This is a genomic window from Stenotrophomonas sp. STEN033 (assembly GCF_056856655.1).
Genome location: NZ_JBXFWM010000037.1, coordinates 1 through 41,021 on the forward strand (window position 1 = coordinate 1; position 41,021 = coordinate 41,021).

Here is a 41,021-nt window from a genome sequence, read left to right on the forward strand (position 1 = left end):
AACAAAACCCCACCCCCACCCCACCCCACCCCCGCCCCCACACCCTCCCCCTCACCCAAAGCAACTGCAAAAGCCAAAGCCAAAGCCAAAGCCAAAGCTTTCCCCGGTCCGCCCCCGCCTTCGCGGGGAAGGCTCTTGGGCCACCTCGCCCCGCGCCCGTGCCCTGCGTAGCGCGCGAGGCGTACGAACAGTCACGAGCCGTTGGCTCGTAACCGCCTGTTCTTAACGCAAGCGAAGAAGGGAGGGCAAACAGCAGCTGCCAAAGCCCACAAACCGTAGCCCGGGTAAGCGCAGCGCACCCGGGGCTCCTCACGCGGAACCCCGGGCACACCGGATCCACACCTACCCAAATTACCCCACTCAGTTCTTTATCTGCACGTCATCGATATACACATTGACGTCATACGCGGTGTTGGCGTGGTACAGCCATATCGCATCCAGCTTCACGGTGCTGGCGGTGATCGCACCATTGCCATCCACCCAGGCATTCCACTGCGCTGCATCGCTCAACGACCACGACACATAGGTCCAGGTATTGGCCGCTATCGCCTTGCTGGTCGAACGCTCGGTGCCATCACTGTCGTCGATGCCCAAGCCGACCGACGTACCGCTGCCGCCACTCCACACCCAGAAGCCCACCACGCCATTGCTGCGCGTCAACGCGGTATTGCTGGCCGGCGTGCCGCTGCCGGACAACAGCCGCACCGCCCATGCCGCGCTGCTGGCGGTGTTGTCCTTCAACAACACCCGCAATGAACAGCTGCCGTTCTTCTGCGTGGTGCAATCGCGCGTTGCAGTGGACGCGGTGCTGATGCCGGTGGTGCTGCCCGAGTAGCTGGGACTGGTATTGAAATGGCCCACGCTGCTTTCAAAACGATCCAGATAGGTCACCGTACCGGTGCCGCCGCCACTGCCCGGGTTCAACAGCGCGTAGTACTTGGACCAGTTCCAGTTGATGCCCGGGTCGGTATGGGTTTGGCCGCTGTAGTGCTGGTGGCCCTTGATCTTGACGCTGGTGGCCAGCACGTTGATGCCGCTGCTGGACGCGCCGCTGTAGGCGCTGGCGCAGCTGATCGCGCTGTAGGTGCTGCAGAAGCTGCGGACCAGCGCCGCCGATGACTCGTACATGGCATTGGTGTACCACGAGCTGTTGTCGATGTAGCCCTCGTGCTCGATGCCCAGCGTATAGCTGTTCTGGTTGCGCACATGCCAGGCGGTATCCGCATTGCGCACCATCTGCGTCACCTGGCCATCGGAGGAACGGATCACGTAGTGCGCGCTGACCTGCGCGGAAGCGTTCTTGAACCAGGAAATGGTGCCGGCATAGCTGCCCTGGGCGGTGTGTATCGTCACCGCGCTTACCGCCGCCGAGCGTGAGGCAGTGTAGTTGGACGCCGAGGCTGCACTCCAGATTGCCGGACCATAGTCGGTGCTCTGGATGCCCGCATCCAGTGCGGGTGCCGCCAACGTCTTCGACGCACTGGTACTGCGTGCCTGCAAGGTCTCGCTGATCGGATCCACCTGGTAGGCATCGGTTTCCACGCGGTCCTTGCTGACATCCAGCCGCACCATCGGTGCGCGTAGCGTGACCAGTTGCGGTGCGTCGAAGGCCTGCTCCCACGCGATTGCGCGCTCCGGCACCACGATGCCACGGTCGTTGACACCGCGGTCCTGGGCCAGCAGAACGTCATAGGCAAAGCTGGTGCGCGCATAGTCATCGACCGCGCTGCGCGCGGTAACGCCTGCATCACGCGGCGCATAGCCGGCATAGCGCATCAGGGCCGCGCGGATGGCCTCCGGCGCTGGAGCGCCGGCGGTGGCGGCAGCGGGATGGTCCTGACGGATCTGCGCATCCAGCAAGGCGGCTGCAGCGAGGATGTTGGTCGCCGCATCGGTGCGCACAGCGGCGCTGGAAACGCCCAGCAGTTTGGCGGCTTCGCCCACCTGGTCTTCAAAGCCACCGCCGGCATACAGGCCCATCACGCCCCACGACGGTGGCATGCGCAGGTGGGCGTGGTCCTGGTCACTGATATCGGGTTGCAAGGGCGACCAGCGGCTTTGCACATAGGCCAGCGATTCCAGCGTGCCACGCGGGATGCTGGGGTAGCGGCGGTAAGCCTGCTGGAAATAGCGCACATACATCGCCCGCAAGGGCAGCAGGCGCGCCTCCTCCATCTTCAACTGCATCTCCAACACCTGTTCAGTGTCGGCGATAGGTGCCTTGATGGCGGTTTGGGCAAGTGCGGGAACAACTACGGCACTGGTGATGACGGCAGACAGCAGCACGGCGGTATGACGGTGCATCATCGGTAGGACCCCTAGCTTGGAACCCCCTGCACCCGTGTTTCTACCGCAGCGACGTTGCCGATGGGTGAAGAGCGGCATCAATCAGTGATCGCTGTCATGCCCTTGGTGGACGTGCGTCGCAACCGCGCAGCACGTTATGCGCGTGCAGTGCAGGTAGAAATCAGGCGGATGCGGATTGAACCGTGCGTCGGCGCTCAAACCACCACAACGCAGTGGCCACGATCACAAAGCCCAACAACCACGGCCAACGCGGACCGGGGATGGGCAGCGGCGCGGTACGCGTCACACCACCGCTCAACGCCAGGGTGGCTTCGCGCATCTGCTGTGCGTGCATGGCCGCAGCCTTGGCCGAGTCCAACAGCAGCAGGCTTTCCTGTTGCCCGGCCGCGTCGATGCGGTGCCAACCGGCATGCTGTGGCCAGGCGGCAACACAGCCACCGGCTGCGGGATCGGGCAGCAGCGCAGTGCGGCTTTCATCTTCGGCAATCAAGCTTACCGGGGCCTTCAATCCACACAGGCTGATGCGCTCGCCACTCCATGCCCAGGCCGGCAGCGCCGGTGGGGCTGCGTTGGTGCTTGGCCTTGCCACGGCTGACAACACTGCAATCCACAGCTCGGCATGCGCGCCTGCATGCCCGGCCAGTACCAAGGCATAGCTGTCGGTGATCGGCAGCAGACCTACGCGGCCCAGGCCGAGGGCACGCCAGCCACCGATCGCGCTGCCATCTGCCGCGACCAGCAAGGGCACGACGTCGGGGCTGCTGATGTCGATGTTGAAGCGCTCGACGCTGAGCGTGGCGGCGTCCTGTCCTTCATTGGTGGTGCCTTGCAGGGCTACCGGTCTGGTCTGATCGCCACCGCGTGCCTGCAGGCCCCACTCGCGCAGGGCGCGGCGTGCATTGCCATCCAGCGCGCCGCTGGTGCGCACCAGCAAGCCCAGGCCTGCACGGACTGCTGCGCTGATTGCGTTGCGCTGCGTGGTAGACAGCGCCGCAAGCCGACGCTCGTCGAGCACCAGCAGATCAAGGCGTGCCAGCGTGGCTGCATCCAGCGCCGCCGGTGCATCGCCCAGTTGAAGACCACCACCTACCAGCATGCTGGTTTGTACGTTGGCGCCAATATCGGTGGCCCAGCGCTGCAGGTACTTCAGTTCTGGCCCGGGTGCGCCGGCCAGCAGGCGCAGGGCGGGCGCGGTGATGGCGCGCACGCGTACCGGCACCGGCAGTTGGTCCAGCACCTGGCCGCGCTCATCGAGCACACGCAGGGCAAACAGCACGTCGCCCGCATCGCGCGCACTGGCGCCGAGCGTGACGCGGCCAGCCTTGTCCGGCGCGGCGATGGCGACGCGATGGCCAGCCGGATCCAGCAGTTCCACGCGTGCGCTGGGCAGGCCTTGCACACGGGCATGCACGTTGAAGCCGGCGCCCGGTGCCAGCAAGGGCGGCGCCTGCAGTTCCACCAGGCCATGCGGCGCGGCGTTCTGCAGGAAGCGCACCGCCGGCAAGGCCGCATCGCGATCGCGTGCGGGCAAGCCCTGGCCGACGATCACCACGTCGCGCGTGCCCGGGTGCTGGCGCAACGCGGTTGCCAGGTCCGGCACCGGCGTTGCGCCGCGCAGTGCCGGTGCTTCTGGCAGGCGTACAACGGCCTCGGCAGGCACGGACGCCAGCGCTGCGGCATCCGCGCCGGCGCTGGCCACCAGCAAGGTGCCGGCATGGCCGGGGCGCGCGGGTGGCTGCAGGGTGAAATACAGCAGCAAGGCGGCAAGCAGCTGCAGCACCAGCAGGCCGGCCAATCGGGGCGCGGACGGGCGTGGTGCCAGCGCAAAGCGCAGGCTGCCAAGCAGCACAGCAAGCACGATCAGCAGCAAGGGCAGCCAGGACATCATCGGGCGGGCTCCGTTGGCGTGCCGAGTGCTTCAAGGTAACGGCGTCCGCCCGCGTCGGCGGCGTTGCGACGTGCTGGCGGGCCTTCGGCACGCCGCAATGCCGGCCACAGCTGGTCGCGCAGCTGCTGACGGCAACGCTGGCAATCGGGCTGCTGGCGCAATGCGTCGATGGCGGCTACGACATCCAGCGGATCGGGCACGGCATCGGGATGGGCGTCCAGCCAACGCGTGAGTGCATCCAGATCGACGGCCTGGGTGGGCGCGGCCAGTGCCTGCCAGGCGCTGGCAACCACGCCGTCGGCGGCAGGCCGTGCCGGCAGCTGTACACCACGATTGCCCAGGCCATCGCGTTTGCCGGTCATGCGTCGGGCCATGTCGATGGGCGGCAGTTCGCTGCCCACGCGCGCCAGATAGATGCGTTCGGCCTGCTGCACCTGTTTGATGAAACCCAGCGCCTTGTAGGCGTAGGGCAGCGCCTGATCCGGATGGCCCTGGCGCAGATGGCCCTCGGACTGCCACATCTGGTCGAGCGCGGACTTCAGGATGGCGCGGGTCTGCGGGTCCAGCAGGGTGGCGGCTTCGGCGTGGTCGTGGGTGTGGCCGTACTCGGACAGCACGTCGGTGGCGCTGCCGAATACCGGCGTGCTGCCGTTGCTGCCGCCATGGTCGTGGCCGTCATCGTCGGCGTGATCGGCATGGCTGTCGGCGGTGGGTGCATCACCGGTGGGCAGGTCGCCGGTCGGCGGTGGCTTGGCGCCGCCTTCGGCTTCCTCGCCGAGGAACTGGCCGTAGCGCAGGCGCAGGATGCGCTGGTCCACGCCGATTGCATCGGCGCGCTTGGTGTAGGTGTCGGCGTCCAGGCTGCCGCGTTGTTGCAGCAGGGCTTCGGCGTCGATGATGATCTGCCGCTGACTGCGGAAGTAGGCCGGCATCACCTTCTTGATTGCGCCTTCCAGATCGCTGGCCTGCACCTGCTGCTCGCTGGGCAGGCGCAGGATCAGGCTGGCGCTGCGCGCCTCCTGTGGCTTCGGGCTGCGGTTGTCACGCACGGTGAGGCGTGCGACGACTTCGTCGCCCGGCTCCAGCCCAAGCGCGGCCAGATCGGCGCTATAGGCGAAGCGTCGCGCCGTGGCCGGGCCGCTGCCGCCCAGGCTGAGCTGGCGTTGCTGGAAGCTGATGTTCTCGCCCGTGCCTTTGGCGGTGGTGATATCCAGCGTTGCGGTGTTGTTGACGCCAAAGTCGTCGCTGGCCTCGAAGCGCAGCTTCCAGCTGCGTTGGCGCGGTGCGGCCTGGTTGAGTGTCTGCGCCGGCTCGATCACCTTCACCTGCGGTGGGCGGTCCACCACCACCTCCAGCCGATAGGCGCGGCCGGCCTCGGCCATGGCCGGGCTTGTATGGATGCGGTACAGGCCTGCGCGCTGCACTACGTCGCTGCCGCGCCAATCGTCACCATCGCGCTGCAGGGCAACGCGGCGGCCATCGTGGAACTGCAGCCATGCCTGTTGTGGCTGTGGCGAAAACTGCAGGCGCCATTGCAGCTGGCTGCCTTGCAGGGCACGCGCATCGAGTTTTTCGCCCGCGCTTGCGGCCTGGCCGCTATAGGCGGGCGGTGTGACCTGCAGCCAGCTGCCCCGCAGTACCGGTGCGGGGCCGCGTGCCGTGCGCTCGGTCGTTGCGGGGCCGGCATCGGTGCCGGTCATGCCCGCTGCGCGTGGCCACAGCAGCGCGGCGCTGGCCAGCAGCATGGCAAGCAACCAGCACAGCACCACCGCGCGCCACGGCCAGCGTGGGCGCAGGTCCGGTGGATCGCGCTGCAGTTGTTGCTCGACATGGCGGCGCTGGCGTTGTTGCAGCGGATTGAGCTTATCGCTGGCGGCGAACAGCAGGTCGGCGCTGTCCTCCAGGCGCGGATGCTCGTTCAGGCGTTTGATCAGCCAGCGTGTATCCAGGCGGCGGGCGCGCCACATCGCAACTGCGGCTACCAGCAGCGCTGCGCCGGTGCCGACGATGTAGGCCGCGTCCAGCCCAAGCATGCGCGCCAGCAGCGCGGCCACCGCAAGCGCCACCGGCAGGCCGGCTACCAGGGTGATCAGCAGGCGGCGTCTTCGTGCCGCCTGCAGCAGCTCGCGCGCCTTCATGGCGGACCCCGGCGGCGCGGTGCGCTGGCGAGCCAACGCTCAAGCAGGAACAGCAGGGCGATGGCCAGCAGCAGCCAGTGGCTCAGTTCGGTTGCCGCCTGCGGGTAGGCGGCAGCGCCGGCCTGCGGCTGCATGCCCGCCGCCAGCGCACGTCGCGGGATGCTTGGTGGCTGCACGATGGCGCGCAGCTGTGCGGGAAAGTCGGCCTCCAGCAGCACCGGCAGGGTGGAGGCCTGCAGCGGTGCGGCCCAGCGCAGCCACTGTCCCTGCGCGCTGCTGATCTGTTCCAGTACCAGCGTGCCTGCAGCATCGCGCCACAGTGGCGTGCGTTGTGCATCTGCAGGCACCGGCGTGCGTGCGTCCACCAGCAGCGGACTGCCGGCCTGCAGCTCGGCGAGCACGCTCGCCGGCAATGGCTTGGCCGATAGCCAGAGGTGCAGTGCCTGTGTGTCGGTGAACGCGGTATCGTCGCCCGCCGTATCGGGCTTGGCGGTGTTCCAGGCACTGGCCAGCGCGTTGAGGTAGCGCAGCCCTTGCGTGCCGATCGCGTCATGGCGGATCTGCAAGCGCGGTGCTGGCGGTACGGTCGCCGCGTTCGTTGCCGGGGCCTGTTCGATTACCTGCCAGTGCACCGCACGTGAGAGCTGCACGCGTTGTGCATCCAGCCCATCCAGCACCGTCGGCACCACCACGGTAAGCGTGGCGTCGGCTGGCAGGCTGGCATCCAGCTCACGCAACAGGCTGGCGATAGGCTGCTTCGGCGTTGGTGCGTTGTTCTGATCGATGCGTGGGAAGCCCGGCGCCAACCACAGCCACTGCGCATCGGTTGCAGCCACGGCCGCTTGCGCGGTGGCGACGTCCAGGCCGGGCAGCACCGCGACGCGGGCCTGCGTGTCGGCCACGCCGGTCAGTGCCGGCCGTGCCAGCAGCACGGCGAGCAGGGCCAGCAACAGCAGGCGCAGGAGCAGCAGCGGCCATTCGTCAAAGCGGATGCGGCGGCGCGGCCGTGGTTTGGCCGACAACCAGCGCAGTGCAGCGAAATCGATGATGCGCTGTTCGCTGCGCCGGGCAAGATGGATCAGCAATGGCAGCAGCAAGGCGGCCAAGGCGATGAAGCCTGCCGGGAACAGCCACAGCAGGCTCATGCGCCGTTCCCTGCGCGGCGGCCAAACAGGCGCTGCAGGGGCGCGTCGATGGCCTCATCCAGATAGCCGGTGTCATGGCGGATACCGGCCGCCTGCAGGCGCGCATCCAGTACGCGCTGTGCTTCCTTGAAGCGGGCAAGGTAGTCGGTGCGCACAGCGGCGCCATCGCTGAGCAGCTCATCGCCGGTTTCCGGATCGCGGAAACGGTGACCATCGCGGAACGGGAAATCCCGTTCCTCCACGGTCAGCAACTGCAGGTGCACCACATCGCGACCGGCCTTGGCCAGGCGCTCGGCCAGTTCGACCTCCGCCGCATCGAAGCCATCGCCGATCATCACCACCAGATCATTGCTGGCGATGCGTTCCCACAAGGGCGACAGCTTCTGCTGTGGCGGCCATTGCCCTGCAGCACGCAGTGCATGCAACTGCAGATGCAGGCGGTCGCGCTGGCGCAGGCCGTCGCCGGCCGGCAGCAACTGCACACTGTCACCGCCCAGGGCGATCAGGCCGAAGGCATCGCCTTGCTGCAGGGCCAGCTCGGCCACGCAGGCCAGCACTGCCTTGGCCGCATCCAGCCGCTGCCATTCCGGCCGTGTGCGGTCGGCCTGGCCCATCGAGGCGCTGCAGTCGAGCAGCAGCCAGACGGTGACCGGGCTTTCGCGCTCGGATTCGCGCACGAAGAAACGGTCCGAGCGCGCATAGAGTTTCCAGTCGATCTGGCGCAGTTCGTCGCCGGGCTCGTAGGCGCGGTACTGCGCGAACTCCAGCCCGGCACCGCGGCTGCGGCTGGCATGCGCACCGATGCCGCGGTTGCCACTGGCCCGCTGCGGCCACAGCCGCAGGCTGCGCAGGCGACTGCGCACATCGGCGGGGATCAGCGGTGGCGTGGCGGCAGCCATGCGTCAGCGTTCGTATCAGGCGGGGAACGGCACCGCACGCAGCAGCGCGGCAATCACGTCATCGGCGCTCTTGTGCTCGGCCTCGGCGGCGAAGGACAGCAGCAGGCGATGGCGCATCACCGGTGCAGCCAAGGCCTGCACATCTTCGCGGGTGGCGGCAAAGCGGCCCTGCAGCAGGGCGCGCGCCTTGGCGGCCAGCACCAGCGATTGGCCGGCGCGCGGGCCGGCGCCCCATTTGATCCAGTTGTTCACTTCGGCCGGTGCGCCATCGCCGGGGCGGCTGGCGCGCACCAGACGGGTGATCCAGCTGAGCAGGTCGGGGCTGATGTGCACATCGCGCACGGCGGTCTGCAAGGCCTTCACCGCCTCGGCGTCCATCACCTTGGGTACGGCGCCGCTGTGGCTGCCGGTGGTCTGGGCGAGGATGTCGCGTTCTTCTGCTTCCGTCGGGTAGTCGACGCGGACGTGCAGCAGGAAGCGATCGAGCTGGGCTTCGGGCAGCGGATAGGTGCCGGCCTGTTCGATCGGGTTCTGCGTGGCCAGCACGAAGAACGGCGAGGGCAGGGCGTAGGTGGTGCCGGCGTAGCTGACGGTGCGCTCCTGCATCGCCTCCAGCAGCGCGGCCTGGGTCTTGGGCGGGGTGCGGTTGAGTTCGTCGGCCAGCAGCAGGTTGGTGAAGATCGGGCCCTGCTGGAATCGGAACGCGCGCTTGCCGGTGCCATGGTCTTCTTCCAGCAGTTCGGTACCGAGGATGTCGCTGGGCATCAGGTCGGGGGTGAACTGCACGCGCCGGAACTGCAGTTCCAAGGCCTGCCCGAGCGAGCGCACCAGCAGGGTCTTGCCCAGCCCGGGTGCGCCTTCCAGCAGGCAGTGGCCGCCGGCTAGCAGGCCGATCAGCAGTTGTTCTACAACGTCGTGCTGGCCAACCACGGCCTGTGCGAGCGCGCTGCGCAGCTCTTTCAGGCGCGGCAGCAGGGAATCGACATCGTGGCTGGGATCGGGGGCGGTCATGCGGTCACCTGTGGGGTCAGTGCGTCAGTGCGTCAGTGCGTACATCACGATGTTCACGCCGAACTTGGTGTTGTCTTCGGCCAGGAAGCGTTTGTTGCGCCAGTCGTAGTCCCATTCGCAACCGTAATCCTTGTTGCTGTAGAGCACGCCCAGCCGGCCATCGATCTCGATGCCCTTGAGGTAGTCGTGGACCAGGTCATCACCCCAGCCATTGAGTTCGAAACCGGTGGCCGGTGGGCCCTCGGGGAACTTGAAGAAGCTGTTGTAGATGGCGTGGGTGTTGGGCAGCTTCTTCATTGCGTTGGCGCCGAAGATGCTGCGCATCTGTGCTTCGAAGGAGGTGGCGAACAGGCCGTCGATGTCGTGGTTGCAGTCATCGACGAAGACGAAGCCGCCGTTGCGCACATAGCGCTCGAAGTTGCGCCGCTCTTCCGGGTTGAACTCGACCAGCTTGTGGCCGGCCAGGTAGCAGAACGGCGCGGCCAGCATCTTCGGGTCGGACAAGGCGACGACGTGTTCCTTGGGGTCCACGCGCAGGGTGGTGTAATCGACCAGCGAGGTGATCAGGTTGGACGGCATGCGCGCGTCCACGTCCCAGTCACCGGAGTCGTAGCGCAGGCGGGTAAACCAGAAGTCGTAGCGGCTGGCCTGCGCCCGCGCGATGCCCGGCAACGCAGCGCTCACCGCGCCGCCCAGCAGCAGGTGAAGGAATTGCGCTCGCGTCAGACGGGGTGGGGACAAGGGCCACAATCTCAAAGTGCTGAAAGCCCCTCTCCCGCTTGCGGGAGAGGGGTTGGGGTGAGGGCGCTTTTGAAGCCCTTGAAGCAAGAGCTTTAAAAGCTTCCCCTCATCCGCCCCTTCGGGGCACCTTCTCCCGCAGGCGGGAGAAGGGATGAAGCAACTGCAACTGCAACTTCAAATGCAAAAGGCAAAAGCCGAAGCTAGAAGCCAAAGCTAGAAGCCAAAGCTAAAAGCCAAAGCTAAAAGCCGAAGTTAAAAGCCGAAGTTAAAAGCCGAAGTTAAAAGCCAAGGCCAAAGCGAAAACCAAAGCGAAAACCAAAGCCAAGAGCAGAGCCCTTACACCGCATCCGACAACGACGTGAAGGTAAAGTCACGCAGCTTCATCGGCGGGATCATCATCACGAAGCTGGACTCATCACCGGCCACACGCACCGGCTTGCCCAGTTCATCGATGTTGTTGAGCATGATCACCGGCGATTCGTTGAAGCGGAAATTCTTCACCGGGTGCTTGATCTGGCCGTTCTCGATGTAGAACGTGCCGTCGCGGGTCAGGCCGGTCAGCAGCACGGTCTGCGGGTCGACCATGCGGATGTACCAGGTGCGGGTGACCAGGATGCCCTTCTCGGTGCCACGCACCAGCTCGGCAATCGACTTGGTGCCGCCGCTCATCAGCAGGTTGCCGGCATTGGCGCTGGCGGTCTTGCCCTGCTTCTGAGCCCAGTAGCGGGAGTAGTCCAGGTTGGCGACCTTGCCGTTCTCGATGATGGCCATGCGCTCGCGTGCCATGCCCTCGCCATCCCACGGCAGTACCGGGGCTTCCGGGTGCCACGGGTCGGCGTACAGGTTCACCTTGGGGTCGTAGACCTGTTCGCCCAGCTTGTTGCCACCGCCCTTCTTGGACAGGAAGCTGCGGCCTTCATCGGCCGAGCGGGCGTCGAAGAAATTCATCATGAAGCTGATCAGGCCTGCAGCAGCAGCCGGCTCCAGGATCACCGTGTACTTGCCCGGCTCCAGGGCCTTGGCTTCGGCCGATTCGGTGGCCTTGCGCTTGGCGATCTCGATGTCCTGGTCGGCCTTGAAGTCGGACGCGTCCTTCAGGTTGCGACCCACCCAGCCCGAACCACGGCCGTCTTCGGTGCGCACCGTGCAGGTGTAATCGAAGCTGGTCGACTTCTGGTAGCCGAAGTTGCCGTTGCTGTTGGCGATGGCGACAAAGCCATTGCCGTCTTCCAGGAAGCCGGCGGCGATCAGGCCGTGTCCGCGGCAGGGGGCGATCGAATCGGCCGCGACCTTGGCGCGGAAATCCGGGTCGATCGCGGCGGTGGAGGCGCTGAAGGTGGGGCTGGGCTTATAGTCCTGCTTGCCGATGGCCGGCATGAACTCCGGGTTCTCCGGTGCCAGCTTGGCCAGGTCCTCGGCGCGCCGGACCACGCGCTCCAGTGAGGCGTCGTCGAACTCGTTGATCGAGGCCGTGCCCACGCGCTTGCCAAAGGCCACCTGCACGGCCAGTTCGGCGTTGCTGACGATGCCGCTGGTGGAGACGTTGTTCAGCGCGAAACGGATGTTGCCGCTGACCGAGCCGGCCAGCGTGGCGGTGCATTCATCGGCCTTGGACAGCGCGATGACCTTGTCCAGGATGGCCTTGGCTTCCTGTTCGGTGAAGATGCTCATGGTTCAGAAGCTCCTTGACGATCAGCCGAGGCTGCGCGCGGTATTGATGACGTTGATGCCGTCGAAACGGGCGGTGGACGAGCCGTGCGACACGGCCGAGACCTGGCCAGGCTGGCCCTTGCCGTCGAAGAACGAGCCGCCCAGGCGGTAGTCGCGTTCGTCGGCCACGGCACTGCAGGCGTTCCAGAACTCCGGGGTGCGGATCTGGTAGGCCACGTCTTCCAGCATGCGGGTGATCTGGCCGTTCTTGATCTCGTAGAACAGCTGGCCACCGAACTGCGCGTTGTAGCGCTGCTGGTCGATGGAGAACGAACCGTCACCGATGATGTAGATGCCGTTCTCGACGTTCTTGATCATGTCGGCCACCGACAACGGGGTCTTGCCCGGCGCCAGCGACACATTGGCCATGCGCTGGAACTGCACGCTGGACCAGGAGTCGGCATAGCAGCAGCCGTCCGACTCGGTCTTGCCCAGGATATGTGCCTGGTCACGGATGGTCTGGTAGTCGACCAGCTTGCCGTCGGTGATCAGCGGCCAGCGCTTGGTCTTGACGCCTTCGTCGTCGTAGGCCACCGCGCCCAGCGAGCCGGGCTGGGTCTTGTCGGCGAAGATGTTGACCTTGTCGCTGCCGTACTGGAAGTGCTGCTCGCGCTTGTCCAGGGTGGCGAAGCTGGTACCGGCGTAGTTGGCTTCGTAGCCGAGCACGCGGTCCAGTTCCAGCGGATGGCCAACAGCCTCGTGGATGGTCAGCCAGGTGTGCGAGGGGTCCAGCACCAGGTCGTACTTGCCCGGCTTGACCGACGGCGCCTTGAGCTTTTCCTGCGCCTGCTTGGCGGCGGCAATGGCGTCTTCGCGCATGTCGTAGGACTGGCCGTAGACGATGACGCCGTTCGGCAGCACGGTCTTGCCCGAGGCCTCGCCATCCAGGTATTCGAAGCCCAGGCCCATCGGCGAGGACAGGCCGTCGCGGGTGCGGAACTTGCCGCTGGCCTTGTCGATGGCGGTGACCGTCATCGGCGCCCAGATGCGGTGCACGTCCTGGTCGATGTAGGAACCATCGGTGGAGGCGAAGTACTTCTGCTCGTTGACCAGGAACAGCATGGAGTTGACGAAGCTGGCGCCGGCGCCGATGGCTGCGGCGTTCACGCCCAGCAGCAGGTCGGCCTTGTCCTTGATCGGCACTTCCATCGCGTTCTTCCTGATCGGCGTGCGCCAGCTGACCTCACCGTAGCCGGGCGCCTTGGCGAACTGCACCGGCGCGGTCTGCACCTTGGCATTGGCCTTGGCGATGGCAGCCGCCTGCTGCGCGGCCTTGACCACGCCGGCCGGGCTCAGGTCGTTGGTGGCGGCAAAGCCCCAGGCGCCGTTGACGATGACGCGGATGCCGGTGCCGGTGGACTCGGTGTTCACCACGTTCTGGACCTTGTCCTCGCGGGTGATCACGAACTGACGCAGGTAGCGGCCGATGCGCACGTCGCAATAGGTGGCGCCGGCGGCCTTGGCCGCATTCAGCGCGTCGTCGGCCAGGCGCTTCTTCAGGGCCGGGTCTAGCGCGGTCAGCAGTTGTTCGGCGGCGATGGCCTTGCCGAAGAAGGACGGCACCATCAGGCCGCCAGCGGTAAGCCCGGTCAGGGCAAGGAAGTCACGTCTCTGCAAGGCTGCTCTCCACGGGGCAAGGCCCGCAAGGCGGGCGCTACGGCAACAAACGACGATGGCTTCGCGGTGGTCTGCGAACCATTCGATTCTTGCGGGCAGGTGTTTGCAGCGGTAGTGACTTTAGGCATGGACTGGCGATTTATTTGGGATTTCTGCGAGGAGCTCACCCCTCCCCAACCCTCCCCTTCGCTGCGCGAAAGGGAGGGGGCACAAGCAAAGGTCGTAAGCAGTTCCGCGATTGCACGGACCGCTCCCTCCCTTTCGCGCAGCGAAGGGGAGGGTTGGGGAGGGGTTGCGCTTTTGCTTTGCCTGCCGGCAAGCAGGCAAAGCATCCAATCACCCAACCACTTCCAGCAGCACCTGCTGCAACCAGTCCACGAACACCCGCAGCCGTTGGGAAGGATGGCGACGATGCGGGAACAGCAGGTGCATCGGCATGGGATCGGCGCGATGCCCGGGCATCACTTCCAGCAGGCTGCCAGCCGCCAGCTCGGCATGCACGTCGTACGCGGGAATCTGGATCATCCCCAAGCCGGCGATACAGCAGGCGATATAGGCCTCGGCACTGTTGACGGTGACCCGCCCCGCCAAGGGCTGGCTGCGAAGAATGCCATTCTCGCGCCATTCCCAGGCCTCGACCCGGCCATTGCCGGGCGATGCGTAAAGCACACCCCAATGCATGCCGAGCTGCGAGGGATGCATGGGCATGCCGTGCCGCTCCACATAGGCGGGGCTGGCTACATTGATCAGCGGCAATTGGCCAATGCCGCGTGCGACCAGGCGCGAGTCCTGCAGCGGCCCAACCCGCAGCGCGCAATCCACGCCATCTTCGACCAGATCGATGCTGCGGTCGGTCATGCCCAGCTCGACATCGATCTGCGGGTGCGCCTGCAGGAAGCCGGGCAAAGCAGGGGCGATGATCAGGCGGCCGATGCGGCCGGGCACATCGACCTTGAGCCGCCCGCTCAAACGCTGTGGCGATTGCCGGAACAACTGCTCGGCCTCGTCCGCATCGGCGATCAGCTGCTGGCAGCGCGCATGGAACAGCAGCCCATCCTGGGTTGGCGTGACTTGGCGGGTGGTGCGATGGAGCAGGCGGGTGCCCAAGCGTTGTTCCAGCGTGCGCACCGCCTCCGACACGGTGGAGCGCGGCAGCTTGAGCTGATCGGCCGCGCGGGTGAAGCCAGCGCAGTCCACTACCCGCACAAAAACGCGATACAGCTCGATACGATCCATGGCGATTGTACGGATAGGCCGACAAGTGAAGTCAGAATGACCGTCTTTATCCGCAAATCCAAGTCGATAGGCTCTGTTGGCATTCCCCAAGCCACAGGAGTTCGCAATGACCGACCATCGCATCCACGGCAAGACTGTCCTCATTGCCGGCGGCGGCAAGAACCTGGGGGGCTTGTTGGCCCGCGACTTCGCCAAGCAGGGGGCCAGCAGCGTGGCCATCCACTACAACAGCGAGGCTGCGCGCGCCGAAGCCGAGGCCACGGCCGAGGCGGTGCGTGCGGCCGGCGCCAATGCGCACCTGTTCCAGGCCGACCTGACCTCGGCTGCGGCGATGGAGCAGTTGTTCGATGACGCGAAGCAGGCCATGGGCCGCATCGATATCGCCATCAACACGGTCGGCAAGGTGCTGAAGAAGCAGATGACACAGATCAGCGAGGCCGAGTTCGACGGCATGGATGCGGTGAACAACAAGACCGCGTTCTTCTTCCTCAAGGAAGCCGGCCGCAACCTCGCCGACAACGGAAAGGCATGCACGCTGGTGACGTCCTTGCTGGGTGCATTCACCCCGTTCTATTCCAGCTATGCCGGCACCAAGGCGCCGGTGGAGCATTACACCCGTGCGGCGGCGAAGGAATTTGGCGAACGCGGGATATCGGTGACGGCGATTGGCCCGGGGCCGATGGATACCCCGTTCTTCTATCCTGCCGAAGGTGCCGATGCGGTCGCGTACCACAAGACTGCAGCGGCGCTGTCGCCGTTCTCCAGGACCGGGCTGACCGACATCGAAGACATCGTGCCGTGGGTGCGCTTCCTGGTATCCGAGGGCTGGTGGATGACCGGGCAGACGATTCTGGTCAATGGTGGATACACGACGCGGTGAGGCGGTTCACCTTCTCCCTTCGGGAGAAGGTGAACCGAAGGGGCGGATGAGGGTAGGGACGAAGCCCGGTGGCTGGGATCAAAGACGACAAACGGGTTGCGTCGTGCTTGAGCATTCGCCGGTACCCCATCGCTATTGCTGGCAACCCACTGTAGCGCGGCTTCGCCCGTACCCTCACCCCAACCCCTCTCCCGATGGGAGAGGGGCTTTGTATGCCACCCAAGTTTGCGATCTGATAGCCCCTCTCCCGCTTGCGGGAGAGGGGTTGGGGTGAGGGCAGCTCTATGCCTTACCCCAACGACCGCGCCGTATTGATGATGTTCACCCCATCAAAGCGCGTCGTCGCCGAACCATGCGACACCGCCGACACCTGTCCAGGCTGGCCCTTGCCGTCAAAGAACGAGCCGCCCATGCGGAAGTCACGCTCATCGCAGATCGCGCTGCAGGCATTCCAGAACTCCGGCGTGCGGATCTGGTAGGCCGCATCCTCGACCATGCCGGCAATCTCGCCATTCTTGATCTGGTAGCAGAGCTGACCACCAAACTGCGCGTTGTAGCGCTGCTGGTCGATGGAGTACGAACCACGACCGTGGATATAGATGCCGTTCTCCACGTCCTTGACCATCTGCGCCGGGGTGAGCGGCGTCTTGCCCGGCGCCAGTGACACGTTGGCCATGCGCTGGAACTGCACGCTCTTCCACGAATCGGCATAGCTGCAGCCGTGCGAGGCGTTCTCGCCGAGGATATGCACCTCGTCGCGGGTGGCCTGGTAATTGACCAGGATGCCGTCCTTGACCAGGTCCCACTTGCGCGTCTTCACGCCTTCATCGTCGTAGCCCACCGCACCGAGGCTGTAAGGCGCGGTCTTGTCGGCGGTGAAGTTGACGATGTCGCTGCCCCAGCGGAAACCGGCATCGCGCTTGTCCAGCGTGGCGAAGCTGGTGCCGGCGTAGTTGGCTTCGTAGCCAAGCACGCGGTCCAGCTCCAGCGGGTGGCCGACGTTTTCGTGGATGGTCAGGAACAGGTTGGACGGGTCCAGCACCAGGTCGTATTTGCCCGGCTTCACCGACGGGGCGGTGAGCTTGGCGCGTGCCTGCCTGGCCGCGGCGATGGCGTCTTCAACCGGGTCGTAGGTATGGCCGTAGCCGATCACGCCACCAGGCAGCTGATGCTTGTCGGCGGCGTTGCCGTCCAGGAATTCCCAACCCATGCCGGCAGGCGCCGACAGTCCGGCGCGGGTGCGGAACTTGCCGCTGGCCTTGTCGACGGCGGTGGCGGTGAACGGCAGCCAGATGCGGTGCACGTCCTGGTCGATCCAGGAGCCGTCGCTGGAGGCGAAGTACTTCTGCTCGTTGACCAGGAACAGCTGCGAATTGATGAAGTTGGCACCGGCATTGATCGCCGCCGCATTGATCGACAGCAGCAGCTCGACCTTGTCCTTGACCGGTACCGCCATCGCGTTCTGGCGGATCGGCGTCTTCCATTGCACCTCGCCCACGCCCGGCGTGGGTGCCAGCTGCACCGGCTTGGTCTGGATCTTCGCGTTGGCCCTGGCAATGGCAATCGCCTGCGCCACGGCGGCGGCCACGCCCTGCGGGGTGGACTGGTTGCTGGCGGCAAAGCCCCAGGCGCCGTTGACGATCACGCGGATGCCGACCCCGGCCGACTCGCTGTTGGTGACGTTCTGCACCTTGTCTTCGCGGGTGACGATGGCCTGGTTGAGGTAGCGGCCGATGCGCACGTCGCAGTAACTGGCACCGCCCTGCTTGGCCAGCGCCAGCACGGTGTCGGCCAGCAGTTTCTTCTTGGCCACATCGGCCGGTGCCAGCAACTCCTCGGCCGCGATCAGCTGGGCATTGGGCAGCATGAACCCGGCGAGGCCGAGGCCGGAAAGCGAAAGAAACTGACGGCGTTGCATGAGCGGTAGAACTCCAGGGCCAGCGATGCCTTGCACCGCACAGGACCTTGGAATCTCGGCGCGGCAGGGGTTCACACACAAGTGACCATGGTCATGCATGGCGGTAAACAGCCACTGCGGCACAATCTGCCACGCATCCCCAAGGCCCCAAAACGATGACCAGCAAGCCCTACTCCGAATCCTGCGAGCGCAACAGCGCGCCCATCCTGCAGGTGCTGCAACAGCACCTGGGCCAGGCCCGCGCTGTATTGGAGATCGGCAGCGGCACCGGCCAGCATGCCGTGCACTTCGCCGGCGCGATGCCCTGGCTGCGCTGGCAGGCCAGTGATCACCGCGACTACCTGCCCGGGATACACCAGTGGCTGGACGAGGCGGTGCTGCCCAACACGCCCGCGCCGCTGGAACTTCAGGCCGTGATTGGCGAAGGCCTGCAGCCCTTGCCGCCGCTGCCGGTGCATGACGGCGTTGCCGGCTTCGATGCGGTGTTCAGTGCCAACACCCTGCACATCATGGGCTGGGAAGAAGTACAGGCGCTGTTCGCCGGGCTGCCGTCGCTGATGGCGCCAGATGGGTTGTTCATCGCCTACGGGCCGTTCAATTACAACGGTGCCTTCACCAGCGACAGCAACCGCAACTTCGATGGCTGGCTGAAGGCGCGTGATCCGCGCTCGGGCATCCGCGACTTCGAGTCGGTTGATGCCTTGGCTCGCGCGCAACAGCTGGAGCTGCGCGACGACGTGGCGATGCCGGCCAACAACCGCTGCCTGGTATGGCGACGGGTGCGTGTTTGAAGCCGGGCGGGCTAGGATGCAGTGACTTCAGGCAAGGGGCGGGGCGTGATGCAGGGACGTAAGTGGTTGGTGGCGATGGTGCTGGGCCTTGCCCCGCTGGCATGTGCGCAGGCGCAGCCGCTGGATGCACGGGCGGCGGCGATGCAGGTACAGGCAAGCTATCCGGGCGTCATCGAGCTGGAGGTGGATGCCAGCGATATCCAGCGCCGCATCCAGCGGGTGCATCAACGCATCCCGGTATCGGCCGGCGCGCTGACCCTGTGGTACCCGCAGTGGATCCCCGGTAATCACGCGCCAACCGGTCCGATCAACCAGATGGCCGGGCTGGTCATCCGCGGCAACGGCCAGGTGCTGCAGTGGACGCGCGACTCCGGCGACATGTACGCCTTCAAGCTGCAGGTGCCCGAAGGTGTCAGCGTGCTGGATATCGAATTCCAGTACCTCTCGCCAACCGCCAGCGACCAGGGCCGGGTGGCGATGACACCGAACATGCTCGACCTGCAATGGCATCGCGTGCTGTTGTACCCGGCCGGCTATGACGCACGCGGGATCCAGGTAAAGCCCAGCCTGCGCCTGCCCGACGGTTGGCAGAGTGGCACCGCGCTGGACGTTGCACAGCGCAGCGGCGGCAACGAGCAGTACGCACCGGTGTCGCTGATGACCTTGATCGACTCACCGGTATTCGCCGGCCAGTACTTCAAGCGCTTCGCACTGGATGATGCGTCGAAGCAACCGGTGTGGCTGGACGTGGTCGGCGAAAACCCGCAGGGCCTGCAGGCCGATGCCAAGGTGCTGGACGCACACCGCGCGCTGGTGCGCGAGGCTGACGCGGTATTCGGTTCGCGCCCGTATACGCGCTATAACTTCCTGCTGGCGGTATCCGACGTGTTCAGCGGCATCGGCCTCGAGCATGCGCAGAGCAGCGAGAACGGCATGCACGACGGCTACCTGCGTGGCGAGCGACCCTTCCTCGACAACGACCTGCTGCCGCACGAGTACGCGCACGCATGGGTAGGCAAGGCCTGGCGCCCGCGCCCAACCTGGGTGCCGCATTACAACGCGCCGATGCACAACGACGAGTTGTGGATGTACGAAGGCCAGACCCAGTACTGGGCGGTGGTACTGGCAGCCCGCTCCGGGCTGTGGAAGCCGGACTACGCGATGGCGATGCTGGCCCAGCTGCAGGCCAACTACGCAACCCAGCCGGGCCGGCAGTGGCGCGACCTGCACGACACCGTGCATCAGGGCATCCTCGACTTCAATTCCAAGCCGCAGGCCTGGGCCGACTGGCAGCGTGCGTTCGAGTTCTACAACGAGAGCACGCTGCTGTGGCTGGGCGTGGACGCGCGCCTGCGCAGCCTGTCGAAGGGCAAGGTGACGCTGGACGATTTCGCCAAGCGTTTCCACCAGGGCGGCAAGCAGGGCGAGATCCGCCTGTACGACCGCGCCGACGTGATGCAGGGGCTGGAGGCGGTGCAACCCGGCAACTGGGACGCCTTCATCGGCAGCCGCCTGGACGCACATGATGGCAAGGCGCCGGATGGCTTGGCAGCTGCGGGTTGGGAGCTGTACTACGACGATCAGCCGAACCTGGTGATTGCCGACGGCGAGGCCGATGGCGTGACCGACCTGCAGTATTCCCTGGGCCTGAAGGTTGGCAGCGATGGCGTGCTGCAGGCCGTTGGCTGGGACAGCCCGGCCTTCAAGGCAGGCTTGGCCAAGGACGTGACGGTGGTTGCGGTGAATGGCCTGGCGTACAGCGGTGGCCGGTTGAAGCAGGCAGTGACGGACGGAAGGCAGAACAGCACACCGATCGAGTTGATCGTGCGCCAGGCGGACAGCTTCCGCACCGTGCGTGTCGACTACCGCGAAGGACTGCGCTATCCGCATCTGCGGCGGATTGCGGGGACGGCAGATCTGTTGACGCGGATTTTGGCGGCGCGGCGTTGAATCGCGCTGGTGGAAAGGTGGCAGCGCCCGCAGGGGCGCTGGCTCATTGCCCCAAGGATGCTATGCGGCTTCGAGTTTGCTGATGCAGCGATTGCAGGAAAGGCGTATTTCCTGGACCAGAAGATCAAGCACGGGGTGTGCGATGCCCTCGGCCTGCATTCCTTGCTGCACCTGTTGTGCGGCGTCCGGCAACGCAAGGCACATCACAGCCAACGTTTGTAGTGCCGACGCAGGGTCCAATCGCATGGCTGTTGCGGTGGCCTGCCAGTCTTCCGGACGGATGTCCCACCAGCGGTAGTGACTGCCGATTTTCATCGCCATCTTGATCTTGCGCTGCTGCAGATGCGGGTAGGGCAGCGCGCTGGAGATGTCGTATAGCGGGGCAAGTCGCACATTGCCGCCTGCGCCGAACAACAGGGAGTAATTCTTTGCGTGCGCATCTGTGCCGCCGATCAGGTAGTTGAAGGCCAGCGCCTGAAACAGTGTTCCCACGTCGGTGTGGGGTTGCGAAGAGTGGTCCCATAGCATCTTGGCCAGCTGAGCTGGCCCGGGGCCGCCCTGGCTCTGGTACTTGATTTGCGGCATGACCCCTAACGCCTGGCAAAAATCCTCCTGATGCACGCGGTGCAGGTCGCCCTGTATTTGAACACGGTCGTAGCGATGAACGCAGATGGCAGTTTCCGTACCAATGCTTATCTTCTCGACTTCCGCCGCTGGAAGCCCTATCGCGCGCGCCAGACGCAGGCAAAACATTTCGTTCTCGACAAAACCCTCGTAGTCGCCGCCTGGTGGTTTCAGGATGTGGGTGGTGGGAATGCGTCCGGCAGGGATGGCCCAGCTGCCATCGTCCAGTCGCAGTAGAGCAACTTTCGATTGCGCACCAGCCAAACTGAACTGCCCGACATCATCTACGGTGCGCGCCATGCCATTGTCCTGACGCAAGCGCTGTAGGCGGGTGGCCAACTCTTCATTGTCCAAGACCTCGATCTGATCATCACGACCAGACAAAACGTCCTCCAGACGATCGTCGCTGACGAACTGCACAGCACCAGCGCAATCTTCACCAACGTGCGAAAGAAGCGCCACTGGGTTGCGCGGGGAAACATGGAATCGCGATCCCCAGCGTTGCAGCAGGTTTTCATTGTCTGGCAGGAGGCCCCACAGCACCGCCGAGACGGTCGCTGCAGGGTATATCTGTTGAGTGATTGGTAGGCTGAGAGATAGCGGGTAGGCACCGATAGCATCTGCCCATGTGGTGCTGTAAGTAAGCCTCGGAGCCCCATTTCCATCCACATCAAGCTGACCTGCGACGCGGCCGGATAGCAGGATGTTGAGCACCATTACTTTTCCTTCCCTGGGGATCGTTTTCCTTTTGTCGAGAGAGGCGGCTTTCTCTTTCCCCCCGTCCTGCGCTCTGATTTTCCATCACCCAATTCACGAATTGAATCCGTGACGCTCTGAGGACGAGTCAGCTTCATGATCTGCTCGTGTGCAGCATCAGCGGCACTTTGAGGACGAGTCAGCTTCATGATCTGCTCGCGTGCAGCATCAGCGGCACTTTGAGGACGAGTCAGTTTCATGATCTGCTCGTGTGCAGCATCAGCGGCACTTTGAGGACGAGTCAGCTTCATGATCTGCTCGCGTGCTGCATCAGCGGCACTTTGAGGACGAGTCAGCTTCATGATCTGCTCGCGTGCTGCATCAGCGGCACTTTGGGGGCGAGTCAGTTTCATGATTTGCTCGCGTGTTGCATCAGCAGCACTTTGAGGACGAGTCAGCTTCATGATCTGCTCGCGTGCTGCATCAGCGGCACTTTGAGGGCGGGACAGCTTCATGATCTGCTCGCGTGCTGCATCTGCCACGTTCTGTGGGTGGCTCAGGCTCTTCAGCTGGTGATAGTTAGCGGCAATGTTTGTATAAGAAAGTGCACTGCGGTTGTTATTGACGATGTCATCAATATTCGGCAGTACCAATGTCGGCTTTTCGTTCTTGGCGGGCGAAGGGATGTCTCGAGCAGAGGCATCAAGTTCAACACCCAGTACATTGAGCGTCCGCAGCACCAGCTGTAGCTCTGCACGAGGTTTGCCCTTCTCAATATCGATGATCCATTGCCGGCTGACGCCGGTTTCCTGGGCAAGCCGGGCCTGATCCCAGCCCAGGGCCTTGCGGCGTTGGCGGATCACATTGCCCAGATCAGTAGGGGTCTTGAGGACGCTCATGGGGCAAATGTATGCGATCGGTTACAGTGGGGCAAATGTAGTCGTTCGAAGACATTCAGGTGTGTGAGGAATTAGTAAGCTGATCTCAACATCGTGTGGGTGCTGGCGACTAAAAGTAGTCGTTCGAAGACATTTTCTAAATGTAGGCGAACGCGTACTTATCGGCACGAATCAAGGTGGGGTAAAGAGCGGGCGATGCTGCAGGCTATACATTTTCCGCTGGGCTTCGCAGGCAGGGGACGAAGCAAGCTGGCTCGGGGGCAGGGTAAGTGAGGGTTTTAAGGCAACGGGTCTGGCTGCTAGAGCCTCCCTCTCCCCAACCCCTCTCCCGTAGGAGAGGGGCTTCAAGTGAAAGCACCAGCCTCAATACTCCACCCGATACCCAATCCCAAACGTCCTTCCCTGTGCCGGCACGCTCGACAACTTGCCGTAGGTCGCTTCCGCCTGCTGCCCATACACTGTCTTGTATTCACGATCAGCCAGGTTGTAGACACCCACGCTGAAACGTCCACCCGCCAGCGGCAGTTCGCCAATCAGATCGAATACCGCATAGCCACGGATCTTCGCCGCCGGCGTCGCGCGGATCGTCGGACTGACTGCCGCTACCTGCGCATCACGCCACGCATCATCCGTGCCACCCACGGCCTGCCCCTGCAAACGCAGCAGGCTGTCATTGGCAAAGCGCCACTGCCCATGCACACCGGCCTTCAACGGCGAGACACGGAAGGCATTGAGCTCGCGCCACTGGCCGGCGGCATCACGGTATTGGCCACGGGTGCTGGCGACGCTCGCGCCCAGTTCCAGCTGCGCGGTAGGCGTATAGCGCAGGTTGGCTTCCACGCCATATACGCGCTCATCGGTGTCGGCGACCGACACGCTGTAGTCGCGGTTGAACTGCACGGTCTTGTCCGAACGGTTATAGAACGCCGTCACCGCACTCTGCAGCTGCGTATTGTTCAAACGCCAGCCCAGCTCGTAGTTGTCCACCTTGATCGGGCCGATGTTGCGGCTGTCGATGACGAAGTTGGCCGGTACGTCGCGCAGCATGCGCTGCGTATCGGGCAGGCTGAAGCCCTGCGAGAAGTTGGTGAACAGCTGCTGCGCGTCGCTGAACTTGTAGACCACGCCGGCATTGAACAGCGTCTGCGAATGGCGCACGCGGCCACCGGCCAGCAGCTTCGGCTGATAGCCGGCCACCGCGTCGGCAGTGATCGCCTCGGTATACGGCAGCGAATCCTCCACCTTGTTGCGCAGGATCTGATGACGCACGCCGGCCTGCACGCTGAAGCGCTCGCTCAGCGCGTGATCGGCCTGCAGGAACAGGCCGGTGGTATCAACCCGTACATCCGGGCCCATCGCGTACTGGGCAGTCGGCGTGTACTTCAAGCCATTGCTGGCGATGAAGGTGTTGATGTCGTACATCTGCCCACGCTGGCTGTCCTCTTCGCGCTCATGGTCAACGCCGTAGGACAGCTGCAGGTTGCGTCCGCCGATATCAAAACCCTTGTGCAGGGCGCTGCGCAGGCCCCAGACGTCGATGTCGGTATTGGACTGCATGGCCACATAGGTATAGCCACCGGGCAGCGCCGGATGCACCAGTGTCGACACCGACGGGAACCAGCGGCCCTGCTCATTGCGGTAATAGGCTTCCACGCTCAGCTCCTGGCCGCCGAACACATCGCGGTTGCGGTACTGCGTATTGACGCCCTGATGGTGGGTGCGCGGCTGGGCGTTCAACTGCAGGCCATCGACGGCGTTGTGGCTGGGCTGGAAAGCGGGGTTGAACAGCACCGCCAGGCGCGGGCCGTAATCCGGGCCGTAGTCGCTGTCCTGCTGGTCGTCATACCAACGCAGGCCCACGCTGAGCTGCTGTGCCGGCGCAAGCGCCCACTCCAGGCGTGCGTTGAGTTCCTTGGTCTCGGTGTCCTGGCGGTCGGTCTGGGCAATCTCCGGGCCGATGCGGCGGCCATGCGCATCCAGCGATGCGCCCTGGCGGCCATAGGCGATGCCAAAGGCACCGCTGAAAGTTTCACCACGCACGGTCATGGTCTGCGCAGCGTTCCAGGCAAGGTTGTCGCTGGATACATCCGAGGGCATGCGCAGGCCGAGCTGGCTGGCCAGTTGCACCGGTGCATCGCCCGGCTGCAGGGTGATGATGTTGATGATGCCGCCGCTGGCACCGGCGCCGTATAGCGCGGTGGCACCGGAGATCACCTCGATGCGCTCGATCATAGTTGGCGAAATGCTGTTGAGCTGGCGTGAGCCATCGCGTGCGCCAGTCAGCGGCACGCCATCGATCATCACCTGCACGCTGCGGCCACGCATGGTCATGCCGTAGTTGCTGGTGGTGCCACTGGCCGGTGCCAGTGACGGCACCAGCTGGCCAAGTATGTCGGCAGTGCTGCGGCCGGCAGCGGTCTGCTGGGTGATCTGCTCGCGCTCGATGGCGTACACGGTGCCGGCGATCTCGGCCACGCTGCGTGCGCCGCGCACGGCGGTGACGCTGACGGCATCCAGCTGGCGGGTGCCGCTGGTGGTGTTGGCCTGTGCTGCCAGCTGGCCGCTGATGGCCAAGCTCAGCAGGGCGAGCGGAAGCGTTGCTGCGGTATGCCGCATGGTGTCCTCGGAACGTATCAGGGAGAAGAAGGAGAGGGCGCGAAGCGGCGCAGCAGCGGCCGGCACAGCAGCAACCCAAGCGCGGAGACGATCGCCAGCGCCACGTAATAAGCGGGGTAACCCAGGCCCTTGGCGAGGAAGCCGGACAAGGCACCGCCGATGAAATAGATCAGCAGTTCGAAGCACACCAGCAGGGTGAAGTCGGTACCGGCCTGCTCGCGCGAGCTGATCCGCATGAACAAGGCATACAGGCTGGTCATGGCGACATAGCGCAGGGCCAGCAGGGCGATCACCAGCGCGCCCAGCCCAAACTGCGAGGAGGCAAGCACACCGCTGTACAGCAGGGCGGCCAGCAGCACATACAGCAGCGTGCGCCACGAACCGGCGTGCATCAGCAGCTGTTCGGCGCTGCGCTGCTTGAGCAGCCAGGCCGCGCCCACCGCAGCCAACATGCCAACGCCGGCACCGCCCACCGAGATCAGCAGGCCGATCTCGGTCAGGCTCCACTTCTGGTCGACCAGCAGCGGATTGACCATCGCCATCGCCGGTGCTTCCACCATGCGATACAGGACGATCAGCAGCAGCGCCCAGCGCAGCTCGGGCCGGCGCAGCGCACGCAGCACGCTCGGCCGCTGGCTGGCCGCCGGCCGTGGCACCTCGTTGATCTGCTGCACGGCGAACAGGGTCAAGGCACTCATCGCCGCCAGACTCAGCAGGGCCACGTTCCAGCCGCGGGTTTCGTACAGCCACAGCACGCCTGCACCGCCGACCATGCTGCCCAGCGCCACGCCCACGCTCTGCGCCATGCTGCCGAGGCGGTGCTCGTCCGGTGCCAGTGCTTCCACCGTGTAGCCATCGATGGCGATGTCCTGGGTGGCGGCGATGGTGGAGATCCACATGCCGACCAGCACGAACACGGTCAGGCCGTGGTCCAGGCCGGTGAAGGCCAACACCAGGATGCCGACCAGCAACAACAACTGGGTAAGCCACAACCAACTGCGGCGGCGACCCAGGGCCGGCAGGTGCCAGCGGTCCACCAGCGGCGCCCACAGGAACTTGAACGCCCACGGCAGGTACAGCAGCGACAACATGCCGATCCAGCGCAGGTCCACGCCCTGGCTGCGCAGGATGGCCGGCACCGCCACGTTGTAGAAATACAGCGGCAGCGCGTGGGCCATGTACAGCACCACGATCACGCCCAGACCGAAACCGGAGGCGGCAGCGCGCTCAGTGCGCATCGGCCTGCTCCAGCTGCTGGCCGACCCAGCGCATGCCGTCGGCAGCATCGGTGGTGACGTAATAGGGCACGCCCCAGGCCGCATGCAGGGCCGGCGTATCCAGCCGCTGCTGCTCGGCAGCGCTGCTGGCAATGCGCACCAGCCCCTTGCAGTAAACGCGGAAGGCGGGTTTGTGCTGCTTGTACCAGAGCGCCTGGATGGCGCGGTAATCGTCACTGAAGCTGGCACCGGGCACGGTGCTGGCGATGAAGTAGAACGGCGTGGCCGCCACGATCAACGCTTCCACGCGCTGCAGCCAGTGGCGGATCTCGTCCGCGCTGACCGCATCGTGGAAGACGGCGCGGACCACGGCCGCCTGCTTGATCGTCAAACCCATTGCCACTTGCCTTCACTGAATACGGGGAAGGGCCGCCCATACGCGACTCCTCAAATAAGAATAGTTATCAATACCATTGAAAGTTTAGGCGCAGCGAAGGAAAATCTAGGCAGGACCACATTCCGGGATGCCCTGCATGCAGGTTTTCACCTGCGCCGAACTAATGACCGCAGCCCACGCGCTGGGCGGGCAGGTTGATTTCAATGCCGGCATGGCCGACGCCACGCCGGTGCTGGCCGGCTGGCAGCAGGTACACGCGCTGGACGATGGCGTGTCGCTCTACCTGAGCCGCAGCCGCGACATGGTGGGCGGCTGCAGCCACAACCGTCTGGCACCGGGCATCACTGCCGGTTTTCTGGTGGATGGCGAGGCCGACGTTGCCATCGGCAGGCACCGCTTGCGGCTGGAGGGCAACCATCGACGCATGCCGACCATGCTGGTCTACCTGCGTGAGGAAGACAGCTTCCAACGCCATTGGCAGGCCGGGCGACAGGAAGGCAAGGTCAGCCTGCACCTCAGCGATGACTGGTTGCAGCGGCAGTTGCAGGCCGATTCCCGTGGCAGCGCCCGACTGGCCCGCGTTTGCCATGGTCACGCCGATAACCATGCATGGCGACCACCGGCGCCGTTGCTGCAGCGTGCAGCGCAACTGCTGGAGAACAAGGCCGGTTCGTTGCCATTGCTGCGCCGCCTGCAGCAGGAAAGCTTTGCCCTGGAACTGGCGGCGGACGTGCTGCAGACACTGGCCAGCGAGGGCAGCGAGAAACCTTTGAGCTCACACCTGCAGCGCTGTGTCACCCGCCTGCAGCAGTGGTTGCAAAGTGGAGAGGCTGACACACTGAGCATCGCGCAGATGGCGCGCCAGCTCGGCACCAATGCAGTTGACCTGCAACGTGGCTTCCAGCATTGCCATGGCCAAAGCATCGCCAACTACCAGCGCGAGCTACGGCTGGAACGCGCCCGCCAGGCACTGCTGCGGCAGCGCGTTCCCGTGGATGTGGCCGCCACCATAGCTGGCTACGCACACACCAGCAGCTTCAGCGCCGCGTTCAAGCGCCAGTACGGCACATCACCCTCGCAGCTGAAGTAGCCAACACAATGCTGTAGACGCTGCAGCGGTCGCGTTGATTGTGGAAGTTGTGGGAGCGGCGTAAGCCGCGAAGCCACCAAACACAAACGCCTGCACGGTGCATGCATCCAACGATGCCAGCTGGCAGCGAACGAACTGATCAACAAACGCGCAGAACGTGATCATCGCGCCGAACGTTCCGATAGACAGCTCGTGGCATAAAGCCACCACACCGCGCGACGCAGCAGCTGCATGTTGCATGTTGCATGCAGAGCTCACACCGACTTCGTGCACTTCTTGTAGCCGACCACGATGCCAATTCATACCGATGAATTGGCAATTCGAAGACCCCATTGCATGACCATCACCGCAGAAGAGAACGCCTGTTCACCCGCGTATTTTCACCTCGCATCTGCATAGATGACTGCGCACGCCACGCGTTGGTCCATCAAATTCAACGGTGTTCATTGAGCTTGCTGAATTCAAGTCACAGCGGTGCTCATTCAAACACCTTCACAGTTCATTTATCTGTGCAAACCTCAGCTGAAAGCGCATCACGCTGCTCTGCAGAAACGTAGCTATATTCGAGATCCCCCAAGCGAAGGAGGAAGTGGAATGTTCATGACCAAACAAAAAATGGTGATGGCGCGTACGCTCGGCGTGGCAGTCGTCGTCATGAGCCTGGCATCCTGTGCAACCTATAAAGAAGAGTTTGCAGGGATCAACTCACGCCTCGACCAACTCGACACGAGGGTACAGGGCGCGGCACAGAGCGCCGAGTCCGCCAATCAGTCCGCACAGCAGGCCAACCAACGACTGGATCAAATTGAAGGTCGCGTCCAGCAACTCGAAAGGGCACCACGCCGCACACCGCGCGGCTGATCGCTCCGTTCGACTCACGATGAATACCTGAATTCAGGATCCGGTGGCCTTTACCGGCCACTGGTTTCCTCCCCTCGATCAGTCTTCATTGCAAGGAACCGTCCCATCCGTACGTACACATACCCGGCAATCCTCGCTGCCCTTGGCGTGCTGGCGTTCGCCAGCATCGACGCGGCCAGCGCCAAGGATGCGACCGTGCAGCAAACGGCAACTGCCGTCGATCAGCTTCCGCCGGACCAGAAGGTGTCCGACACGGTGATTGAACTCGCCGGCTGGGTTGTCGCAAGCAAGGACAACCAGGGCTATCCCTTCGCGATCATGGACAAGGCCGCTGCACAGATCCTGGTGTTCAGTGGCGACGGCCGACTGCGTGGCGCCACGCCCGGACTGTTTGGCTCGGCAACCGGCGATCACGTAGCCCCGGGCGTTGCCGGCCTCGCGCTGCGCGAGATTCCGGGGCGCGACCGCACCACACCTGCGGGTCGTTTCATCGGCGGCTTCGGCCCCTCGCTCGATGCGGGCCGCGTGCTGTGGGTGGACTACGATTCCGCAGTCTCCATCCATCCCACCGCTACCGGCGTGCCCGCCGAGCGACGTGCAGAGCGCCTCGCATCGCCAACGCCGGACGACAATCGCGTCACCCATGGCTGCATCAACATCGCGCCGGACTTCTACGAGCAGATCGTCAGCCCGACATTCGAGCGCGGCGGCCTGTTCTACATCCTGCCGGACAAGGACAGCCTGGAAGCGACCTTCCCGGAATTCGCAAAGAGTCGCGCAGCCGGGAAAGACAGCGAAGGCAAACACGCAGGGCGCTGAAGAAGGTGCCCTGCCTGCGCATCCGCATCAACGCGCGCCGACCAACATCGCCAGCTACCCGCATCAACAGACGTAGCCACAGGCTCCTTCTGTTGTGGGAGCGGCGTAAGCCGCGAAGCAAGCACCACCTACCGAACTACCAATGCGACCGAATCAATCCACAGTCCTATCAACGAAACCGCGCGTATAAGGCAACACCTCCAAACTACGCCGATCCACCTGCGCCAAAACTTCGTTGAAACCAAACGCAGGCTCCCAACCCAGCGCTCGCCGCATAGCGGCATTGTTGTAAACCCGATCAATGACCGAAGGCAGTGGCCAACCACGCCGCGCATGCTCGGTAACCAACTCCGGGCAGCGCAGACGTAGCACTTCAACGGCATCACGCCCCAACTGCTCAAGGTCTTCGCGCTGGAACGGCGTCGAGCCGCTGACAACGAAACGATTGAAAGAACCAGCCGGCAAAGCCAACGCCGCCACATGCGCATCAGCAACATCGCGGACATCAATACCGCGATGCAGGCGCAGCACCGACATCTGATCCGCAGGCTGCGGGAAACAGCGCGACATGCGGATGACGCTAAGTGTCAGCCCCGCACCGGACCACTCCGCCAGGACCTGCTCGGCTTCCAGCTTGGTGCGGTGGTACACAGTCTTGGGCTGCGGCATCACGGATTCGTCGATCCACGTGCAACCCTGCTCGGCGACAGCATCGCCATATAGCGCGGTGGTACTGGTATAGACCACCTGCTTCACGCCCGCCTGTTGCGCAGCTTCCAGCAACTGCTGCACACCCGCCACATTTACCCGCTAGAATTCGCTGTCAGACACTAGGCCGACATGCGGTGCATGGTAAGAAGCGGTGTGGAAGACCACGTCCACGTCCTGCAATGCCGAACGCAGCAAGCGGCTATCGGTGAAGTCACCAATAAGCGACGAGCAGGAGAAAGGGGAGTGGTCGAGACCAACGGCCTCATGGTTTGCGGCAATCGCGTTGTAGATTGCACGGCCAACCCGGCCTGAACTACCGGTGATGAGAGCTTTCACGGAAAAGTGCGCCTGGCGCCCGGGATTTTCCGGGATGGAAGCATGGTAACTATATTGCTACATCCAAGGCTACGCGATGGGACGCTCACGCCGTTGTTGACCGAAGGTCGCCATCGACCCAAAGCGGACGTTCAATCAATCTAGATGTCACGCATCTCGTCGAATTTCGATGCCGTTCTCAACTGCAAATCGAACTTTCGGGTCTCTAATCTCGTAGAGGGTTGAGCCGTTGGGCCCCTTCTCCTCGCAGCGACGGACTAGGCCCATACCCTCCATGCCTACGATGTAGCTTTGCGTAGAACTACCGGTACCAGCTGCCGCATTGAGGCTGTTAGTCGTGAACTGAACGCTGTCGAGCTTGTTGAGATGCGCGATGTAAGAGTAGACATCCGAACTATTGGTCCGAGCATCCTTTCTTCGCGGGTAATACTCGTAATAGGTGAACTCTCTTACGAAACGTCGGATCCCACCCTCCATGGCTCTTGTACTTATAATCGTGCACATACTGTCCAGCGCGAACTGCTCACGAATGATTCGGTTCATTAGTTGCCACAGGTCGCGCGGATTGGCGTTAGCTAGAGGAAGCACTTGGTTGCGAAAGAACGAAACGTCTTCGACGATTGACTCATACGAGACAACCTTTCCATCGGAGTGATGTTCAAGTCGTTTATTCAAAACGCTAAGGAGTTCGCCTACCTCCCACCGCACTTGCTCGACGCAGAATTTATTAGCGCGAAAATCAGGCTTCACCTTCTGGAAGGGGACGCTCCAGATCGAGAACAAGAAGTGCAGGTCTCGCTCGTAGAAGATCTCGTTCTCAATCAAGAAGGGCCGAATAAAATCCGCGATCACCTTGGAGTCGTTGTGCAGTCGAGAGTCCTCATCAATTCGGTCGATTACAAGTGTTATTTTGTCCATTCCGACCTTCTTACAAAGGGCAATAGTTTGCTGAAGGATTACCAGGCTTGCTCTTGATTCGTCTAAAGTGCCGTCGAGCTCGAGCTCAATGGTCTGTAGATATTCCTTTGCTCCTTTGGCTGCAGGCTGTGGCAGACCAAGGGACTTGCTAACCGCTTCGGAAAGCATGTCGACGGCGGCTCCAGCAGCGCCATTGATCACGCCCCGGAAGAAGTTGAAGGTCGCCACTGCGAGGCGCTTCGCAGGATTGTGCTGAATGCGCCTGAGTTCCTCCATCAGCGCATTACGAGAGAGCGCTGTAGTGTGATGCCGCAATAGATAAGAAAGGAGGGTTTTGTCCTGCCTGTTTAGTTTGTAGGGCCGACGGAAGTCGGACATTGTAGGTAGCAGCCGCTTAAAGAGCTCTGCAGATATCGTGGATATATAGATACTGCAGATGTCGGACTGGTTTGGGCTGATCGGGACCGCAGAGAAGTCGGTAACTTCGGCCACCGCTGAGCTCGGATCGCATGCCTTCACCAACTCGAAAAGAAGTGCTGTCTTTCCTGTGCCACGCTCGCCATAGAGGAAGACGTTTTTGCGCGACCTTGCTGCTTGGGCCGCGGGTGAGTACGCAAGCGGCCGAACGAAGGCGGCGCTAAGGAAGTCTTTCTCTTCCTCTGCAGTGAACACGGAAAAAGGGTACTTTACGAGACCCAGATTTTGCGTAAAAACATCGAAATCGAGCGACATCCGAATTATTCCGTCCATTGATACGGACAAAGTATCATGCCGACGATGACCAATGCCTGCTCCTGGCCGCTCATCGACCTTCCGGGCCGAGGAACAACCTCACAGGTCAGACATCCGTCTGCTCGGCTATCTCAAGAGCGTCGTCTACTTCGATCCCTAGGTATCGCGCCGTGCTCTCCAGCTTTGTATGGCCTAGGAGAAGCTGGACAGCTCTGAGATTCCGAGTGCGCCGGTAGATCAGCGATGCCTTAGTCCTGCGCATCGTGTGCGTCCCATAGGACCCTGTCTCCAACCCAGCATCATCGACCCATCGATGGACGATCCTAGCGTACTGCCTCGTCGAGAGGTGAGGTGAGTCAGTGACCCGACTGGTGAAAAGGAAGTCCAAGGGGCTGAGGTCGGCCTTCTTGATCCAAGCTTGTACTGCCTCACGGGTCATCGCTGTGATCTCGAATTGGACGGGCCGCCCGGTCTTCTGTTGCATCACCATCGCCCGAGAGGCCACCTGGCCGCCGTGGGACACATCAGAGACCCGAAGTTTGACCAGATCGCAGGCACGGAGCTTGGAATCGATCACCAGGTTGAACAGTGCCAGGTCACGGACCTTACCGCGTAGCTGTAGCCGGACCCGGATTGCCCAAATGTCCTTGAGCTTGAGGGGTGCCTTCTGGCCGACCAGCTTTCCCTTGTTCCAAGGCTGACGGGGCTGTGATGTATGAAGGCTTGCCATTACCATCTCCTATTCGAAGGGGGAGTGGCAATGGTTCTCTTCTAAGTGTCAGACGGGCGTGATGCGACCCAAAACGGACTTTGTGGTCCGAAAAACACTGCCCGGCAGTTTAGTATCTGCTAGTCAGCGGAGCCTGCGCCCGCTACGAAAGTGGTGAACATGCATGCGCCAACAATGTGATAAGCCAGCGTGAGAACGCTTGCCGACCAGTTGAAGGGTCTGGGCTTGCAGCCGGTCGAGCGACCCGTGCAGGTCGCGAATCAGCCTAGGTCCACTGGAGGCGGCAGACCGCCAAGGCCGCCAAGATCGCCAGTGTCCAACGAGACAGTCTTCCTGCAGCTGCCGCGCTTTGGAACCGTGGCGAGGCTCGAAGAAGAACGCGGCTTTGGCTTCATTTCCGTGAGTGGCAGCGAGGATGTGTTCTTTCACTTCCGAGGATTCCCAGGCAAGTTGCCGGACGGGCAGAAGCTGCCCCCAGTTGGAACGCCGGTAGTCTTCATCACCGGTAGCGATCCGCGGCGGCCAGACGAGCCCAAGAAAGGCGCGGTCTTGTGGGTGCCTGCTGAAGTAGGCGCAGCCGCGCTAGGTGGGTTGCCCACGGATCAGACAACACTGGATGCCATGCGGCGAGAGCTTTTGGACACGCTGCCGCTCGATGGGTTTTGGAGTCTCCTCGAAGCATCGTGGTACGCAAACCACTGGAGTGGCGGTGCGCCTGTGCCCACAGACCTAGAAGATCCGGTGCTGGAGCAGGTCATTGTCGCGCGTGTTGCCGCGATGTCGTCGAAGGATCTGGAAGCCCACCAGGTCAGCAAGCGTTTTTCGAATGCGCGTTACCGGTTCGCCGCTCGAATGTCACCCGACAATCCAGCCTGCGCGTTCACTCGCCTGATCGAGCTATTCGAGCCTCCGCAACTGGCTGTGCTGGGTGCGCCAGATGCCTCATGGATTCGGATGGGTAAGCTGGCACCGGCTGCTCGTTCGCGCCTCATGGAATGGCATTTGATCAGCAGGGCATTGTCCGAACCGCGAGGCGATTGGCAGGAGTGGTTCCCGGGATCAGAAGCATCCGAGGCGGAGCTTGCTACGCGTTTCCTGAGCTACGGGATCCCGCGAGACGTTTTCACGAATGACTGGCTACAGAGAATCGCGGGTAGTGGGCTGCTGTCAGAAGCCCAGATTGAGGCATGGGTCGGGTTAAGCGCGGATCTAGCCATCGTTCTGTTCCCACAACTTCCAGCCGAGCGCCAGGCCGTGTTGATGGCCGCATGGCAGGAAGATCCAAGCGTTCTGGATCTCGAACTTCGAAGTAACCCGTCCCTGGCAGATCCGATACTGCTGGCGTCTGCCTTGGCGTTCGACCTGGAGACTGACGGCGAGCGTATTTGGGAAATCGGCTGCGCATGCAATGGCCAGGCGAGCCTGCTTCACGACGAGCGAAGCGGGACCGACTTGGGCGAGGCGTTGGCTGAGTTGAAGGAGCGAATCCAAGCGGCGCCTTTGCTCGTCGGGCACAACATGCTGGCCTGGGACTGGCCAGTTGCTTCTCGCCACATCAAGCCGACACCGGCGCCGCTGATCTGGGACACGCTGCTCGTCCAGTACTTGCTCAAGCCACAGGCTTTGTCGCATGCCTTGGGTGGTAGCCATCGTGCCGACCAAGACGCGGCAGCGGCGACGCAACTGTTCCAGGAACAGCTAGCCTGCCTGCCCCCAGACCTTGCCCGCAGGATCTTGGTCGGCGAGTTCCAGGATTCCATACAATTGCTGGATGCCCTTATCGAGGCCTTGCAGGGTGAAGCCAACTATGCCCGAGAGGTTCCGGAATTCCTGATCGCCACTGGAAGCCCGCCGACCAAACCGATCGTCGTGCCGCAGGGTCGTCTTCGCGAGGCTGACTGGGTGCCCCAGGTGAGCGTGATATCGGCAGACTCCGGTGAGGGCCTGTCGGCTGCATGGCGCCAGATCGACGTGGCCGCCCTTGGGGGAGCCTTACCGGTTGGGGTGGAGTCGAGCCCGGCTGCCTGGATCCTCGTGGCAGTCGCGCGGATGGCGGCCGCACAGGGCATTGTCCTGCGCCGAAACATGATTCCGGCTTGGTTGCTGGAGTGCGACAGCGCGCTTGCCTCGGCCGTGGATGCTGCGTGCGTGGCACCAATAGTCGGCGACGGCTGGCGCATTGCAGCGCTTCCCACCAGGGCTGGATGGTGGACAGCGACGGATCCAACGTCATATTCGGTCGCAGGCCTCAGCGACGATGTCCTGCTGCTCGATCATCGGCAGGTGGCGCGCGGCGACATCGTGCAGGAACTGGGCGAGTTGCCCGACGTGCCATTCCTGCGTGTCGGGGCGGATGGGTCTGCACTTCGATGGTTGCTAGTCGATCGCGCCGCGCATGTGCTCGATCCTCGCGGCGGCCTCACTGCGTTCACCACGTTGCTCGTCGGCCAAACGTCCCAGCTTCAGGCCGCAAAGGTGCCCACACCGGAATGCCGCCCAACGATGGTGAGGCGGCGTCATCACGTGTTGTATCCCCGGTCCGATGACCAGGGTACATACTGGGCTGAAGTGCTCCGCACATTCCATGAGGTCGCAGCGGCCGGTACGGGCACTGTTCCAATCCTGCTGCTTGAAAGTTCCCGAAGCAGGCTCCTGGTCGAGATCCTGGTTAGCGGCCTGGCCGAGGTCGGACTTGGTGAGGTGAAGCCGATTCATCGAAGCCAGCGAGAGCACATGCTTCGGGCTGCCAAAGGCGGATTGGGGCTTGTCGATACGCTAGATCAGTGGCCTGTCTGGCAATCACTTGCGCATTCGGCAGGTGTCGCGCTCCAGCCTGTGGTGGAAGCGCTGCCGATCGAGGAGTGGCATGCCAGCGCGTCAACGCGTTCTGTTGCGCAAGCGGGTGGCGAAGCCCATACCAATCAGCACACAGCGGCCGGGCCTGCCGCCGTAACCACCGGCGCCCTGCTTGAATCCCTACCAATCCTGGTTCGGGAAAGGCTGTATGGCTGGATGGCCGATGTCGGGCTGTCGACGTCGAAGGTGCCCGCAGTCCTTATCGATCCTCGGATGGCAGACATCGCCGGCGGCTTGTCGGGCATCGCGGATTCATTCCAACTGCTGGAAGTGCCATTCCAGTCTGGTCAGGCCCAACGCCTGAAGCTCGTCCTGTCTCCGTTCAAGCTGGTGCGCGAGGAGGCGCCTGCTGGGCTCGAGGCCATGCAGCGCTTTCTCATCGCGAATTGGCAACCCCGCAACGGAGGGGCCGGGAACCGAGTCACCGGATTCAAGCCGTCGCAGACGGTTGCAATGGAAGCCATCTGCGAACGCTCTGCGAATGTACTTGTGTCATTGCCGACAGGTGAGGGCAAGTCAGTCCTGTTCCAAGTGCCGGCTCTCTGCCGAGGCTTGCGCAACAGGCGATTGACTTTGGTCATCTCTCCTTTGAAGGCCTTGATGCGAGACCAGGTGGAGCGTCTACGCGAGCAGGGCTTCTCGGAGTCCGCCGACTACCTGAGCGGAGATCGAACGCCTCACGAGATGGCCGAGGTGATCCAAGGCGTTCTCGATCATCGCATCGTGCTCCTGTATGTCGCGCCGGAGCGCATGCGCAGTGAGATGTTCCTGGATGTCCTTCACAAGAGAGTGCAGGCAGACGATGGGCTTGAACATGTCGTCGTTGACGAAACCCACTGCGTGAACCAGTGGGGCTACGAGTTCAGGCCGGATTATTTCCACGCACTGAACCTGTTGCTGCGTCTGTGCAGGCAAATGGATGCAGCTGAGCCAACGCCGTTCCTGCTGCTTTCTGCCACGATCACCGCATCTGACAACGCGCGGCTGCGAGAGATCATGGCGGGTGAATCGGGCGATTCGGGATCACCCCTGACGCTTCTGTCGAGGCCAGATGTCTTCACTAACCCACTGCGGGCGCACATTGCGGTAACCCCTCGTCGGGTCCGGGGCATGCTCAACGATCGCAGGGAATTCGACAAGGCGTTGGCAGAACGGCTGCCCTACATCGAGGAAGCAATCTCCATCGCGCGGCAGAATCGCGTGTTGACGGGTCAGCGTAGCGCCGTGATCGTCTTCGTATCGAGTCGCTACCATGCAGAGGTTGTGGCCCAGCGGCTTGCACGGACAACCAGTGGCCAAGTGGACTACTATCATGCCGGCCTGGACTCGGGCTCGCGAGAGGAAATCTATACCCGCTTCCTTGACGGTGATCTGGACGTCCTTGTTGCGACCAAGGCCTTCGGGATGGGTATGGATATTCCGGATATCCATTGGGTCGTGCACCTCGCACCGCCTGGCTACCTCGAGGACTACCTACAGGAGGTCGGGCGCATTGGTCGTGGAGTTCGGGAGCGGGAAAGGGCGAAGCTGGGGAAGCTTTCGGCGACGCTGCTGTTTTCAGACCGAGATTTCGAGTCGATCCGGGGCATGCGGGCGCGTAGCGCTCTTTCGCTTCCGATCATCCGGGATCTCCAGGGCAAGGTATGGGAACACGCATTCACAGTAGCTGATCAGCGACTGGCAATCGTTCCTGCAGAGGGTTATGCATCCGCTCAAAGTCCCGCCCCACAAAGCCCGGCTGCCCGGCGCGCGGCCGCAACGCGTGTTCGTATGGGGTTGTATTGGCTCGAGCGTGCGGGCCGGATTCGGCTCTGTGGCTCGGTACCGGACCTGATCGAGGTCGTTGTCCATCCTTCCGCCCTGCAGCGGATTTCTCTCGAGAATGGACTGGCAGGTGAGGTGGCGGGCCTGATTCTCCAGATTGAGTCTGGCGAGAGTTTGCTCCGGGACTCCGGCGGAGATTTTGGGCTGTCGAACGCTTCACCAATCTTTGGCAATGGAATCCTCGGCGGTGTTGCCGGTGTACTGGGCAGTTTGTTCAGCGCCCTGTCCAGCACGATGGGCCTGCTATTCGAGGCGTCACCTCGACCGTCAGCTCGGCCCACACCCCAGATGAATCGCCTGGAATCCAAGCTGCCAACCGCCGAAATGTCTGCGACGAAAACCGTGGTGCTCAATCTCTCGCAGATGAAGCTTCGCAGCCCCGGGATCAAGTCGATGGGGGATGTACTGGCTGTTCTTGGAGACCTCGAGAAGCGCGGCGGCGTGACGCTTAACCGTGAAGTGGATGTGGTGCGGCGTAGGCTGGCGTCAGAGCCGCCCAATAATATTGCCGAGCAGTTCCAGTACGTGGATGGCGCGGTGGCCGAGCTCATACGCCGTCTGGCCAGCAAGGGCCGAATTGAGTTCAACCCATTCGAAATGGTCGAGGATGTCGAGGGTCCTCAGGTCCATGCAGACAAGCTGCGGATGTACGAAAGGTCATTCGTCAACGGGTTTAGAAACTTGGCGCGGGCGTCTGGAATCAAGATACGACAGCTCGTGCGTGCGGATGACAAAGTCATCTGGGAGGCAGTACTTCCCCGATCTTCGTGCTCCAAGGCGGATTCTTGTCGGAAGCGCTTCGTGCAAGGCGCAAAGTCGCTGCTCAAGGCCGTCGGTGATGAAAGATCGATCTCGATTTCAAAGCTGGTGGATCAGGTGCGCGCGGCAAGCCACGACGGCCGATTCCGCGAATCGGACTTGAACAAGGTCGCCGGCCTGCTAGCGGCGATGTCACTTGTCAGCATTTCGCCTGACCTGATTCCGCTGTCTCATGTCGTCGCGCTTTCCGAAGCAGACGGCAGGCTAGAAGACCAAACGGCCATCTGGGACGAACTCAGGCAGCTCAACGAGCTTGCCGAGGCGCGAAACTTGGCAATGGAAGTGTTCGCGAATGTGAACACTGATGCGCAGCCGACTTTCATCGAGGGGTACTTCGGTGCCGTCGATGGCGCAGCAGTCAAGCAGTTCCTTGACACCCAGTTGGGCGAAATCGTCAGCGATGAAGTAGACGGCCCTTCAACCCTTCTGGTGGAAATGCAAGAGAAGCTCCGCGCCACCAAGGCAGTTGAATTCTTCGAGAGGTTTAGAAGTTCGGAGGAGCCCGCGCAATGGGAGGTGGCGAAGGCGCCGTTTGACCAACACATCATGGTTAACGCGGGGCCGGGGGCGGGCAAGACCTTTGTCCTGGTCGGAAGAATCGCGCACCTCATCCGTGAGCAGAACATTGATCCCTCGCAGATCATCGTGCTTGCCTTCAATCGTGCAGTCGTCTTTGAGATCAGGCGGCGGATTCGCGAGTTGTTCAAGTCGCTGGGGTATGCAGCCTACGCGGGCCGCCTTCGAGTTTCGACCTTCCACGCCCTAGCCCTGCGGAGCTTGGCGCGGGAGGGAGTCGAGATTCCAAGAGACGGCATGCAAACCCTGCTTTCTGATTTCGCCACTCGCCTGGCAAAGGATCCTTCGTTCGCCCAGAGGGTAGCCGGCGGGGCACGATGCGTCCTGGTGGACGAGTTCCAAGACGTGACCGATGACGTGTATCAGGTTATCAAACATCTCCACGCCGGCAGCGGGTCTCGGGCGGGCGTCATGGTAATCGGTGACGACGACCAGGACATCCTGCGCTGGCAACGGAAGAATGATGGCAGTGCTCAACAGTTTTCGGAGAAGTACTTTGATCAGTTCGCGCACGAATTCGGGGGTGAATACTTTCGGGAGTTCCTTCTGGGGGTGAACTTCCGATCCGGAACCAGCATTGTCGAGCGAAGCCAGTTGATGATCTCGGGGTTCTTCGAGCGTACGAGCCGCTCCCAGCGTCTGAAAACATCCCGATTGCGAGCCCGCACAGGAGCCTCGGCGGGGGCGTGCCAGGCGATTGAGTGGGGTGGTCGAAACTGGGACGAGGCGGTTGCCCAGACTGCAACGATGCTGGAGGGCTTGGCTGGTCGTGAAGGAGAGTCGACCGCCGTACTCTGCCGTTCAAATGCTGAAGTTGCGGAGGCGCATAGGCTGTTGAGCCAGTCGCTGCCCAACCTGACCGTGCAAGGCGCCGCGAATCTCCGTGTATCCGAGCTGCGGCACGTAGGGCTTTGGCTGGATCACCTTAGGGAGCTCGCCGCTCGAAGCGATGACGCACTTTCGGAGGATCTGCGTCAGGGAATCGTTACCAGGATGTTGCAGGCTGACGGGATTCCGGAGTGGTCCAGACCTGACACTTCCGACGTGGTTCTGGATCATTTGTGGAGGCTGTGTTGCAGAGAGCGTTCGTTCCCCCATCTTTCCTCGCTGATTCAGTTTGTCGAGGAATTGAGGACCGATGAACTCGTGCGATTATCTGGAGTGGTTGATGGCGCTTCGACAGCAGTCGTCTCGACGCTGCACAAGGTGAAGGGGCTGGAATTCGACAATGTCGTAATTTTGCCTTCAGCAATCCAATTTGGGTCGAGCGGGCGGGATCGGCTTGGACCGGACCTAGCAGGCGATGCTGCCGAAGAGGCGCGGCTTCTATATGTGGGGATGACCCGGGCCAAGAAAAATCTGACGTACTACCGCGGTGATCGCGAGCGAAGCTGGGGAAGGAAAGATCCCATGCTGTATGAAGGCCTGCGCGCGCAAGGACAGGTGCTGGTGGGGTCAATGGAGGATGTTTCCCTGGGTTGGGCCATGCAACAAAACGCATTCAACCCGAGTCCGGATGAGTGTCAACGCTATATTGAAAGCGAGGTTGCCGTAGGTGATCCAATCATGCTCGGTGGCCGTGGCGGCGGTGCCTTCAAGTCCTTCATGCACCGCGGGGCCTCAGGTCAATTGGTGCAGGTCGGTTTTCTCGCAAAGCAACATGATGTGGGTGGACCCAACGCAGCGCTGAAGGTCAGCGCTGTAGTGAGGTTTCGTCCTGATCAGGCAGATGGCACGTTGGCCGATTGCGTAAGAGAGCGGGGATGGGGGTATGTGGTGCTTGTGTCAGGACGCCTTCGCTGAGGTTCGTCGAGAATTTCTCTACAACGTAGCTTAGAACCTGCTTGATCCGACAGTTCTGGCCATGCAGGCTCTCCTCAACGGTCCGCTTCTGGCCGGTGGACGCCATCCGACCCATTGCGGCCATTGGTACCGCCGAGACTAGCGCTGGGTACGGTTTGTCGCCTGCCCGTAAACTTGATCCAGGCATTCTTAGAGGTCTCCGGGCAAACTAGCCCCAAGGAGACCGCCGATGCGCAAGAGCAAATTCACTGAGAGTCAGATCGTTA

The 41,021-nt window shown here is 62.9% G+C and carries 25 protein-coding genes and 1 pseudogene; 7 read left to right on the top strand and 19 right to left on the bottom strand.

Annotated elements, in window-relative coordinates:
• Positions 1-360: 360 nt before the first annotated feature.
• The 10 genes from AC1VXC_RS13095 to AC1VXC_RS13140 form a co-directional block, all read right to left on the bottom strand.
• Positions 361-2,307: an N-acetylmuramoyl-L-alanine amidase gene (locus AC1VXC_RS13095; protein ID WP_481538318.1), complete on the bottom strand. Its 1,947-nt coding sequence runs from the start codon at positions 2,305-2,307 to the stop codon at positions 361-363.
• 160 nt (positions 2,308-2,467) lie between these two features.
• A complete protein-coding gene (locus AC1VXC_RS13100) occupies positions 2,468-4,195 on the bottom strand; it encodes a carboxypeptidase regulatory-like domain-containing protein (RefSeq protein WP_481538317.1) in 1,728 nt (575 codons plus the stop codon).
• The gene (locus AC1VXC_RS13105) at positions 4,192-6,333 is read right to left on the bottom strand and encodes a hypothetical protein (protein WP_481538316.1); all 2,142 of its coding nucleotides are present in this window, start codon (positions 6,331-6,333) and stop codon (positions 4,192-4,194) included. The genes AC1VXC_RS13100 and AC1VXC_RS13105 overlap by 4 nt, the downstream gene beginning before the upstream one ends.
• Positions 6,330-7,478 (bottom strand): BatA domain-containing protein, encoded by a 1,149-nt coding sequence (locus AC1VXC_RS13110; RefSeq protein WP_481538315.1) that lies wholly within the window; start codon positions 7,476-7,478, stop codon positions 6,330-6,332. Before AC1VXC_RS13110 ends, AC1VXC_RS13105 begins: the two co-directional genes overlap by 4 nt.
• Complete coding sequence (locus tag AC1VXC_RS13115; protein WP_481538314.1) at positions 7,475-8,377, bottom strand: DUF58 domain-containing protein; 903 nt, start codon at positions 8,375-8,377, stop codon at positions 7,475-7,477. The genes AC1VXC_RS13110 and AC1VXC_RS13115 overlap by 4 nt, the downstream gene beginning before the upstream one ends.
• Positions 8,378-8,392: 15 nt before the next feature.
• Positions 8,393-9,388 carry an AAA family ATPase gene (locus tag AC1VXC_RS13120; protein WP_481538313.1) on the bottom strand — a complete coding sequence of 332 codons (996 nt, stop codon included), beginning with the start codon at positions 9,386-9,388 and terminating at the stop codon, positions 8,393-8,395.
• Positions 9,389-9,412: 24 nt separating this feature from the next.
• Positions 9,413-10,129: a DUF4159 domain-containing protein gene (locus AC1VXC_RS13125; RefSeq protein ID WP_481538312.1), complete on the bottom strand. Its 717-nt coding sequence runs from the start codon at positions 10,127-10,129 to the stop codon at positions 9,413-9,415.
• 336 nt (positions 10,130-10,465) lie between these two features.
• Entirely contained in the window at positions 10,466-11,800 is a 1,335-nt protein-coding gene (locus tag AC1VXC_RS13130) for a TldD/PmbA family protein (protein ID WP_313173879.1), read from the bottom strand.
• 21 nt (positions 11,801-11,821) lie between these two features.
• A complete protein-coding gene (locus AC1VXC_RS13135; RefSeq protein WP_481538311.1) occupies positions 11,822-13,456 on the bottom strand; it encodes a TldD/PmbA family protein in 1,635 nt (544 codons plus the stop codon).
• Between the two features lie 336 nt (positions 13,457-13,792).
• The gene (locus tag AC1VXC_RS13140; protein ID WP_313493498.1) at positions 13,793-14,692 is read right to left on the bottom strand and encodes a LysR family transcriptional regulator; all 900 of its coding nucleotides are present in this window, start codon (positions 14,690-14,692) and stop codon (positions 13,793-13,795) included.
• Positions 14,693-14,798: 106 nt separating this feature from the next.
• On the opposite strand from AC1VXC_RS13140, the gene AC1VXC_RS13145 reads away from it, so the two are divergent.
• A complete protein-coding gene (locus tag AC1VXC_RS13145; protein WP_481538310.1) occupies positions 14,799-15,572 on the top strand; it encodes an SDR family oxidoreductase in 774 nt (257 codons plus the stop codon).
• A gap of 289 nt (positions 15,573-15,861) precedes the next feature.
• Here AC1VXC_RS13145 and AC1VXC_RS13150 read toward each other — a convergent pair whose 3' ends face one another.
• Entirely contained in the window at positions 15,862-17,490 is a 1,629-nt protein-coding gene (locus AC1VXC_RS13150; protein ID WP_481538309.1) for a TldD/PmbA family protein, read from the bottom strand.
• A 155-nt stretch (positions 17,491-17,645) separates the two neighbouring features.
• Here AC1VXC_RS13150 and AC1VXC_RS13155 point away from each other — a divergent pair, with 155 nt between their 5' ends.
• The gene (locus tag AC1VXC_RS13155; RefSeq protein ID WP_481528326.1) at positions 17,646-18,281 is read left to right on the top strand and encodes a DUF938 domain-containing protein; all 636 of its coding nucleotides are present in this window, start codon (positions 17,646-17,648) and stop codon (positions 18,279-18,281) included.
• 48 nt (positions 18,282-18,329) lie between these two features.
• A complete protein-coding gene (locus AC1VXC_RS13160) occupies positions 18,330-20,231 on the top strand; it encodes a M61 family metallopeptidase (RefSeq protein ID WP_481538308.1) in 1,902 nt (633 codons plus the stop codon).
• 60 nt (positions 20,232-20,291) lie between these two features.
• On the opposite strand, the gene AC1VXC_RS13165 is transcribed toward AC1VXC_RS13160, so the two are convergent.
• The 5 genes from AC1VXC_RS13165 to AC1VXC_RS13185 form a co-directional block, all read right to left on the bottom strand.
• A complete protein-coding gene (locus AC1VXC_RS13165; RefSeq protein ID WP_481538307.1) occupies positions 20,292-21,572 on the bottom strand; it encodes a type II toxin-antitoxin system HipA family toxin in 1,281 nt (426 codons plus the stop codon).
• The gene (locus AC1VXC_RS13170; protein WP_481538306.1) at positions 21,572-22,450 is read right to left on the bottom strand and encodes a helix-turn-helix transcriptional regulator; all 879 of its coding nucleotides are present in this window, start codon (positions 22,448-22,450) and stop codon (positions 21,572-21,574) included. The genes AC1VXC_RS13165 and AC1VXC_RS13170 overlap by 1 nt, the downstream gene beginning before the upstream one ends.
• Before the next feature lie 363 nt (positions 22,451-22,813).
• On the bottom strand, positions 22,814-25,066 hold the full coding sequence (locus AC1VXC_RS13175) for a TonB-dependent receptor (RefSeq protein ID WP_481538305.1): 2,253 nt from the start codon (positions 25,064-25,066) through the stop codon (positions 22,814-22,816).
• Positions 25,067-25,083: 17 nt separating this feature from the next.
• On the bottom strand, positions 25,084-26,304 hold the full coding sequence (locus AC1VXC_RS13180) for an MFS transporter (protein ID WP_481538304.1): 1,221 nt from the start codon (positions 26,302-26,304) through the stop codon (positions 25,084-25,086).
• A complete protein-coding gene (locus tag AC1VXC_RS13185) occupies positions 26,294-26,680 on the bottom strand; it encodes a hypothetical protein (protein WP_313173887.1) in 387 nt (128 codons plus the stop codon). Before AC1VXC_RS13185 ends, AC1VXC_RS13180 begins: the two co-directional genes overlap by 11 nt.
• 163 nt (positions 26,681-26,843) lie before the next feature.
• Here AC1VXC_RS13185 and AC1VXC_RS13190 point away from each other — a divergent pair, with 163 nt between their 5' ends.
• From AC1VXC_RS13190 to AC1VXC_RS13200, 3 genes are all read left to right on the top strand, one after another.
• Positions 26,844-27,770 (top strand): helix-turn-helix domain-containing protein, encoded by a 927-nt coding sequence (locus tag AC1VXC_RS13190; protein ID WP_482995055.1) that lies wholly within the window; start codon positions 26,844-26,846, stop codon positions 27,768-27,770.
• A 594-nt stretch (positions 27,771-28,364) separates the two neighbouring features.
• Entirely contained in the window at positions 28,365-28,631 is a 267-nt protein-coding gene (locus AC1VXC_RS13195; protein ID WP_296249044.1) for a hypothetical protein, read from the top strand.
• A gap of 147 nt (positions 28,632-28,778) precedes the next feature.
• Positions 28,779-29,450 carry a hypothetical protein gene (locus tag AC1VXC_RS13200; protein WP_343239660.1) on the top strand — a complete coding sequence of 224 codons (672 nt, stop codon included), beginning with the start codon at positions 28,779-28,781 and terminating at the stop codon, positions 29,448-29,450.
• A gap of 153 nt (positions 29,451-29,603) precedes the next feature.
• On the opposite strand, the pseudogene AC1VXC_RS13205 reads toward AC1VXC_RS13200, so the two are convergent.
• The 3 genes and pseudogenes from AC1VXC_RS13205 to AC1VXC_RS13215 all read right to left on the bottom strand — a co-directional run bounded on the left by AC1VXC_RS13205 (position 29,604) and on the right by AC1VXC_RS13215 (position 32,877).
• Positions 29,604-30,497 (bottom strand): annotated as a pseudogene (locus AC1VXC_RS13205) (NAD-dependent epimerase/dehydratase family protein).
• A 147-nt stretch (positions 30,498-30,644) separates the two neighbouring features.
• Entirely contained in the window at positions 30,645-32,147 is a 1,503-nt protein-coding gene (locus AC1VXC_RS13210; RefSeq protein ID WP_481538302.1) for a P-loop ATPase, Sll1717 family, read from the bottom strand.
• Between the two features lie 106 nt (positions 32,148-32,253).
• Positions 32,254-32,877, bottom strand: a complete 624-nt coding sequence (locus AC1VXC_RS13215) for a tyrosine-type recombinase/integrase (protein WP_481538301.1) — start codon at positions 32,875-32,877, stop codon at positions 32,254-32,256.
• Positions 32,878-33,189: 312 nt separating this feature from the next.
• On the opposite strand from AC1VXC_RS13215, the gene AC1VXC_RS13220 reads away from it, so the two are divergent.
• Positions 33,190-40,755, top strand: coding sequence for a UvrD-helicase domain-containing protein (locus AC1VXC_RS13220; RefSeq protein WP_481538300.1), 7,566 nt, complete (start codon positions 33,190-33,192; stop codon positions 40,753-40,755).
• The last annotated feature ends 266 nt before the right edge of the window (positions 40,756-41,021 follow it).

Coding starts and splice junctions, on each gene's coding strand:
- AC1VXC_RS13105 (WP_481538316.1), bottom strand. CDS start 6,333: ATGAAGGCGCGCGAGCTGCTGCAGGCGGCACGAAGACGCCGCCTGCTG.
- AC1VXC_RS13100 (WP_481538317.1), bottom strand. CDS start 4,195: ATGATGTCCTGGCTGCCCTTGCTGCTGATCGTGCTTGCTGTGCTGCTT.
- AC1VXC_RS13160 (WP_481538308.1), top strand. CDS start 18,330: ATGCAGGGACGTAAGTGGTTGGTGGCGATGGTGCTGGGCCTTGCCCCG.
- AC1VXC_RS13120 (WP_481538313.1), bottom strand. CDS start 9,388: ATGACCGCCCCCGATCCCAGCCACGATGTCGATTCCCTGCTGCCGCGC.
- AC1VXC_RS13140 (WP_313493498.1), bottom strand. CDS start 14,692: ATGGATCGTATCGAGCTGTATCGCGTTTTTGTGCGGGTAGTGGACTGC.
- AC1VXC_RS13185 (WP_313173887.1), bottom strand. CDS start 26,680: ATGGGTTTGACGATCAAGCAGGCGGCCGTGGTCCGCGCCGTCTTCCAC.
- AC1VXC_RS13145 (WP_481538310.1), top strand. CDS start 14,799: ATGACCGACCATCGCATCCACGGCAAGACTGTCCTCATTGCCGGCGGC.
- AC1VXC_RS13175 (WP_481538305.1), bottom strand. CDS start 25,066: ATGCGGCATACCGCAGCAACGCTTCCGCTCGCCCTGCTGAGCTTGGCC.
- AC1VXC_RS13170 (WP_481538306.1), bottom strand. CDS start 22,450: ATGAGCGTCCTCAAGACCCCTACTGATCTGGGCAATGTGATCCGCCAA.
- AC1VXC_RS13165 (WP_481538307.1), bottom strand. CDS start 21,572: ATGGTGCTCAACATCCTGCTATCCGGCCGCGTCGCAGGTCAGCTTGAT.
- AC1VXC_RS13215 (WP_481538301.1), bottom strand. CDS start 32,877: ATGGCAAGCCTTCATACATCACAGCCCCGTCAGCCTTGGAACAAGGGA.
- AC1VXC_RS13095 (WP_481538318.1), bottom strand. CDS start 2,307: ATGATGCACCGTCATACCGCCGTGCTGCTGTCTGCCGTCATCACCAGT.
- AC1VXC_RS13130 (WP_313173879.1), bottom strand. CDS start 11,800: ATGAGCATCTTCACCGAACAGGAAGCCAAGGCCATCCTGGACAAGGTC.
- AC1VXC_RS13150 (WP_481538309.1), bottom strand. CDS start 17,490: ATGCAACGCCGTCAGTTTCTTTCGCTTTCCGGCCTCGGCCTCGCCGGG.
- AC1VXC_RS13190 (WP_482995055.1), top strand. CDS start 26,844: ATGACCGCAGCCCACGCGCTGGGCGGGCAGGTTGATTTCAATGCCGGC.
- AC1VXC_RS13180 (WP_481538304.1), bottom strand. CDS start 26,304: ATGCGCACTGAGCGCGCTGCCGCCTCCGGTTTCGGTCTGGGCGTGATC.
- AC1VXC_RS13210 (WP_481538302.1), bottom strand. CDS start 32,147: ATGTCGCTCGATTTCGATGTTTTTACGCAAAATCTGGGTCTCGTAAAG.
- AC1VXC_RS13195 (WP_296249044.1), top strand. CDS start 28,365: ATGTTCATGACCAAACAAAAAATGGTGATGGCGCGTACGCTCGGCGTG.
- AC1VXC_RS13110 (WP_481538315.1), bottom strand. CDS start 7,478: ATGAGCCTGCTGTGGCTGTTCCCGGCAGGCTTCATCGCCTTGGCCGCC.
- AC1VXC_RS13115 (WP_481538314.1), bottom strand. CDS start 8,377: ATGGCTGCCGCCACGCCACCGCTGATCCCCGCCGATGTGCGCAGTCGC.
- AC1VXC_RS13155 (WP_481528326.1), top strand. CDS start 17,646: ATGACCAGCAAGCCCTACTCCGAATCCTGCGAGCGCAACAGCGCGCCC.